At 68.7% G+C, this 56035-nt stretch carries 55 protein-coding genes and 1 pseudogene (2 of these 56 running past the window's edge); 27 read left to right on the top strand and 29 right to left on the bottom strand.

Translation table 11 applies throughout. The features are described from left to right. The 6 genes in view from ABZV58_RS24230 to ABZV58_RS24255 are tightly spaced (at most 13 nt apart) and all read right to left on the bottom strand, a layout consistent with a single transcriptional unit that may run on beyond the window. Positions 1-720, bottom strand: partial view of a peptide synthetase gene (locus ABZV58_RS24230; RefSeq protein WP_355002430.1) — the 5' portion only. Its footprint begins 474 nt before the window's first position; 720 of the gene's 1194 nt are visible here — the first part of the coding sequence; its start codon is at positions 718-720; its stop codon lies beyond the left edge, outside the window. A 13-nt stretch (positions 721-733) separates the two neighbouring features. Beyond that, positions 734-1777 carry an NAD-dependent epimerase/dehydratase family protein gene (locus ABZV58_RS24235; RefSeq protein WP_355002431.1) on the bottom strand — a complete coding sequence of 348 codons (1044 nt, stop codon included), beginning with the start codon at positions 1775-1777 and terminating at the stop codon, positions 734-736. Next, positions 1774-2088 (bottom strand): hypothetical protein, encoded by a 315-nt coding sequence (locus tag ABZV58_RS24240; protein ID WP_355002432.1) that lies wholly within the window; start codon positions 2086-2088, stop codon positions 1774-1776. Before ABZV58_RS24240 ends, ABZV58_RS24235 begins: the two co-directional genes overlap by 4 nt. Beyond that, positions 2085-3764 (bottom strand): fatty acid CoA ligase family protein, encoded by a 1680-nt coding sequence (locus tag ABZV58_RS24245; protein WP_355002433.1) that lies wholly within the window; start codon positions 3762-3764, stop codon positions 2085-2087. The genes ABZV58_RS24240 and ABZV58_RS24245 overlap by 4 nt, the downstream gene beginning before the upstream one ends. Continuing rightward, positions 3761-4675, bottom strand: a complete 915-nt coding sequence (locus ABZV58_RS24250) for a hypothetical protein (protein ID WP_355002434.1) — start codon at positions 4673-4675, stop codon at positions 3761-3763. Before ABZV58_RS24250 ends, ABZV58_RS24245 begins: the two co-directional genes overlap by 4 nt. 9 nt (positions 4676-4684) lie before the next feature. Next, positions 4685-5734: a 3-oxoacyl-[acyl-carrier-protein] synthase III C-terminal domain-containing protein gene (locus ABZV58_RS24255; RefSeq protein ID WP_355002435.1), complete on the bottom strand. Its 1050-nt coding sequence runs from the start codon at positions 5732-5734 to the stop codon at positions 4685-4687. Positions 5735-6232: 498 nt separating this feature from the next. Here ABZV58_RS24255 and ABZV58_RS24260 point away from each other — a divergent pair, with 498 nt between their 5' ends. Continuing rightward, on the top strand, positions 6233-7723 hold the full coding sequence (locus ABZV58_RS24260; protein ID WP_355002436.1) for an NAD(P)/FAD-dependent oxidoreductase: 1491 nt from the start codon (positions 6233-6235) through the stop codon (positions 7721-7723). A gap of 92 nt (positions 7724-7815) precedes the next feature. Here ABZV58_RS24260 and ABZV58_RS24265 read toward each other — a convergent pair whose 3' ends face one another. Continuing rightward, on the bottom strand, positions 7816-8472 hold the full coding sequence (locus ABZV58_RS24265; protein WP_355002437.1) for a TetR/AcrR family transcriptional regulator: 657 nt from the start codon (positions 8470-8472) through the stop codon (positions 7816-7818). Between the two features lie 62 nt (positions 8473-8534). Beyond that, positions 8535-9224 (bottom strand): TetR/AcrR family transcriptional regulator, encoded by a 690-nt coding sequence (locus ABZV58_RS24270; protein ID WP_355002438.1) that lies wholly within the window; start codon positions 9222-9224, stop codon positions 8535-8537. A 149-nt stretch (positions 9225-9373) separates the two neighbouring features. Here ABZV58_RS24270 and ABZV58_RS24275 point away from each other — a divergent pair, with 149 nt between their 5' ends. Continuing rightward, positions 9374-10945 carry a succinic semialdehyde dehydrogenase gene (locus ABZV58_RS24275; protein ID WP_355002439.1) on the top strand — a complete coding sequence of 524 codons (1572 nt, stop codon included), beginning with the start codon at positions 9374-9376 and terminating at the stop codon, positions 10943-10945. Between the two features lie 67 nt (positions 10946-11012). After that, a complete protein-coding gene (locus ABZV58_RS24280) occupies positions 11013-11843 on the top strand; it encodes an SDR family oxidoreductase (RefSeq protein WP_355002440.1) in 831 nt (276 codons plus the stop codon). A 72-nt stretch (positions 11844-11915) separates the two neighbouring features. On the opposite strand, the gene ABZV58_RS24285 is transcribed toward ABZV58_RS24280, so the two are convergent. Further along, a complete protein-coding gene (locus ABZV58_RS24285; protein WP_355002441.1) occupies positions 11916-12716 on the bottom strand; it encodes a putative protein N(5)-glutamine methyltransferase in 801 nt (266 codons plus the stop codon). Between the two features lie 168 nt (positions 12717-12884). Then, a complete protein-coding gene (locus ABZV58_RS24290) occupies positions 12885-13757 on the bottom strand; it encodes a YdcF family protein (RefSeq protein ID WP_355002442.1) in 873 nt (290 codons plus the stop codon). 216 nt (positions 13758-13973) lie between these two features. On the opposite strand from ABZV58_RS24290, the gene ABZV58_RS24295 reads away from it, so the two are divergent. After that, the gene (locus tag ABZV58_RS24295) at positions 13974-14825 is read left to right on the top strand and encodes a bifunctional 5,10-methylenetetrahydrofolate dehydrogenase/5,10-methenyltetrahydrofolate cyclohydrolase (protein ID WP_355002443.1); all 852 of its coding nucleotides are present in this window, start codon (positions 13974-13976) and stop codon (positions 14823-14825) included. An 80-nt stretch (positions 14826-14905) separates the two neighbouring features. On the opposite strand, the gene ABZV58_RS24300 is transcribed toward ABZV58_RS24295, so the two are convergent. The 5 genes and pseudogenes from ABZV58_RS24300 to ABZV58_RS24320 all read right to left on the bottom strand — a co-directional run bounded on the left by ABZV58_RS24300 (position 14906) and on the right by ABZV58_RS24320 (position 18606). After that, on the bottom strand, positions 14906-15682 hold the full coding sequence (locus ABZV58_RS24300) for a hypothetical protein (RefSeq protein ID WP_355002444.1): 777 nt from the start codon (positions 15680-15682) through the stop codon (positions 14906-14908). Positions 15683-15835: 153 nt separating this feature from the next. Next, positions 15836-16588 (bottom strand): L,D-transpeptidase, encoded by a 753-nt coding sequence (locus tag ABZV58_RS24305; RefSeq protein WP_355002445.1) that lies wholly within the window; start codon positions 16586-16588, stop codon positions 15836-15838. A gap of 139 nt (positions 16589-16727) precedes the next feature. Beyond that, a pseudogene (locus tag ABZV58_RS24310) lies at positions 16728-16871 on the bottom strand (pyridoxamine 5'-phosphate oxidase family protein); the annotation flags it as partial. A gap of 23 nt (positions 16872-16894) precedes the next feature. Beyond that, positions 16895-17803, bottom strand: a complete 909-nt coding sequence (locus tag ABZV58_RS24315; RefSeq protein ID WP_355002446.1) for a hypothetical protein — start codon at positions 17801-17803, stop codon at positions 16895-16897. A 143-nt stretch (positions 17804-17946) separates the two neighbouring features. Next, positions 17947-18606, bottom strand: coding sequence for a cyclodeaminase/cyclohydrolase family protein (locus ABZV58_RS24320; RefSeq protein ID WP_355002447.1), 660 nt, complete (start codon positions 18604-18606; stop codon positions 17947-17949). A gap of 132 nt (positions 18607-18738) precedes the next feature. Between ABZV58_RS24320 and ABZV58_RS24325 the strand changes: the two genes are divergently transcribed. Continuing rightward, complete coding sequence (locus ABZV58_RS24325; RefSeq protein ID WP_355002448.1) at positions 18739-19776, top strand: LLM class F420-dependent oxidoreductase; 1038 nt, start codon at positions 18739-18741, stop codon at positions 19774-19776. Between the two features lie 99 nt (positions 19777-19875). Here the strand turns inward: ABZV58_RS24325 and ABZV58_RS24330 are convergent, their stop codons facing one another. Then, positions 19876-20214 carry an STAS domain-containing protein gene (locus ABZV58_RS24330; protein WP_355002662.1) on the bottom strand — a complete coding sequence of 113 codons (339 nt, stop codon included), beginning with the start codon at positions 20212-20214 and terminating at the stop codon, positions 19876-19878. Between the two features lie 172 nt (positions 20215-20386). Then, a complete protein-coding gene (locus ABZV58_RS24335; RefSeq protein WP_355002449.1) occupies positions 20387-21610 on the bottom strand; it encodes a lipase family protein in 1224 nt (407 codons plus the stop codon). 165 nt (positions 21611-21775) lie between these two features. Here ABZV58_RS24335 and ABZV58_RS24340 point away from each other — a divergent pair, with 165 nt between their 5' ends. From ABZV58_RS24340 to pcaC, 7 genes are read left to right on the top strand one after another with little or no spacing between them, the layout of a single operon-like run. Then, entirely contained in the window at positions 21776-22951 is a 1176-nt protein-coding gene (locus tag ABZV58_RS24340; protein WP_355002450.1) for a 4-hydroxybenzoate 3-monooxygenase, read from the top strand. Continuing rightward, a complete protein-coding gene (locus ABZV58_RS24345; RefSeq protein ID WP_355002451.1) occupies positions 22944-23759 on the top strand; it encodes a CoA transferase subunit A in 816 nt (271 codons plus the stop codon). The genes ABZV58_RS24340 and ABZV58_RS24345 overlap by 8 nt, the downstream gene beginning before the upstream one ends. After that, positions 23756-24508 carry a CoA-transferase subunit beta gene (locus ABZV58_RS24350; protein WP_355002452.1) on the top strand — a complete coding sequence of 251 codons (753 nt, stop codon included), beginning with the start codon at positions 23756-23758 and terminating at the stop codon, positions 24506-24508. The genes ABZV58_RS24345 and ABZV58_RS24350 overlap by 4 nt, the downstream gene beginning before the upstream one ends. Next, positions 24508-25236: a protocatechuate 3,4-dioxygenase subunit beta gene (gene pcaH, locus ABZV58_RS24355; RefSeq protein WP_355002453.1), complete on the top strand. Its 729-nt coding sequence runs from the start codon at positions 24508-24510 to the stop codon at positions 25234-25236. Before ABZV58_RS24350 ends, pcaH begins: the two co-directional genes overlap by 1 nt. Continuing rightward, entirely contained in the window at positions 25229-25774 is a 546-nt protein-coding gene (gene pcaG, locus ABZV58_RS24360; RefSeq protein ID WP_355002454.1) for a protocatechuate 3,4-dioxygenase subunit alpha, read from the top strand. Before pcaH ends, pcaG begins: the two co-directional genes overlap by 8 nt. Then, positions 25767-27896, top strand: coding sequence for a 3-oxoadipate enol-lactonase (pcaD, locus tag ABZV58_RS24365; protein ID WP_355002455.1), 2130 nt, complete (start codon positions 25767-25769; stop codon positions 27894-27896). The genes pcaG and pcaD overlap by 8 nt, the downstream gene beginning before the upstream one ends. Before the next feature lie 26 nt (positions 27897-27922). After that, the gene (gene pcaC / locus ABZV58_RS24370; RefSeq protein WP_355002663.1) at positions 27923-28276 is read left to right on the top strand and encodes a 4-carboxymuconolactone decarboxylase; all 354 of its coding nucleotides are present in this window, start codon (positions 27923-27925) and stop codon (positions 28274-28276) included. A gap of 111 nt (positions 28277-28387) precedes the next feature. Here the strand turns inward: pcaC and ABZV58_RS24375 are convergent, their stop codons facing one another. Next, on the bottom strand, positions 28388-29848 hold the full coding sequence (locus ABZV58_RS24375) for an aldehyde dehydrogenase family protein (protein WP_355002456.1): 1461 nt from the start codon (positions 29846-29848) through the stop codon (positions 28388-28390). Here ABZV58_RS24375 and ABZV58_RS24380 point away from each other — a divergent pair. The 3 genes from ABZV58_RS24380 (at position 29841) to ABZV58_RS24390 (ending at position 32903) form a co-directional block, all read left to right on the top strand. Continuing rightward, entirely contained in the window at positions 29841-30434 is a 594-nt protein-coding gene (locus ABZV58_RS24380) for a MarR family transcriptional regulator (RefSeq protein ID WP_355002457.1), read from the top strand. The genes ABZV58_RS24375 and ABZV58_RS24380 overlap by 8 nt on opposite strands. 106 nt (positions 30435-30540) lie before the next feature. Further along, positions 30541-31383, top strand: coding sequence for a p-hydroxycinnamoyl CoA hydratase/lyase (locus ABZV58_RS24385; protein WP_355002458.1), 843 nt, complete (start codon positions 30541-30543; stop codon positions 31381-31383). Positions 31384-31397: 14 nt separating this feature from the next. Further along, positions 31398-32903, top strand: a complete 1506-nt coding sequence (locus tag ABZV58_RS24390) for a long-chain fatty acid--CoA ligase (protein WP_355002459.1) — start codon at positions 31398-31400, stop codon at positions 32901-32903. Positions 32904-33065: 162 nt separating this feature from the next. Here the strand turns inward: ABZV58_RS24390 and ABZV58_RS24395 are convergent, their stop codons facing one another. The 4 genes from ABZV58_RS24395 to ABZV58_RS24410 form a co-directional block, all read right to left on the bottom strand. Beyond that, the gene (locus ABZV58_RS24395) at positions 33066-33725 is read right to left on the bottom strand and encodes an MspA family porin (RefSeq protein ID WP_355002460.1); all 660 of its coding nucleotides are present in this window, start codon (positions 33723-33725) and stop codon (positions 33066-33068) included. A 69-nt stretch (positions 33726-33794) separates the two neighbouring features. Then, positions 33795-34445, bottom strand: coding sequence for an MspA family porin (locus ABZV58_RS24400; protein ID WP_355002664.1), 651 nt, complete (start codon positions 34443-34445; stop codon positions 33795-33797). 95 nt (positions 34446-34540) lie between these two features. Continuing rightward, positions 34541-35884 carry an MFS transporter gene (locus ABZV58_RS24405; protein WP_355002461.1) on the bottom strand — a complete coding sequence of 448 codons (1344 nt, stop codon included), beginning with the start codon at positions 35882-35884 and terminating at the stop codon, positions 34541-34543. 128 nt (positions 35885-36012) lie between these two features. Next, positions 36013-36891 carry an amidohydrolase family protein gene (locus ABZV58_RS24410; RefSeq protein WP_355002462.1) on the bottom strand — a complete coding sequence of 293 codons (879 nt, stop codon included), beginning with the start codon at positions 36889-36891 and terminating at the stop codon, positions 36013-36015. Positions 36892-36974: 83 nt separating this feature from the next. On the opposite strand from ABZV58_RS24410, the gene ABZV58_RS24415 reads away from it, so the two are divergent. Next, the gene (locus tag ABZV58_RS24415) at positions 36975-37745 is read left to right on the top strand and encodes an IclR family transcriptional regulator (RefSeq protein ID WP_355002463.1); all 771 of its coding nucleotides are present in this window, start codon (positions 36975-36977) and stop codon (positions 37743-37745) included. A gap of 220 nt (positions 37746-37965) precedes the next feature. After that, a complete protein-coding gene (locus ABZV58_RS24420; RefSeq protein WP_355002464.1) occupies positions 37966-38616 on the top strand; it encodes a hypothetical protein in 651 nt (216 codons plus the stop codon). 16 nt (positions 38617-38632) lie between these two features. Here ABZV58_RS24420 and ABZV58_RS24425 read toward each other — a convergent pair whose 3' ends face one another. Then, positions 38633-38998 (bottom strand): cupin domain-containing protein, encoded by a 366-nt coding sequence (locus ABZV58_RS24425; protein WP_355002465.1) that lies wholly within the window; start codon positions 38996-38998, stop codon positions 38633-38635. A 343-nt stretch (positions 38999-39341) separates the two neighbouring features. On the opposite strand from ABZV58_RS24425, the gene ABZV58_RS24430 reads away from it, so the two are divergent. After that, on the top strand, positions 39342-39854 hold the full coding sequence (locus ABZV58_RS24430; RefSeq protein ID WP_355002466.1) for a DUF2231 domain-containing protein: 513 nt from the start codon (positions 39342-39344) through the stop codon (positions 39852-39854). Positions 39855-40227: 373 nt separating this feature from the next. After that, on the top strand, positions 40228-40551 hold the full coding sequence (locus tag ABZV58_RS24435; protein WP_355002467.1) for a GYD domain-containing protein: 324 nt from the start codon (positions 40228-40230) through the stop codon (positions 40549-40551). 47 nt (positions 40552-40598) lie between these two features. Here the strand turns inward: ABZV58_RS24435 and ABZV58_RS24440 are convergent, their stop codons facing one another. Next, positions 40599-41267, bottom strand: coding sequence for a hypothetical protein (locus ABZV58_RS24440; protein ID WP_355002468.1), 669 nt, complete (start codon positions 41265-41267; stop codon positions 40599-40601). 212 nt (positions 41268-41479) lie between these two features. Here ABZV58_RS24440 and ABZV58_RS24445 point away from each other — a divergent pair, with 212 nt between their 5' ends. Next, complete coding sequence (locus ABZV58_RS24445; RefSeq protein WP_355002469.1) at positions 41480-41683, top strand: hypothetical protein; 204 nt, start codon at positions 41480-41482, stop codon at positions 41681-41683. On the opposite strand, the gene ABZV58_RS24450 is transcribed toward ABZV58_RS24445, so the two are convergent. Further along, the gene (locus ABZV58_RS24450) at positions 41680-41901 is read right to left on the bottom strand and encodes a hypothetical protein (protein ID WP_355002470.1); all 222 of its coding nucleotides are present in this window, start codon (positions 41899-41901) and stop codon (positions 41680-41682) included. The two genes, ABZV58_RS24445 and ABZV58_RS24450, sit on opposite strands and share 4 nt — an antisense overlap. A gap of 335 nt (positions 41902-42236) precedes the next feature. Here ABZV58_RS24450 and ABZV58_RS24455 point away from each other — a divergent pair, with 335 nt between their 5' ends. The 5 genes from ABZV58_RS24455 to ABZV58_RS24475 all read left to right on the top strand — a co-directional run bounded on the left by ABZV58_RS24455 (position 42237) and on the right by ABZV58_RS24475 (position 49224). Next, positions 42237-45344, top strand: coding sequence for a CHAT domain-containing tetratricopeptide repeat protein (locus ABZV58_RS24455; RefSeq protein WP_355002471.1), 3108 nt, complete (start codon positions 42237-42239; stop codon positions 45342-45344). Continuing rightward, positions 45341-45754 (top strand): hypothetical protein, encoded by a 414-nt coding sequence (locus tag ABZV58_RS24460; RefSeq protein ID WP_355002472.1) that lies wholly within the window; start codon positions 45341-45343, stop codon positions 45752-45754. Before ABZV58_RS24455 ends, ABZV58_RS24460 begins: the two co-directional genes overlap by 4 nt. After that, a complete protein-coding gene (locus ABZV58_RS24465) occupies positions 45751-46662 on the top strand; it encodes a hypothetical protein (protein WP_355002473.1) in 912 nt (303 codons plus the stop codon). The genes ABZV58_RS24460 and ABZV58_RS24465 overlap by 4 nt, the downstream gene beginning before the upstream one ends. A 151-nt stretch (positions 46663-46813) precedes the next feature. Then, positions 46814-48109, top strand: coding sequence for an AarF/UbiB family protein (locus ABZV58_RS24470; protein WP_355002474.1), 1296 nt, complete (start codon positions 46814-46816; stop codon positions 48107-48109). A gap of 608 nt (positions 48110-48717) precedes the next feature. Next, entirely contained in the window at positions 48718-49224 is a 507-nt protein-coding gene (locus ABZV58_RS24475) for a hypothetical protein (protein WP_355002475.1), read from the top strand. Between the two features lie 68 nt (positions 49225-49292). Here ABZV58_RS24475 and ABZV58_RS24480 read toward each other — a convergent pair whose 3' ends face one another. Further along, complete coding sequence (locus tag ABZV58_RS24480) at positions 49293-49817, bottom strand: helix-turn-helix domain-containing protein (RefSeq protein ID WP_355002476.1); 525 nt, start codon at positions 49815-49817, stop codon at positions 49293-49295. Positions 49818-49878: 61 nt separating this feature from the next. Between ABZV58_RS24480 and ABZV58_RS24485 the strand changes: the two genes are divergently transcribed. After that, positions 49879-50523: a dihydrofolate reductase family protein gene (locus tag ABZV58_RS24485; RefSeq protein WP_355002477.1), complete on the top strand. Its 645-nt coding sequence runs from the start codon at positions 49879-49881 to the stop codon at positions 50521-50523. A gap of 266 nt (positions 50524-50789) precedes the next feature. Further along, entirely contained in the window at positions 50790-52985 is a 2196-nt protein-coding gene (helR, locus tag ABZV58_RS24490) for an RNA polymerase recycling motor ATPase HelR (RefSeq protein ID WP_355002478.1), read from the top strand. 24 nt (positions 52986-53009) lie between these two features. Here helR and ABZV58_RS24495 read toward each other — a convergent pair whose 3' ends face one another. From ABZV58_RS24495 to ABZV58_RS24505, 3 genes are all read right to left on the bottom strand, one after another. Further along, positions 53010-54392 (bottom strand): FAD-dependent oxidoreductase, encoded by a 1383-nt coding sequence (locus tag ABZV58_RS24495; protein WP_355002479.1) that lies wholly within the window; start codon positions 54390-54392, stop codon positions 53010-53012. 224 nt (positions 54393-54616) lie between these two features. Next, positions 54617-55618 carry a dipeptidase gene (locus ABZV58_RS24500; RefSeq protein ID WP_355002480.1) on the bottom strand — a complete coding sequence of 334 codons (1002 nt, stop codon included), beginning with the start codon at positions 55616-55618 and terminating at the stop codon, positions 54617-54619. A gap of 25 nt (positions 55619-55643) precedes the next feature. Next, positions 55644-56035, bottom strand: the 3' portion of a protein-coding gene (locus ABZV58_RS24505; RefSeq protein ID WP_355002481.1) for an FAD-dependent oxidoreductase. It continues 838 nt past the right edge of the window; 392 of the gene's 1230 nt are visible here — the last part of the coding sequence; the start codon falls outside the window, past its right edge; it ends in the stop codon at positions 55644-55646.

Genomic DNA, 56035 nt, shown 5'->3' on the forward strand with positions numbered 1-56035 from the left:
CAGCGCGGGGTCGTGCCTGCGCAGGTCGACCGGAATCATGAAGCGAGACTTGGCCTGCGCCGCTTCGGCGAGCACCGCCGCCACACGCGCGACGATGCCCTTGCCGGTCGCGTCGATCGTGCGGTGCCGCAGCAACCAGCGTGACGCGCCCGGGTCCTGCTTGCCGCGCCCGGCCGCCGAGGAGAAGAGCGGCAGCAGCAGCGAAGGCTTGCCGGGAGCGCCGATGCGCGCGACCAGTTCCGCGTCCGCGACCGGGTCGGGCGCGCCGAACGGCTCGACGCCGCGCAGCGCGCGGAACACGTCGTCCACCCACATGCGCATGCCCATGCCGTCCATCACGCCGTGGAAGGCGCGAAAGACGATGGTCACCGGATCCGCGGTGAGCAGCAGGACTTCACAGGTGCGGTCGGGCGTCGGACCGATCGGGCTGTTGAGGACGGGGTCGTTCTCCAGCTCGGGGTAGGTCAGGGTGTGGCCGTGGACGACCCGCACGGTGGGCGCGAGGCCCGAGTCCACCCATTCGACGCCGTCGCGGACGAGCCGGGAGCCGGGGATGGCCGCCGCGACGGTGTCGACCGCACGCTGGAGTTCGGCGGGGTCCAGCGTGCCCTGCCCGTGCACCGCCACCTGCATCAGGAACGGCGGAGCGAGCTCCCGCGCGGCGAAGTACAGGCGCTCGGTCGGGGTGATGGGACGACGAAAGGTGGTGTCGCTGCTCATGTTTGCCTCCGGGTCAGCGCAAATGCCTGGTCAGTTCGCGGACGCCCCCCTGAGTGTCGAGCCAGGCGAGGAAGCTCGCCAGCCCCGTGGCCCGATCCACGATCGGGCGGTAGCCGAAGTCGCGGGTGGCCGCGCCGGTGTCGTAGGTCGCCGAGCGGGTCATCAGCGCGACCGCGTAGCGGGACAGCGGTGGCGACCAGCGAGTGGACACCGCGGGAATCCGCCAGACGGCCTCGATCACGGCCACCACCGCGTCGAGCACCCGGCGGTTCGGCTGCCTGGTCGGCGGCTGGTAGCCGAGTTCGGTGGCGACCTGCCCGAGGAACTGCCACACGTTCGTCTTCTCGGCGTCGGCGATGAAATACGGCTTGCCGCCGACATTCTCGGTGTCCAGCGCCAGCACGACGGCCTCGACGATGTTGTCGACATGGCACAGCGACGCGTACACCTCGCGCCCGAACGACAGATCCGGCAGCTTGCCTTCGGCGGTGCGGCCGAGCAGTCGCACGATCGGGCCCGACCGGTCGCCCGCGCCCCAGATCGCCCTCGGCCGCAGCGCGCAGGTGGTGAAGCCCGGTGCGTTCGCGGCGAGTACGGCGCGTTCGGCCGCGGCCTTGGTCTCGGAGTAGAGATTCAGGTAGCGGCGCGGGTAGGGGAGGGACTCGTCGACGTCGAGCAGGTCGCCGCCGTGGTAGTCCATCATCGCGCTCGGGCTGGAGATGAACACGAACCGCGACGCCCCACCTCGCTTGGCCGCGTCGAGCAGCCGCTGGGTGGCGCGGACGTTCTCCTCCCAGAACTGCTCGCGGGTGCCGCGTTCGTCGACGCGCGCCGCGCTGTGCACGACCGCATCGATGCCGCCGGTCGCCTCCACCAGCGACGGCGCGTCGGTGAGATCGCCGTAGACGATCTCCACCCGCTCTCGCGCGTCGCCGAGATCGTTGAGATTGCTGGTGCGCCGCAACAGGATTCGCACATCGTGCGCTCCGTCGGCCACCAGCCGCCGCACGAGTGCGCCGCCGAGGAAACCCGACGCTCCGGTCACGAGAATCTTCATCGCTCGCCCTCTCGATGATCGCTGGATAATTCGTCGCCCGCCCCGGCGCCCAGGCTCGCGCCGTACCAGGTCAGGCCGAAGATTTGGGTCAGCACCGCGGTCTTCCAAGGGGAATGCCCGGTGCCGCGGGTGGCGCGCAGCGCGACCGGAATCTGCGCCGCGTGCACCACCACGCTGAGAAACGCGTCGATCCACCACGCGGCGCGCAGCCACCGGTTGCCCGGCGCCTGCCCGGTACGCGCCGCGATCAGACCGGCGACCAGGTAGAGCCAGCCGAGGATTGGAATCGCCCGTAGCGCGGTAGTTTTCATCGTCGTGCCTCGGCTTTCAATTGCTTGTCCGCCCACACCGCGAGCTGTTCGCGGCCGATCTTGGCGTTGTGCCGGATGTCCACCGGGAACTTCGGATGCACGAGCACATCGGCGATGGGCTTGGTGAGGTCGAATTCGGTAGCGCGGGTGCGCAATTTCATCTCGACCGCGGTGCGGTCCGCGTTCGGCTTCAGCTCGACGCACAGCACAGGCCGTTGCGCACCTCGCTCACCGACGCCGACCAGCGCCGTGCGGGCCACGCCGGGCACCGTGTTGAAGATCTGCTCGACCTGCACGGTGAACATCGGTCCGTCCGCTGTCACCACCCGCTGACTCTTGCGCCCGCAGAACCAGATTCGGCCCTGTTCGTCGATCCAGGCCAGGTCGCCGGTACGGTGCCAGATCCGCGCGCCGTCGACGATCTTGCCTTGGCGGTTCGCCTCCTCCGGCCAGTAGTACTCGGTGCTCACGTTCGGACCCGAGACGACGAGTTCGCCGACGCCCCTTGTCTTCTCGAGCTCACCCGCCAGTTCCTCGGCGTGCGCCCAGGTGGGGATCGGCGCGTCGGTGATGGCCACCAGGCGCGCCTCGACCCGGTCCGACGGCCGCCCGATGCAGGTGCCATCGCCCTGGTGTGCCCTGGCCACCAAATCACCGAGCAGTTCCCGTGATTCGATGGTGGACATGGGCAGCGCCTCGGTGGAGCCGTAGCCGGCGAAGATGCGCACGTCCTCGGCGAGTACCTCGCGCAGACCGGCGATGCACCAATCCGGTACCGGCGCGCCGCCGGAGTAGATGCTGCCGAGCGTGGGCAGCGCCGTCGGCTGCTGCTCCAGGTGGCGCAGCAGCGGGATCAGCACCGCGGGGGAGGCGAACATGGTCCGCACCCCGAACTTGGCGATGGCGTCGACCACGTGCGCCGGATCAGTCGAACCGACCTTGCTGGGAATGAGCGGCGGCAGCACGCAGCGCGCACCGAGCAGCAGATCGAGCACGCCGACCAGCGGCAGCGTGATCATCGAGGTGTCCGGCGGGACGTGGTCGCGCGCGGTGTCGACCTGCTCCACCATGGCGGCGAGATTGCCGTGGGTGAGCTGAACCGCCTTGGCCGGGCCGGTGCTTCCGGTCGTGAAGGCGATGAGCAGCAGGCTCTCCGGGGAGGCCGGGGTCCGCTGCGGCAGCGGCCGCTGCGGGCGGCGGCCCCAGTCCGCCAACCGCTCGCCGCGCCAGAACCACTGCTTGCCGACCGTGACCGCGACGCGCACGCCGCGGAAGCTGTGGCGGAACAGGACGCGCAGCGCGTGCGCCTGCGGGATGCCGATGAACGCCTCGGCGTCCACCGCGCGCAGGCAGCGCAGCATCTTGCCCACACCCATGCCCGGGTCGATGACCACGGGCACGGCGCCGATCTTCAACAACGCGAACATGATCGCGTAGAGCTCGGGGCTCGGCAGCACCAGCACGATGGTGCGGGTGCCGGTGCCGACACCCGAGGCAGTGAGCCGCTCGGCGATCGCGTCCGACCACTCGTCGAGTTCGCGATAGCTGATGTGCCGATAGGCCGGCAGGCCATCGGGATTCTTCCCCTCGGGGTAGATCACCGCTTGGCGGTCCGGCTCCGTGCGCGCGAACGCACGGAACCGGTCGATGGCCTGCCAGTAGTTCCCTTCGGTCACGCGGGCGCCCCGACGAGGGTCGGTAGCCGGTACAGCACCGCCGCCGCCGACGGACCCGCGCCCGCCGCGACGAACAGCACCCGCGTGTGCGCGCCGAGCGTCTCCTGCGCCACCGCGCGGTCGTAGGCCAGCGTCAGCGCGGCGGTGTGCGGGTCGCCGTAGGACAGGTCCGGCGTGCGCACCGAATCCCGGGCGATGCCGAGCGAATCCGCGAGCCGCAGCGGGAATTCCGCGCTCGGTGTGGAGGCGATGAGCACCGTGCCCGACAGGTCGGCGTCGCCGGCCTCGGCGAGCGCCGCCCGCGCGGTCTCCAGCGCGACCTCGAGCAGACGGTCCTCGAAGCCGGGCTCGCGCTCGACGGTCATCAGGCCGCGGCCGACGGTGCCCATGGTGGCGGTGTCGACGTAGGCCTCGATGGCCGGGGTGCCCTCGGCGGTCGCGGTGTGCACGCGGCCGAAGCCCTCGGGCTCGTCGGTGCGCTCCAGCAACAGAGCGGCACCCGCTGTGGCGTAAGGGAATTCGTCGTCGGCAACCGCGCGGGTCAGCGACGGATGGGTATCGCCGGAGACGATCAGCACGTGCTCGGCGCTGCCGGTCTCCAGGATGGAGGTGGCCACCTGCACCGCGTTGAGCACACCGATCGCGCCGTTCATCAGATCGAAGGAGAACGAGGTCGGATCGTCCTTCTGGTACTCCAGGCCGATGCCCGCCGCCTTCTGGATCAGCGCGGACACCGCCGGTTCCACGATGTTCGAATCGCGGTGCACGCCCGCGTTGATCATCACACCGACCTGCTCGGGCTGGATGCCCGCCCGATCCATCGCGCGCTTCGCGGCGCGACCGCTGTGCGTGATGATGCTGTGGGTGTCGCCCGTCCGGCTGACTCCGGTGGACTTGATACGCACGCCCATGTCGATACCTCAGACCTTCAGGGAGGAGATGGTGGTGGACAGGAAGCCGGTCACGACGCCGGAGGCCGCCGGAATCATCAGCAGTTTCGATCCCGCCGGGATGTTCTGATCGCTGAGCTGATCGTGCAGCACGATGAAATGCGAAGTGGTGGAAGTGTTTCCGTACTTGTGGATGACATTGAGGTCCGGCGGCATCGGCGTGCCGAGCTCGCGCGCGGCGATGGCGTTGGCGTACGGGACCGCCGCGGCGCCGAACTGGTGGTGGATGATGTAGTCGAACTGCTCGTCGGCGAAGGTCGTGCCCTGCTTCTCCAGGTAGCTGCCCTGGGTGTTCGGCCAGAGCATGAACCGGGCCTCGTTGTGCATCTTGCGGTTGTCGGTGTAGAGCGCGACGCCCGGGGTCCGGCCGCTGGGCATGCCGAGGCACAGGTGCGAGTGCTCCGAGGCCGTCATCATCTCGATGTAGTGGATCTTGTCGGCGTCGTCGACCGCCTCGTCCAGCACGAGCGCACATCCCGAGTCGCCGACCGACAGCGAGGCGAACTGAAGATCGTATTTCTCGGAAATCTCGTTCACCGCGGTTTCGGAGATCGGCGTAATTGCCTCACCGCTGACCACCATGCCGTTTCGGACGATGCCCGCGCGGATCATCCGATCCAGGATGTAGGTGCCGGAGAGCATTCCGGCACACGCGTTCGAAATATCGAAAGTGATCGCCTTTCGAGCGCCGACGTGCTTGGCGATCGAGGAGGCGAAAGAGGGCTCCATGTATACCCGGGTACCGTGCTTGCTGCGGGTGATCGAACTGGAGATGATCACGTCGAGATCGGCAGCGGAATACCGTGACCTGGACAGACAGTCCTCGGCGGCCTTGATGGCGAGCGCAAAGGAATCCTCGTAACTTTCCGGACGCGTATCGTGCACCCGGCGTTCCTTGATTCCTGTGATTCGCTCGAGATCGAACAACGGCGGCACTTTCAGCCGCCCGATCAGCTCCTCGGTGGTGACGATTTTCGAGGGCAGATATGCGCCGATGGATTCGAAGCGAGAATGCGACACGTGAGCTCCTGGGAATCGTTGACAGTTACGGTTCCGGATCTTCTCTGATCGTCGGTGCGACGGAACACTACCGGACAGTAACTAGAAATGGGTACGGCCCGAAATCGCGAATCCTTCTGGGACAGTTGAGCGTTCGAACTACCTGTTTCGTGCGGTATCACTAACTGGTCACCGTCCGGCTATGGCGGCTCGCTATGGTGGCCGGTAGGGGGCGCCGCACCGTTCTGACACCCGTTTCCGGGCGTGCCGCGCGACGGGGTCGAGCGGCGGCGCGGCGAAGGGCCGTTGTGACGGCGAACAATTCGCTAACGGAGCTTCGGGGTAGCTGGACGGGTCGGCGCGCGGGCGGTGTGCGGGCCCGTGTGAGTGAGTTCACTCGACGGCGCCCGCGCTTGTGCGCGGGAACCATCGGCCGATGCGCCGGGGAGCGCCGACTACGCTCGACCTATCGCGGATGCGGCGCCGCACCCGTCCGCAGGAGACCGGAGGAGCTGTGTGATGACGACCGAGACCGAGCACGTCGATGTACTCATCGTCGGGGCCGGACTGTCCGGCATCGGTGCGGCGTACCACGTGCGGCAGGCGTTTCCCGGGCGCAGCTTCGCCGTCCTGGAGAGCCGCGCGGCCCTCGGCGGGACCTGGGATCTGTTCCGCTACCCCGGAATTCGCTCCGACTCGGACATGTACACCCTCGGCTACCGCTTCCGTCCCTGGCTGGGGGACAAGGCGATCGCCGACGGCCACACGATCCTGGACTACCTGCGCGACACCGCGCGCGAGAGCGGCATCGACGAACACATCCGCTACCACCACCGTGTCGTGCGCGCCGAGTGGTCCTCGGCCGACAACCGGTGGACCGTGCGCGCCGAACGCGCCGACACGGGCGAGGTGGTCACGCTGACCACCGACTTCCTGTGGTGCTGCTCGGGCTACTACCGCTACGACGAGGGCTACACGCCGGACTTCGCGGGCACCGAGCGCTTCGCCGGTCCGATCGTTCATCCGCAGCACTGGCCGGACGAACTGGACGTGGCCGACAAGCACGTCGTGCTCATCGGCAGCGGCGCCACCGCGGTGACGCTCGGCCCCGCGCTGACCGAGCAGGGCGCGCACGTCACCATGCTGCAGCGCTCGCCCAGCTACATCATCTCCGCGCCGGAACGCGACGACCTGGCCCACCGGGCGCGCAAATGGTTGCCCGCCAAGGCGGCCTACGCGGTGGCGCGCGCGAAGAACGTGGCCATCGCGACCGCGATCTACCAGCTGAGCCAGCGCTACCCGGACCGCATGCGGGCCAGGATCCGCGGCTGGCAGCAGCGCTGGCTGCCGCCGGGCTTCGACATCGACACCCACTTCACGCCGAAGTACAACCCGTGGGATCAGCGCCTGTGCCTGGCGCCGAACGGCGACTTCTTCCGCGCCATCCGCAAGGGGCGACTCGACATCGTCACCGATCGCGTCGAGACCTTCACCGAGCGCGGGCTCGCGCTGGCTTCCGGAAACCACCTCGACGCCGACATCGTCATCACCGCAACGGGTTTGAACCTGCTCGCCTTCGGCGGCATGGAGCTCGTGGTGGACGGGACGCCGGTCGACATGGCCGATCACCTCGCCTACAAGGCGATGATGCTGTCGGGGGTGCCGAACTTCGCCTTCGTGATCGGCTACACCAACGCGTCGTGGACGCTCAAGGCGGACTTGGTCAGCGAGTACGTGGTGCGGCTGCTGCGGCACATGGACGCGCACGGCTACGACCGCTGCATGCCGGTGCGCGATCCCTCGGTCGGCAAGGCGCCGCTGTTCACCAATTTCATGCCCGGCTACGTGCTGCGCGCCGCGACCATGTTCCCGATGCAGGGCGATCGCGCGCCGTGGACACTGCGCATGAACTACGTGCGCGATCTGGTCACGTTGCGCCACGGCGCGATCACCGACGGAGCCATGCGATTCGAGCGCGCCGCGCTCCGCGACCGGGTGGCCGCCGAGTAAGGGTGCTGCTGGACGGAGTCCGTCCACGGACCACGCACGGCCGCAGTTCGGAGACCGCCGACCGACCCCGCCGCCGGACTTCGAGACAGGGACTAAGCGTCGGAAGACCTGATCGGCGCGATGGCGGTGAGCAGGCGGGCGGCGTGCTCGTCGAACCGCTCGCGCGGGACGTCGATCGTGCCGTCCAGCCACGGCCGGTACAGGTAGGCCAGCGCACCGAAGATCGCGTTCGCGTTGAGCACGCTGTCGAGGTGGTCCGGTCCGGGTTCGCGGTAGTCGCCCGCGCCGATGGTCATGGCGATGGGCGCGGTGAACAGTTCGATGAGTTCGTCGCCGCGCTGCGCGAGCACGGGGGTGGACTGCGACTCCACGAACATGATCCGGCCGCGCCGCCGATCCTCGGTCAGATAGTCGGTGAAGGCCGCGACGACGTGGCGGAACATCGCCTCGCGTTCGATCGGCGCCTCGGTCAGCGCGTCGAGCAGGTGGTCCCGCGCGCCGACGACCACCGTCTCCAGCACGGTGGTGAGCAGCGCGTCCAGATTCGGGAAGCTCTCGTAGAAGTAGCGCTCGGTCAGTCCGGCCTGCCTGCACACCCCGCGCATGGAGATCTCGGACGCGCCGACGGTCGCCATCAATTCGGCGGCGGCTTCGACGAGTTGTGTTCTGCGCGTGGCGATTCGCTCGGCGGGGGCCAGCCCGCGCCAGTTGCGCATACGGGCGAAGGATTCGTCGGAATCGGCGACCATCCCTCGATCCTCTCATGCCCGAACAGGCCCCGGCGGGGGTCGACTTCCGGCCTCGGGCCGTATCAGGGAGGCGTCGGCGCTTCGGGGAAGAGATTCGGGATGTCGAGGGCGTATTCGATGTCGGCGCGGGTGCCGAGCGTGGTCAGCAGGACGCGGATCATGGTGAGCCGCGCGGCGTCGACGGTCTCGGCGTCGGGTTCGGCGCCGGGCGCGGTGCCCGCGGAGATGCGGTAGACGACGTATTCGCAGACGTGCAGCGCGGCGTCCAGATCGAGCGGCGAGGGCACCGGCCTGCCCAGCTCGGTGAACGTCTCGCGGACGGTCGCGCGGATGTCGTCGAGCGCGCGCTCGCGATAGGCGGAGACCGGCGAGGCCGGATCGTGCAGTTCGGCGAACAGCGGGCGCAGCATGGGGCCGTGGCCGCGGGCCCAGTCCAGGTAGGCGTCGATGAGCCGGATGCCGAGCTCGACGGGTTCGTCGGTGCCGGTGAGCGCGGCGCGGATCCCGCCGACCAAGCCCTCGTTGGACGCGGCCAGCAACACGTGCAGCGGTTCGGCGGCGTTGCCGAAGTACCGGTAGAACGTCGGCCGCGCCAATCCGGCCTGCTCGATGATCTGCGCGACGCTCAGGCCGCGAGAACCGTTGCGGGTGAACACTTCCGCGGTCGCGAGCACGATCCTGGCTTTGACCTCCTCGGCCTGCTCCTTGGTCTGCGGCGGGCGGCCGCGGCGGGTCGGCGCGTCAGCGGGCATGGTGAGGCCTCACAGCTGGATGGCGGGCATGTCTGTGCTGCACAACGGAGAGCTTGACACGGGACGCGTCACGAGGATTAATCTAACACCACTGTTCAGTAAATGCTCTGGACGCGAGCATCCGAATCCGTCCCACGAGAGGGCCGACAATGACGACCGCCCCGAAGCTGGCCGAACCGGCCGCACTGCCCGCCGACCTGGTGCGGCCGCTGCTCGAGCACGCCGTCGCGGGCGGCGCCCCAGCGGTCGAGGTCTTCGCGCCCGCGACCGGGCGGTTCGTCACCGAGCTGCCGCAGTCCGGCACCGACGACATCGAGCGCGCCTTCGCCACGGCGCGGGCCGCGCAGCGCGAATGGGCCCAGCGTCCGGTGCGCGAGCGCGCCGCCGTGCTGCGCCGCTTCCACGACATCGTGCTCGCCGAGCAGGACGCCATCCTCGACATCGTGCAGACCGAGACCGGCAAGTCCCGCGCGCACGCCTTCGACGAGGTCGGCGATGTCGCGGTGAATGCCAGGTACTACGCCTCGGTCGCCGAGAAGCTGCTGGCGACCCGCAAGCCGCGCGGCGTGCTGCCGGTCCTCACCCAGGTCGATGTCCGGAACCGGCCCAAGGGCGTCGTCGCGGTGATCTCGCCGTGGAACTACCCGCTCGCCTTGGCCGCCTCCGACGCGCTGCCCGCCCTCGTCGCGGGCAACGCCGTGGTCGCACGGCCGGACAACCAGACCGCGCTGACCGCACTGTGGGCCATCGACGCCGCCGTGCGCGCCGGACTGCCGCGCGGCTTGTGGCAGGCGGTGCTGGGACGCGGTTCGGTGATCGGCGGCGAGGTCATCGCGCGCGCCGACTACGTCGACTACACCGGCTCCAGCGCCACCGGCCGCACCATCGCCCAGCAGGCGGGCGAGCGGTTGATCGGCTACTCGCTGGAACTGGGCGGCAAGAACCCGCTGCTGGTGCTGGCCGACGCCGACGTGTCCCGGGCCGCCAAAGTCGCCGTCCGCGCCTGCTTCTCCTCGGCGGGACAGCTGTGCGAATCCATGGAGCGCGTCTACGTGCACGAGGCGGTCTACGACCGGTTCGTCACCGAATTCGTCGCGAATGTGCGCTCGATCGAGCTGGGCGCGCAGCTGAACTACGCCAGCGACATGGGCTCGCTGACCTTCCAGCGTCAGCTGGACACCGTGCGCGCGCACGTCGACGACGCGGTGGCCAAGGGTGCGCGGGTGCTCGCGGGCGGCCGTGCGCGCCCCGACCTCGGTCCCTTCTTCTACGAGCCGACCGTGCTCGCCGACGTGCGCCCCGGCATGACCGTCTACCGCGAGGAGACCTTCGGCCCGGTGGTCTCGGTCTACCGCGTCGGCAGCGACGAGGAGGCCATCGAGGCGGCCAACGACACCGCCTACGGCCTCAACGCCAGCGTGTGGACCAAGGACGCGGCGCGCGGCCGGGCGGTGGCCGCCCGCATCAACGCCGGATCGGTGAACGTCAACGAGGGCTTCATCGCCGCGTGGGGCAGCGCCGACGCGCCGTCCGGCGGGCTCGGTATCTCCGGCACCGGACGGCGGCACGGCCCCGAGGGCCTGCTCAAGTACATCGACACCCAGACCATCGCGGTGCAGCGCGTGCTGCCGATCGCGCCGCTGCCCGGGATGTCGGAGGAGCTGTGGGCCAAGACCATGACGCTCTACTTCAACGTCATGAAGGCGCTGCGACAGAAGTAGGCGGCGCCGAGAAACCGCCGACGTCACGAGCGACGTCACCGGAAACGAACGCAGGGATAGGGAACGGATGAAGCTGGACACGGTCGCGGGCAAGAAGGTTCTGGTCACGGGCGCCGCCATGGGGCTGGGCAAGTTGTTCGCCGAGCGCGCGGTGCGCGAGGGCGCCGCCGCAGTGGTGCTGTGGGACATCAACGAGGTCGCGCTGAAGGGCACCGCCGCGGAACTCGCGGGCCGCGGCTCGGAGATCCACCACTACGTGGTCGACGTGTCGGATCGGGACGCCATCGCCGAGACCGCGACCGCGGTCCGTGAGACGGTCGGCGACATCGACATCCTGGTGAACAACGCGGGCATCGTGCGCGGCAACACCTACTTCTGGGAGACCGAGAACCGCGCCGACATCGACAAGACGATGGCGATCAACTCGCTCGCGCCGATGTACATCACCCTCGAATTCCTGCCCGCCATGGTGCGCGGAACCGGCCAGGCGCGGGTGCTGAACATCGCCTCGTCCGCGGGCCTGGTGGCCAACCCGCGCATGTCCGTCTACGCCGCGTCCAAGTGGGCGGCCCTCGGCTGGTCCGACTCGGTGCGCCTGGAACTCGAGCAGGCGGGCCACGACCACGTCAAGGTCACCACCGTGTGCCCGACCTACATCAACACCGGAATGTTCGACGGCGCCAAGGGTTTCTGGCTCACCCCGATCCTCGAGCAGGACGCGGTCGTCGACACCTCGTGGAACGAGATGAAGCAGGGCAACGCGCTGGTCGTGCTGCCGTGGACCTCCCGCCTCAACCGGGCGCTGTCCGGCATCCTGCCGCTCAAGCTGCGCGATCTGTTCCTCGACACGGTGGGCGTCTACCACTCGATGGACGAATTCACCGGACGTAAGAAGTAGGCCCGGACGACGAACGACCGCGCGTTCCAGGGGGACGCGCGGCCGTCCGCGGCTTGTGCCCACGGGTGACACTCAGGGACGCGTGCCGATGACGACGGTCGCGTAGTGCTCCTCGGACTCCGCGACGCGGGCGAGGAGGCCGCGCTCGGTCAGGATCTCGGTGGCGACGATCGCCTGCTCCGGGCTCGATTCGACGAGCAGGTGTCCGCCGGGAGCGAGCCAATCGGGCGCGTCGGCGACGACGCGACGGAAGATGTCCAGACCGTCGGCCCCGCCATCTAAGGCGGTGCGCGGCTCGTGGTCGCGGGCCTCGGGCGGCATGTCCGCGATGTGGTCCGAGGGCACGTACGGGGTGTTGGCGAGCAAGAGGTCGACGCGACCGCGCAGGGCGGCGGGCAGCGGCGCGAACAGGTCGCCCTCGTACACGGCCGCGCCGAGCGGAGCGAGATTGCGGCGGGCGCACTCGACGGCGGCGGGTTCGATATCGGCGGCCGACAGTTCGACCGTCTGCCCCTGGGCGATCAGCGCGGTGGCCAGCGCCATACCCAAGGCGCCGGAGCCGCAGCACAGGTCGACCACCACGGGCGTCGGCTCGATCGCGTTCGCGAGTGCGAGCGCCTCCTCGACCAGGAAAGCCGTGCGCTGCCTCGGCACGAACACACCCTGCCCGACCGCCACCCGCAACCCGCGGAATTCCGCCCAGCCCAGCAGGTGCTCGAGTGGCATCCCGGAAACCCGTTCCGCCACAAGGCCATCGATATCGCGTCCGGTCTCTTCCGCGGCATCGATCAACAGCCGCGCCTCCTGCTCGGCGAACACACACCCCGCCACCCGCAGCTGCGCCGCCACCTCGGCGACCTCCACACCAGACACCCGGCCATCCTGCCCCAGGCCCTGGCTCGAAGTCCCCTCCGGCGCCTCCGCGGCCCGGATCGCCGCCTGACCGCGTTGTCGTCGTCACCGATACAACCCCGGGTATCGGGACGAGACGTTCCGCGGCCCGACCGAGAACGTCTCGATCGGGCCGCGGGCCGCGCGTGTCTAGCGGGAGGTGGCCAGTTGGAAGGTGCGGGTGGCGTCGAGGTAGATGCCGCGCTGGGCGTGGCGGGCGGGTGGAGGGAGCTGGGAGACCAGCTGCTCGAGCGATGTCATGGCGCCGACGACGTGGGTGCCCGCGACGATGAAGTCCGCGACCGCGCGGCGAATGTGGTTGGGCGAGGTCACCACGACCGCGCTGGTGGCGCCGACGTCGCGGAGCAGCTTGCTGCTGTACAGCGCGTTCTGCACCGTCGAACCCGCGCGGTTCTCGACGTGCACGCGCGAGGCCGGGATGCCGCGCTCGACCAGCCAGTTGCGCATGGCCTCGGCCTCGGTGATCCCGTTCTGCGGGTTGCCGCCGGTCACCACGATCGGCGAGAACGGCGACGCGACGGCCTGGATCCACGCCGCGGTCAACCGGTTCACCAGCTCGGGGCGCAGCGCGCCGTCGGGCAGCAGACCGTAACCCAGCACGACGATCCCGGTCTGCGGGCCGACCAGCGCGGGCAGCGGATTGGGCAGTGTGCCGACCGCGGCGCTGATCGCGTGCAGCACGTGGCCGGTGCCCGCGGCCAGCTCGGGATCGGCGATCTGCAACCGCCCCATGGCGTCGGCGAGACCGAGCAGATCGTTGGCGTAATGCGACCAGATCGCCTGTAGCGAGAGCGCTTCGGTGTCATGGGGATCGGCGCCGATCAGCGCCCGCAGATCGGCGAGGCCCGCGCCGTCGTTGCCGTCGACGAAGTGGCGCTGGGCGGAGTTGTAGAGGGCGTCGGTTTCGGGGGACGCCTGGGCGGGCGCGCCCGCCAGGCCGGTGAGGGTGAACGTCGCGAACGCTGTCGCGACCAGGATTCTCCAATGCCTCGAGATATTCACTACAGTCGACACCTTTCCACGCGTGAAACGGGGTTTTCGGTACGTCAGCTGGCAGTTGGCCGGGCAAAGCTCTCCACACGATACGACCGGACCCCGCCGCAGCCCGGTAATTGCGTGGCCGAATCGCCCGGTCGATTCACGCGGCCGTCCGAGCTCGACCCGGCCAGCGGGTTGCTGACGGAATGCGTGCGGCCGCGCCCATTAAGCTGTCACCCCGTGGACACCCTTTCGCTGACCGGCAAGGAACTCGCCGCCGCCATCAACGCCGACACCAAGGAGCGCACCGCCGCGCTCGCCGCGGGCATACACGCCCCGCGGCTGGCCCTGGTCGTGGCCAACGACGATCCGGCCAGCGCCTGGTATGTCAACTCGCTGCGCAAGGCCGCCGAGCGGCTCGGAATCGCCTGCGAGCGTATCGATCTGGGCGCCGACGCCACCGCGGAGCAGATTCGGGAGGAACTCACCGCGCGCAGCGCCGACACCTCCTACGACGCGATCATGCTGCAGACCCCGTTGCCCGCCGGTGTCTCGCTGGACGACGTGAGCTCGGCGATCGCCGCGGACAAGGACGTCGACGGGGTCAGCCCGCTCTCGCTCGGCCTGCTCGCCGCGGGTCTGGACGGTTTCGTGCCCGCCACCTCCGAGGCCGTGGTGGAACTGCTGAAGCACCACGAGATCCCGCTGCGCGGCAAGCTGGTCGCGGTGGTCGGCCGCTCGAACATCGTCGGCAAGCCGCTCGCGCAACTGCTGCTCGCCGAGGACGCCACCGTCATCGTGTGCCATTCGCGCACGGCCGACCTCGCGGCCGTGACCGCGACCGCCGACGTGGTGGTCGCCGCCGCGGGCCGGGCCGGGCTGGTCACCGGCAAGCACGTGCGCGAGGGCGCGGTCGTCATCGACGTCGGCACCAACGAGGCGCCCGACGGCGGCATCGTCGGCGACGTGGACGCCGACTCGGTGCGCGGCAAGGCCGCCGGACTCAGCCCCGTCCCCGGCGGCGTCGGCCCGGTGACCACCGCGCTGCTCATGCGGCACGTGGTCGCGGCCGCCGAGAAACTGCGCGGCTGAGAGATGTAGGAAGCGCTGCCGTCGAACAGGGCCGCGGCACCAGTTGCCACGGCCCGCCGCGAGCGCTGTCGTACTTCGGCTCAGCCCGCCGCGGCGATACTCGTGATCAGGGTGCGGTCACCCGTCCGCGCCACGCTGACCAGCTGGGCGTTGTAGGTCATCGGGTCGCGGCCCGGCCGGTTCTCGGTGATCACCACGCGGTACTGGCCCGCGAAGGCGCCCGGCGTGATCGCGACGCAGTGCGTGGTGCCCGCGGGAATGCTGTCGATGCCGTGCTGGATAGCCGCCACCGTCGGCACCGAGGCGTTCGGCGCGACCACGGCGCGCGCCTGTTCGGCGGAGCGCGTCACGTAATACGCGTACTGGAAGGCGAAGATCGCGCCCGGCCCGGAATCGGTGCCGCCGTCGCCGTTTCCCTGGATCTTGTTGCCCACGCGCTCCGCGGGGCATCGGGTGGCGGGAGCCACCGGCTCGGCTGTCGGGACCGGGCTGTTGGCGGCGGTGGGCTGCGGTGCGGGATCGCCGCGGAAGTACAGGAACGCCGCGGCGGTCATCGCCAGCGCGGCGACGGAAGCGACGAGCGCGGGAGCCCAGCGCTTGATGGGCGGGCGCTTGGGGGAGCGGTCGATCATCCGCGCGAAGACGTCTTCCTCGGGGAAATGCGCTGGCTCCGGAACGAATTCGGCCTCGGGTTCCCATTCGGGCTCGGCCGCCGAGTCGTACGGTCGCCGCGGCACCCAGTCCGCCCACTCGCCGCGATAGTCGGTTTCGCCGTGATAGTTCTGTTCGCCGGGCCACGGCGGCGTCCCGGGCGCGGCGGGGCGCGGCATCATGCCCCGTCCGGGTCGTGTCGTCATGTCCGGTCGTTCCATCTCCCCGCCTTCATCAGGTCACGCCGTCGGGTGCATCCCACATCGAAACCAGCTCCCCGGCACGATACTGCCAGGGAACTGGCTTCCGCGAAACGTCCGGGGCGCGTCGCGAGGAGAGGAGAACCTCCGAACGCGGCCTCACCAGTGCACGTTCACCGGGTCGCCGATGCCGACCGTCTCGTAATACCAAGCGGCGTCGTCGGGCCCGAGATTGATGCAGCCGTGGCTGACGTTGGCATAACCCTGGGAGTCCACCGACCACGGCGCCGAATGCACGAAAACACCGCCCCACGTCAGACGTTCGGCGTATTCGCCGTTGATCAGGTATCCCTCCGGCGAACTCAGCGGGATGCCGATGGTGCGGGAGTCGAAGACCACCGAGCGGAACTTCTCCAGCACCGGGTAAGTGCCCGTTGGTGTTTCGAATCCGGGCTTGCCCATGGACGCGGGCATGCTCCGCACGACTTGGCCGCCGATGCTCACGGTGAACGTGTGCGCGGACATGTCGGCCTCGGCGTAAACGCCTTCGTTGGTGCGGAATTCGGTGCGGGAGTTCCCGAATCGCACGGTGATGTCGGAGCGTGCGGGCAGGAAGTCCGTCGGCGTCCAGGTGAGCTCGCGGTCGTTCGCCCACGCGAACGTGCCGTCGAGCGGGCCTGCCGAGCCGATGCTCACGAGGCGCTCGGCGCGAGCGCGGTCAGTGACCGGTGCGGCGAACTGGATGGTGACCGGGTGCGCGACGCCGACTTCCTGCCCGGCAGTCGGCGTGATCGCCGTGATCCTGTCGGCGAATGCCGGGCCGATCAGCGTCGCCGCCGCCGCGCCCGAGCCGAAGACGGCCACAGCGACGACAACGGTCGCGAGGAACAGGTTGCGAAGAACGCTCCGCATGGCTCCACCCCTTTCGAGATGGTGTGGTACGCGGAAAACTATCCTACGCCTTCATGATCAACCCGGCTTGCCGAACATGTGAGGCATGATTCCGGGGAGGTAATCATGAAACCGGTCGGTTTTTCGGCAACACCTGCTCGCCCGCGCCGCAGATCCACAGCCCGGGATTCTCGACCTCGATCGCGACCGGCACCACGTCGGGTTGCCCGTCCGGATCCACCGTCGCCAGCCTGGCCAGCGGCTGGGCGCGCAGGTAGGTGATCTCTTCCTCGGTGAACGCCACCGCGGCCTCCTCCTCGTCGTTCGCTATGCCTGCGGCGCGCCGCCGAGCGGACGGATCGGCCGGGATTCCGGCTTGGGTGTGGCCGGAGGGCGGGACATGCGCCCGCCCAGCCGTTCCTGCACCGTGAAACCGTGCGCGCGGCACCAGCGGGCCAGGGCGGCGACCGTCGCCTCGTCGTCGCGGAAGGTGGGCAGCAGTTGACCGGCGATGTGCAGGTGGTGCGCGTCGGCCGTGCGGCACAAGTGCACCAGGCCCGCAGTGCCGAGGCCCATGCCGCGCAGCGCGGGCGTGACCGTGATGCCGTCGAGTTCGATTGTGCTGGTGTGGATCTCGAATTCGATCTCGATCGGTCCCGGCCCGCTCCTGCGCAACCGCATGACATCGGAAGGAATCGGGCGCAGTTCGCCGGGCAGGTGATCGACGAGCCGCTGCCGCGCCGCCTCGGACGGCGCGAGTCGCACGGCCTCCGCCAGTCGATAGGTGAGTTCGTCGACGGACGTGCGGTCGCCCTCGGCGGCCTGCTCGCGCACGTAGGGGCAGTCACGGGCGAGGGCGCGCAGCTGCCGCGCCCACTGCGGCGCGATCATCGCGAAACGCGGCGCGACGGCGGCGATCGTCGCCTCGATCCCGACCACGCCGCTCAGCGTGGTGGTCTCCCCGCCCGAGAGCACGCCCCACGAGCGCTCGTCGGCGCCGACGCCGTGCCTGCCGAGTTCGCGACGGAGCCGGTCGAGCCGCCGTTCCGCGCGCTCGTACGGCCCGCCCGGCAGCCGGCCGAGCCACTCGGGCCTGCCGCGCAGATTGGTGCGGATGCGCAGGTCCGCCAGCGCGATGCGCGCGGCACGGTAGTTGCTCCAGGCGTGCGCGCGTCGCTCGCGCACCTGCAGCGCCGGGTCGCCGGGCGTCTCGGAGGACGGGGGAGCGTCACTCATGACCATCAACCGTAGATCCGGCCATGGTGACCCGGGAGACCCTTCGGTACGAAGGTTCGCGCATCCGCCGACACGCCGCTGGTCAGGGCCGCCACACCGGAATGTTGTCGGCGTGTCTCCTATCGGCGTGTCGCCGACGGGATTCAGCTGCGGACGACGTGCACGACCTCGGCGTGCAGGGCGTCGGCGCGCGCGGTGATCTCCTCGATGCGCAGCAACGCGGGCGCGAACTTGTCGCCCAGCGCGGCGGGCAGCGAGGCCACGTTGATCTCGATGTTGAGCTGCGAGCTGGACGCGGCGGCGCGGGCGGCGTCGGCCGCGGCGCCGATATCGGTCACGACGTTCGGGTTGCCGATCGGCAGCAGCTCCGCGGCCAGGGACAGCACCTCGTCGGCCTCGTCCACCACCGCGGCGGGGACCCGCGCGGCCTCCACCAGGGCGGCGTTGATGGCCTCGGTGCGTGCCGCGGTCTCCTCGTCGGTGTCCTTCGGCAGCTTGTACGCGGCGCCGACGGCGGTGAACGCGGCCGCGTCGGCGTCGGCGAGGGCCAGCGCGCGGTCACGGGCGGCATCGGCGGCCTCGATGATCCGGTCCACGATCGGCCGGTGCTCGGCGTCCTTCGCGCGGGTCGTGTACCGGGCGACCATGGCGATCAGCGCGGCGCCCTGCGCGGCGTGCAGCGCGGCCACCGCGCCGCCACCCGGCGCGGGGATCTTGGCGGCCAGATCGGTCAGGTACCGCGCGAGGGTGACCTCACCGAAGGAAGACGCGGTTTCCTGGGACGACGTGCTCGGCTGCGACACGGGTGGCCTTTCGTTCTTCGGCGGCGTGAACTGATGATCACGCTACCGCTTGCCGCCGCGCGCACCCTGGCCGGACCGCCGCGTCGGACAGCCGGTGCGCGGCCGGTGCAAACCTGCGGTTATGTTGAGCACATGCGGATCGGATTGGGCATCAACTACTCGGGCGGCTTCAAGGAAGCGGCGGCGGAAGTGGCCGACCTGGAACGGGCCGGACTCGACACGGTCTTCGTGCCCGAGGCGTACTCCTTCGACGCGGTCAGCGCGCTGGGGTACCTGGCCGCGAAGACCGAGCGGCTGCAGTTGGCCTCCGGCATCTTGCAGATCTACACCCGCACCCCGAGCCTCACGGCGATGACCGCCGCGGGCCTCGACTTCGTCTCCGAGGGCCGGTTCCTGCTCGGCCTCGGCGCGTCGGGTCCGCAGGTGATCGAGGGCTTCCACGGCGTGCCCTACGACGCGCCGATCGGGCGCACCAGGGAGCTGGTGGAGATCTGCCGCAAGGTGTGGCGCCGGGAACGGCTCGAGTACCAGGGCAAGCACTACCGGATCCCGCTCCCCGAAGGCGAGGGCACCGGTCTCGGCAAGCCGCTCAAGCTGATCAATCACCCGGTGCGCGAACGCATTCCGGTGTTGCTCGCGGCGCTCGGCCCGAAGAACGTCGAGCTGGCCGCCGAGATCGCCGAAGGCTGGCAACCGATCTTCTTCCTGCCGGAGCGGGCCAAGGACGTCTGGGGCGCGTCGCTGGACGCGGGTCTGGCCAAGCGCGATCCGGCCCTCGGCGAGCTGGAGGTGTTCGCCGGTCCGGCGCTGGCCATCGGTGAGAACGTGACGCCACTGCTGGAGTTCGTCAAGCCGCACCTGGCCCTGTACATCGGCGGCATGGGCGCCAAGGGCAAGAACTTCTACCACACCCTCGCCACCAAGTACGGCTACGGCGCCGAGGCGGACCGCATCCAGGAGCTGTACCTGGCGGGCCAGAAGGAAGAGGCCGCCAAGGTCGTGCCGGACGAGCTGGTCCGCGACATCTCGCTGGTCGGTCCGGCCGGTTTCGTCAAGGAACGCGTCGCGGCCTTCCGCGAGGCGGGCGTCACCGCGCTGAACGTGGTGCCGATGGCCGCCACGCCCGCCGAGCGGGTCAAGCTGATCGAGCAGCTGCGCGAGCTGGTCTGACGAAAACGACGGCGTCCCGGCCTGCGTGCCGGGACGCCGTCGCGTTCGGGTCTGGTGGTGTCGCAGCTCGGTCGAGTCGCGGCTGGGTCGCCTCGCGGCTCAGTTGGATCGCAGCGAGGACAATGCCGCCTCGAGCGTCGAGTGCAGCGCGAAGACCTGATCCAGGCTGGTCATCTTGAGCTGACGGCTGGTCGCCGGTCCGTCGGCGACCACCGCGATGGTCGTAGCCTCCCCGGCCCGCTGATGCGCCGCGACCAGCGCCGCCATCCCCGCCGAGGCGAGGAAGCTGACCGCGGTCAGGTCGATGATCAATGCCGTCGGCTTGCTCGCCAGGATGCCCTCGATCGCGGTTTCCAGTGCGGGCGCGGTCGCAAGATCGACCTCGCCGGCCACCGTGAGCACGGTCGCACCGTCACGCACTGCGACGGAGGTGGTCATCGTGTCCGCCATGGGATACGCGTCTCCGGAAGTGTTGGTCACACAAAACAATCTGCCATGAACCGCCCGATCCTGCCGCATCGTCCCGCAGATTCCGACGGTTCGCGCCGCTCGGTGGGGGCACCGAGGGCGCTTTCGTACGGGTCGACCCTACAGCAACCGCGCTATACGGTCAGGCGGGACAGTTGCTCGGCGCCTGCTCGCCCGCGAAGCGGTCGGCCGCCCACGCCGGGAAGAGTTCGGCGCCGCGAGCGACGACGCTCTCGTGGTCGAGGCCGGGGTATTCGTTGTACTCGACCGCCGAACCGGCCTTGCACAGCGCGGTGCGCTCACGGGCGGTGAGTTCGGCGGGGGTGGTGATGTCCTCGGCGCCCTGGTAGATCGTGAACGGCATGGCGCCCGCGGGACGGAAGTCGTCGGCCGCGGCCATCGCGTTCGACCAGGGAGCGCCCGGCGCCATCGCCTCGGGCTTGTAGTAGTCGCGCAGCGGCTGGGCGGCGGTCCACATGTCGAAGCAGCCGTCGGCGAGTACCGGCAGCATCTCCATCGCGTTCGGGTTCAGGAAGTCGGCGTAGCGCAGGTCCGGGTTGGCGGCCTTGATGCCGGGCAGGGTCGCGATGACATAGCCCGCGTTCTCGGGACCCTTCATCGAGTTCAGGGTCAGGTCGCGGATTCGGACCGCCGGGGCGATGAGCCCGGCGCCCATTCCTTCGAGTTCCGGCGCGTAGCCGCGGGCGATCGACTCGACGTGCATGGTGGTACCGCCGCCCTGCGACCAGCCGTACTCGACGTATCGATTCGAGGTGTTCAGTTCGGGCAGCGTGCGGACCGCACGCAGCATGTCCAGGGACGCACGGGCGTTCACGTCGCCGACCATGTAGTACGCGGGCCCGGGCAGGCCTTGGCCCGGGTAGTCGCTCATCGCGACCACATTGCCCTGGGCGAGCAGCGCTTCGATGCCGGGCACCCTGGACTCCTCGCCCGCGCCGAGGCTGCGTCGCGACGGGGCGCAGTTGTCGGCCAGTCCGGTGGTCTCGTGGTTCCACAGGATCAGGTCGCGCGGGCTGTCGGAGCGGCCGACCGGCGCGTAGATCTCGCCGGAGACGTAAGCCTTGACGCCGGGGCGGATCTCGGAGACGTAGACGACGTTCCAGCCCTGGGCGCCTGCCGGTGCGTCTGATCGTGGTTGGGCCCAGTAGATCTCGCCCGGCTCGGCATCGGCGGGCGGCTGGTCGGTGATGTCCCAGAACGTGGTGCCGGCCGGGCCTGCCTTCGCCGTCAGCTGGACCGGGGTCGCGTCGTCGTTCGAGCTGCCGCATGCGGTCAGGGAGAGGGCGGCGGCGAGGGCGAGCGCGGTGCTCACCATGCGAAACGCGCCGCGTCGGTGGCCGGTCATCTGATGCTCCTACTGGTCCGGGAATGGTGCGGGTCACAGCACATCATCGATGGGCGATGCCGCCGCGCCCGGTTTCCATTGAATGGAAGGCGGCATGGTGTCGCGGCTGGTAGCGGGGACATTCTAGGCCTCACCTACCAGCCCAGATGAGGAGTTCGAACCATCATGCGAACCCGAGTCGCGATCATCGGATCCGGTCCGGCCGGGCTGCTGCTTGCGCAGTTGCTCGACCTGGCGGGCATCGATTCGGTGATCGTGGAACGACAGACCGCCGACCATGTGAGTTCCCGCATCCGCGCGGGGATCCTCGAGTCGGGCACCGTCGACGTGCTCAGGAAAGCGGGTGTGGGCGAACGGCTCTCGGCCGAGGCCATCGAGCACCGCGGAATCTATCTGCAGTGGCCGGGGGAGCGCAGGCATCTGGACTTCGTCGAGTCGGCCAATCGCGCGGTCTACGTCTACGGGCAGACCGAGGTGACCAAGGATCTGCTCGCCGCGCGCGAAAAGGCAGGTCAGCAGGCGTTCTATCAAGCCGGTGACGTCGCGCTGCACGATCTGACGACCGACCGGCCCTACGTCACCTTTCGTGACGCCGACGGTGTCGCGCGGCGGATCGACGCGGACGTGGTCGTCGGCTGCGACGGCTACCACGGGCCGAGCAAGCAGGCCATGCCGCAGCGCCGCAGCTGGGAGCGTGCCTACCCGTTCGCGTGGCTCGGCGTGCTCGCCGAGGTCGCGCCCTCGACCGACGAGCTGATCTACGCCTGGCACGAGAACGGTTTCGCGCTGCACAGCATGCGTTCCGACACCGTCAGCCGGTTCTACCTGCAGGTCGACCCAGCCGAGCGGATCGAGGAGTGGTCCGACGACCGGATCTGGGAGCAGCTGGCGACCCGGCTGCACCTCGACGGCTGGGACCTGAAAACCGGTCCGGTGCTGGAGAAGAGCGTGTTGCCGATGCGCAGTTTCGTCACCACCCCGATGCGACACGGCAGGCTGTTCCTGGCCGGCGACGCGGCCCACATCGTGCCGCCGACCGGGGCCAAGGGACTCAATCTCGCGGTCGCCGACGTGGCCTTGCTGGCCGAGGCGCTGGTCGCGCTGCTCGCCGACGGTTCGGCGGAACTCGCGAATGCCTACTCCGACACCGCATTACGCAGGGTCTGGCGCTGCACGCACTTCTCCTGGTGGATGACAAGCATGCTGCACCGCCACGGCGACGACTTCGACGCCCAACTACAGCTCGCACAGCTGCGCCGGGTCGCGGACTCCCCCGCGGCGGCCAGGGAACTGGCCGAGAACTACGCGGGCCTGCCGATCGGAGGAGGCAGCCATGGCTGAGATCATGTCGCTGGCCGATGCCGTGCGCGCGCTGGTGCACGACGGCGACACCGTCGCGCTGGAAGGTTTCACCCATCTCATTCCGATGGCGGCGGGTCAGGAGATCATCCGGCAGGGCCGTCGCGATCTGACGCTGGTGCGGATGACCCCGGATCTGGTGTACGACCAGCTGATCGGGGCCGGCTGCGCGCGCAAGCTCGTCTTCTCGTGGGGCGGGAATCCGGGTGTCGGCTCGCTGCACCGGTTCCGCGAAGCGGTGCAGCGGCAGTGGCCGCGCGCGCTCGAGATCGAGGAGCACAGCCACGCGGGCATGGCCAACCGCTATGTCGCGGGCGCGTCCGGGCTGCCGTTCGCGGTGCTGCGCGGTTACGCGGGCACCGATCTCGCGCGGGTCACCTCGACCGTCGCGTTCATCGACTGCCCGTTCACCGGGGAGCGGCTTGCCGCGGTGCCCGCGCTGAACCCCGACGTCACGATCATCCACGCGCAACGCGCCGATCGGCACGGCAACGTGCAGCTGTGGGGGTTGCTGGGCGTGCAGAAGGAAGCGGTGCTCGCCGCGCGGACTGCCCTGGTGACCGTCGAGGAACTGGTCGACGAGCTGACCCCGATGCCCGGTGCGATCGTGTTGCCGCACTGGGTCATCGGTGCGGTGGCCGTCGTCCCCGGCGGCGCGTGGCCTTCGTACGCGCAGGGCTACTACGAACGCGACAACGACGCGTATGCCGAGTGGGATCCCATCGGACGCGACCGAGAAGCGTTCCAGCGGTGGCTGAAAGAACTGACCGATGGGGAGGCGACGGCATGACAACGCTCGAATACGCCGCGGACGAGATGATGTCGATCGCCGCGGCCCGTGCGCTCGGTGGTGGTCAGCGAGTCTTCGTCGGCATCGGATTGCCCTCTACCGCAGCCAATCTGGCGCGGCGCTTGCACGCACCCGATCTCGTCCTGATCTACGAATCCGGCGCGATCGGCGCGAAGCCGGACCGATTGCCCGCCTCCATCGGTGACGGGATTCTCGCCGACACCGCCGATGCCGTGGTCGGCGTGCCGGAGATGTTCAACTACTGGCTCCAGGCCGGGCGCATCGACGTCGGCTTTCTCGGTGCGGCGCAACTGGATCGGTACGGCAATATCAACACCACGGTGATCGGGGACTACGCCGACCCGGCCGTCCGCCTGCCCGGCGCCGGTGGCGCACCCGAGATCGCGGCCTCGTGCGGCGAGGTGTTCGTGGTGACTCGCCAGAGCAAGCGCAGTTTCGTCGACCGGGTCGACTTCATCACCTCGGTCGGACATGGTCGCGGACTCGGCGACCGCGCGAAACTCGGCCTGCCCGGCGCCGGCCCGACCACCGTGATCACCGATCTCGGTGTCCTGCGGCCTGATCCGGAGACCGCTGAGCTCGTCCTCACCGCGTTGCACCCCGGCGTGACCGTGGATCGGGTGGCCGCCGCCACCGGATGGGAACTCCGCGTGGCACCCGAGCTGTCGGTCACCGCACCACCTACCGCGGCCGAGCTCTCGGCCCTGCGGGCGCTGCAGGAGGCGTGATGAACCGAACGGATTCGCCGAACACCCTCGCCTACCGTCCCGATCCGCCGGGTACGCACCCGGCGTTGGACGAGCTGGCCTACCGCTCCACCGCGCTGCGGCATCCCACCCGGCCGCTGGTCGTGCTGCCGCACCTGCTCACCGAGGTGAGCGCCCCCGCGCTCGGTGCGGACCGCCTCGGCCCGAACGACGCCGATCTCACCAGGCAGCACGCGGGTGAGGCGCTGGGTCAGCGCATCATCGTCTCGGGCAGGCTGCTCGACGGCGACGGCACACCGATCCCGCACTCGCTGATCGAGATCTGGCAGGCCAACGCCGCTGGCCGCTACCGGCACACCGGTGATCGCTGGCCAGCTCCGCTCGATCCGAACTTCAGCGGCGCGGGGCGGACCCTCACCGACGGCGAGGGCCGCTATTCGTTCACCACGATCAAGCCGGGCGCCTACCCGTGGCGCAATCACGACAACGCCTGGCGGCCCGCGCACATCCACTTCTCGGTGTTCGGCCGCGCGTTCACCCAGCGGCTGGTGACCCAGATGTACTTCCCCGACGACCCGCTGTTCGCCCAGGACCCCATCTTCAACGCGGTGCCGGAAGCGGCGCGGCCCCGCCTGATCTCCCGGTTCAGTCTCGAAGGGACACAGCCGGAATGGGCGATGAACTTCGAGTTCGACATCGTCCTGCGCGGGCGCGACGCCACCCCGTTCGAGGAGCCGCACGATGACTGAACACCTGCTCTCGACGCCATCCCAAACGGTCGGGCCCTATCTGCACATCGGATTGACCTGGCCCGACGGCCCGATCGCCGCGCCGGTGGGCACCGCGGGCGCGGTGTGGATCCGCGGACAGGTCTTCGACGGCGCGGGCGAGCCGATCACGGACGCGCTGGTGGAGACCTGGCAGGTCGACCCCACCGCGTTCGCCGAGCCCGATCGATCCCGTTCGGCGCGTACCGGTTTCGGCCGTAGTGACACGCGCGACGGCGGGTACGCCATTCATACGGTTGTCCCGCCGGAACTTCCGGCTCGGGGCACGGCGGTGCAAGCGCCGCATCTGGACGTGTCGGTCTTCGCCCGTGGACTCCTGCACCGCGTCGTCACCCGGATCTACTTTCCGGAGTTCGACTCCGCCAATGCCGCCGACCCGGTGCTGAATTCGATCGAACCGGCGCGCCGGGAGCGGCTGCTCGCGCGGCGGACCGGCGACGGTTATGTCTTCGACATTCACCTCCAAGGTGAGCTCGAGACGGTGTTCTTCGATGTCTGAGCTGTTCGGGCCGCTGCGTGCCGCCGGACCGGTGGCCGCCGAGACCGGCGATGCCGCCTGGCTGACCGCCCTGCTCGACGTCGAGGCGGCCCTGGCGGGAGCGCTCGCCGACGCGGGGGTGATCGCCCCGGAGCACGCCGAGGCGATCGCCGCCGCCTGTAGGCCGGAGCTCTACGACGCCGCCGAGATCGGCGCGGCGGCAACCGGCGTCGGCAACCCCGCGGCGCCGGTGGTGCGAGCATTGACCGCGCGGGTCGCGGATCCGGCCGCGGCAGGCGTGGTCCATCTGGGCGCGACCAGCCAGGACATTATGGACACCGCGGCGATGCTGATCGCCGCGCGCTCCATCGACGCCCTGCTCGTGGATCTCGCCGCCTGTACCGAGCTGCTGGCGCGGCTGACCGAACAGCACGCCGCGACCCCCGCTGTCGGCCGGAGTCTGCTGCAGCAAGCCCTGCCGATCACCTTCGGCCTCACCACCGCGGGTTGGCTGTCGGCACTCGGGGCCGCGGCCGACCGGATGGCCCAGGTGCGGGTCGAACAGCTGGCCGTCCAATTGGGCGGTGCGGTAGGCACTCTGGCGTCCCTCGGCGCGCACGGTCCGGCGACGTCGGCCGCCTTCGCGCGGCGCCTGAACCTCGCCGAACCCGAACTGCCGTGGCACACCGACCGCACCCGGATCACCGAGATCGCCGGTGCGCTGGGCACTCTCGCCGCCGCCGTGGCCAAGATCGGCCGCGACCTCACACTGCTGTCGCAAACCGAGATCGGCGAGGTGTCCGAACACGCGCCGGGCCACGGTGGTTCGTCGACCATGCCGCACAAACGGAACCCGATCGCCGCGGTCTGCGCCGTCGCCGCGGCCGCGCAAGCCCCCGGCCTGGTCGCCACCCTGTTGGCCGCCGCTCCCGACCTGCAACGGGGGGCAGGGTCGTGGCATGCCGAATGGCAGCCCTTCACCGAACTGCTCCGCAGCACCGGATCGGCGGTGTCATGGCTGCGGACCAGCCTGTCTCGCTTGCGGATACACCCGGTGCGGATGCGCCGCAATCTGGTTGCCACCGGTGGTGCGTTGCTGGCCGAACGGGTGAGTACCGCGCTGATACCCGAGCTGGGCAGGCTGACAGCACACGAGGTGGTGGAGGAATGCGTGGCTCGAGCCGACGACCGGCTCACCTTCGCCGACGCGTTGCGGGCGCACCCGAGACTGGCCGGGCTGCTCGATCGCGCCGAGATCGAGGCACTCGTAGAACCGTCCACCTACCTCGGCAGCACGCGGTTCTTCCTCGGGCGAGCTCTGGCCGAGCATGCGGGCCGACAGCGCGATGGCGGCGGGCCGCGCACAACCGGGCCGGTCGACCTGCGGAGCGAGAGTTACGGCGACGGCTCGGGCGAGGCGGTGTTGCTCCTCAACGCCCTCGGTAGCGACCTGTCGATCTGGGACGACTACGTGCGGCCATTGGCCGACAACGGGTTTCGGGTCATCCGGTGTGACACCAGGGGCCACGGCGATTCGCCGGTCCCGGTCGGGCCGTACTCGCTAGCCGATCTCGGCGGCGACCTCGAAGCGGTTCTCGATCGGCACGGGGTGGAGTCGGCGCACGTCGTCGGGGTCTCGCTCGGTGCGATGACCGGCTTGTGGCTGGCGCGGCACCGGCCCCAGCGGGTGCGGCGGCTGGTGGTCTGCTGCACGTCGGCTCGGCCGGGGAATCCGCCGCAATGGCGCACTCGGGCCGCGCAGGCGCGGGCCGAAGGGATGGCCGCTATCGCCACCGCCAGTGTGCGGCGGTGGTTCACGCCGGAGTTCGCCGCAGCGCACCCGAGGGTCGTCGCCGAAAAACGGCTGCTCACCGCGGACACGCCCGCCGAAGGCTATGCCGCCTGCTGCGAGGCGCTCGCCGAGATCGACCTGTTCGACGACCTGCCCGCGATCACGGCGCCGACCCTCGTGTTGTCGACGGCGCAGGACCCGGCGTTCCCGCCGGACGACGGCAAGGCGATCGCCGATCGAATCCCCGCCGCCCGGTTCCGGATCATCGGCGATGCCGCGCACCTGGGCACTGTCGAACAGCCCGGCTCGTTCCTGACCGCCATCACCGACCATCTCCAGGAGTGCTCGTGACCAGTGACCCGAACAACGACGCCGCCATGGCCGTGCGGCGGGCCGTCCTCGGGGACGCGCACGTCGACCGGGCGCAGGCGAGAACCACCGAATTCACCCGGCCGTTCCAGGAATACCTGACCGCGGCCGCGTGGGGTGGTGTGTGGACCCGCGACGGCCTCGACCGCCGCACCCGCAGCGCGATAACGCTGTCGGTGCTCACCGCGCTCGGCTGTCATGACGAGCTCGCCATGCATGTGCGGGCCGCGTTGCGCAACGGCCTCACCGAAGCCGAGATCGCCGAGGTGCTCCTGCACACCGCCCCCTACTCGGGAATTCCCAAGGCCAACAGCGCTTTCGCCATCGCCGACCGGGTGTTGCGCGAATCCGCCGCCGAATAGGGCAGGCGCACAGACGAAAGCCCGGCTCCCACGAGGAGCCGGGCTTTCGCACACCACCGACCGGTCGACGACAAGGCCGGACCACCCGGGGGTGATCCGGCCGGACCGAATTCAGCCGGGGAACGGCAGCTGCTCGGTGGCCACGGTGACCCAGCGGGTGTTGGAGAACGCGTCGATGCCCCAGCGGCCGCCGAAGCGGCCGTAGCCGGAGTCGCGGACGCCACCGAACGGCGCCTGCGGCTCGTCGCCGACGGACTGGTCGTTGATGTGCACGATGCCGGTGCGCAGGCCGGCCGCGACACGCAGGCCGTGGGTGGCGTTCTCGGTGATGATGCCCGCCGACAGGCCGTGCTCGGTGTCGTTGGCCATGGCGATCGCCTCGGCGTCGGTGGCGAAGGTGTCCACGACGCACAGCGGCCCGAAGGCCTCGTCGTGGTGCAGGTTCGCCGCGGGGGTGACACCGGTCAGCACGGTCGCGCGGTGCAGCGCCCCCTCCGGCTCGCCGCCGCCGGCCACGACCGTCGCCCCCTTGGCGACCGCGTCGGCCACCAGGCCCGCGATGCGCTGGGCGGCAGCGGGATTCACCATCGGACCGATGACGGTCTGCGGATCCGACGGATCACCGGTCGGAAGTCCGGCCACCGCGGCGGCGAACTTCGCGGTGAACTCCGCGGCCAGCGACTCGTGTACCAGCACCCGGTCGGCCGACATGCAGATCTGGCCCGAGTTGGCGAACGCGCCGAACACCGCGGCGCCGACCGCGTAGTCCACGTCGGCGTCGTCCAGCACGATGATCGAGTTCTTGCCGCCCAGTTCCAGCACGGCGGGCTTGAGGTGCTCGGCGGCGAGGGTGCCGATGATCCGGCCGACCCCGGTCGACCCGGTGAAGTTCACCGCGCGCACCCGCTCGTCGCTGATCAGCGTGCGCGCGATCTCGGGCGCGTCCGCGGGATCGTTGGTGATCACATCGAGGACACCGGCGGGCAGCCCCGCCTCGTGCAGCACGTCGGCGACGAGCAACCCGCTCGAGATCGGTGCGGCCTCGCTGGGCCGCAGCACCACGGTGTTGCCCGCGGCCAGCGGTGCGGCGACGGCACGCGCCGACAGGATGATCGGCGCGTTCCACGGCGCGAACGCCGCGACGACGCCCAGCGGTTCGCGCACGGCCATGCTCAGCACACCGGGTGCGCCCGAGGCCAGTACGTCACCTCGGGACGCGGTGATCGCCGCGGCGGCCTCGCGAAAGACGTTCGCGGCGAGCGCGACGTTGAAGCCTGCCCACGGCGCCGCGCCGCCGACCTCGCCCGCCATATGTCCGATGGCCTGCTCGGCGCGCGCGTCCAGCAGATCGGCGGCGCGCAGGAAGATCGCGCGACGCTCGAACGGGGGCATGGCGGCCCAGTCGGCGAACGCCGAGTCGGCGGCGTCGACGGCGGCGGTGACGTCGGCGGGCGCGGCGGCCGCGACCGTGGCGTAGACGGTGGCCGACCAGGGATCGATCACGGTCGTGGTCCGCGCCGACGTGGCCGGAACCTCCTTGCCGCCGATCAGAAGAGCACGAGAAATGGGCATGGTGCCACGATGGGCTTTCTGTGGCCGGGGCCACTACGGCACTTTCATTGAATGGAAACCCAAGGCGCGGAAAGGCTGCCGGACGGTCGCGCGGTGTAAAGATGGCCCGGTGACCGAGCGGCCGGAACCCGAAGCACCATCGACGCTGTACCTGATCAAGCAACTGGAACTGGCGGTGCGCGCGCTGATGGACGACGCGCTGCGCCCGCTGGGCCTGACCACCTTGCAATACACGGCGCTGACCGTGCTGGAACGCCGCAGCGGCCTGTCCTCGGCGCAGCTGGCGCGCCGGTCGTTCCTGCGTCCGCAGACCATGAACGTCATGGTGCAGACGATGGAGGAACGCGGCCTGATTCGCCGCGACCGCGACCCGGCCAACCGACGGGTCCTGGTGGCTGCCCTGACCGACCACGGGCGCGAGGTCCTGCGCGAAGCCGAGCCGCTGGTCGCCGCGATCGAAGGCAAGCTTCTGAACGGTCTGAGCCCGCGCCGTCGCGCGGAATTCCGCGCCGTGCTCGCGCACGGCACCGCGACACTCGCCGCCGAGGCAGGCGCTCGCGATTTGGGCGAAATGCCCATCGGCTGAACGGTTTCGGCGTCCATACCGGGAGTGGAAACAGGTATTGACGGACCGGATCGGGTGGGGTAGACCTGTCCCCGAAATCATCAGCAATACTGATAAAGGAAGTGTGATGGACAGCAGCGCCGAACCTTGGGGAAACACCGTCGACGTGCAGTTCGACGACGGCATCGCGTGGGTGACGCTCAACCGGCCGGAGAAGCGCAACGCGATGAACCCGACCCTCAACGACGAGATGTGCGCGACCCTCGACGTGCTCGAGTACGACGACCGGTGCCGCGTGCTCGTACTCACCGGTGCGGGTGAATCCTTCTCCGCCGGAATGGATTTGAAGGAGTACTTCCGCCAGATCGAGGCCGCGGGCACGGTCGCGGCACAGAATCGCGCGCGCCGGGCCAGCACCGAATGGCAGTGGCGGCGGCTGTCCTACTTCGCCAAGCCCACCATCGCGATGGTCAACGGCTGGTGCTTCGGCGGCGCCTTCAGCCCGCTGGTCGCCTGCGACCTCGCCATCGCCGACGAGAAGGCGCAGTTCGGCCTGTCCGAGGTGAACTGGGGCATCCCGCCGGGGTCGGTGGTCACCAAGGCCATGGCCGCCACCGTGAACCAGCGCGACTCGCTGTACTACATCATGACCGGCGAGCCCTTCGACGGCACTCGCGCCGCCGAGATGCGGCTGGTCAACGAGGCCGTGCCCGCCGATCGGCTGCGCGGCCGGACCCGCGAGCTGGCGCTGAAGCTGGCCGGTCTCAATCAGGTGGTGCTGCACACCGCCAAGGTCGGCTACAAGTTCGCCGCCGAGATGACCTGGGCGCAGTCCGAGGACTACTTGTACGCCAAGCTGGACCAGTCGCGGACGCTCGATGTCGAAGGCGGCCGGGAGAAGGGCCTGAGTCAGTTCCTCGACGACAAGACCTACCGGCCCGGTCTCGGCGCCTTCGACCCTGCCAAATAACCGCGAGGAGAGGGATGAACGTGCGGAATCGGGGGCTCGGCTCGTGGCCTGCGCGCCGCGCCCGGATGACACCGACGGCCGTCGCCGTCACCGCGGATGATCGGGAGATCACCTACGCGCAGCTGAGCGAGCGGGTCGACCGCGCCGCGCAGGCCCTGCGCGCCCTCGGCGTCGGCGCGGGGGACCGGGTCGCGTACCTCGGCCCGAATCATCCCGCCTACCTGGAGATACTCTTCGCCGCCGGTCGGCTCGGCGCGGTCTTCGTGCCGCTGAACAACCGGTCGGCCGTGGCGGAGATCGAGTACGCACTCACCGATTCCGGTGCGCGCGTGCTCGTGCACCACGGCGAGCACGATGCCGCGGTCGCGGCCCTGCCCGGCATCGCGGGCCTCGGCATCGTGCGCGTCGGCGGTGTCGGCGGCTACGACGACCTGCTCGCCGCCGCGTCGGCCGAACCGATCGATGTCGAGGTCGGTCTGGACGACGACTGCCTGATCATGTACACCTCCGGCAGCACCGGGCGGCCCAAGGGCGCCGTGCTCACCCACGGCAACCTCACCTGGAATTCGGTCAATGTGCTCGTCGAGAGCGATGTCGCCGGTGACGAGGTGTCGCTGGTGGCCGCGCCGCTGTTCCACGCGGCCGCGCTCGGCATGATCTGCCTGCCGACTCTGCTCAAGGGCGGGCGGGTGGTGCTGCTGGCCAAGTTCGATCCGGCCAGGGTGCTCGCGCTGATCGAGCAGGAGCGCGTCACCTGGATGTTCGGCGTGCCGACGATGTACGACGCGCTCGCCGCGCAGCCGGGCTGGGCCGACGCCGATCTGTCCAGCCTGCGGATTCTGTTGTGCGGCGGCGCGCCGGTGCCGCACGCCACCATCGGCCGCTACGTCGAACGCGGCCTTGGCTTCGTCCAGGGCTACGGGATGACCGAGGCCGCGCCGGGCGTGCTCGTCCTGGATCGGGCGCACGCCGAAGCCAAGCTCGGCTCGGCCGGCGTGCCGTCGTTCTTCACCGACGTGCGCGTGGTCGACGCCGACGGCGCGCAGGTGGCGCCGGGGCAGCGCGGCGAGGTCCTCGTCAGCGGGCCCAATGTGATGCGCGGTTACTGGAACCGGCCGGAAGCCACCGCGGACGCGTTGCGCGACGGCTGGTTCCACTCGGGCGATGTGGCCACCGTCGATGCCGACGGCTACGCCTACATCGTGGACCGGGTCAAGGACGTGATCATCTCCGGCGGGGAGAACATCTATCCGGCCGAAGTGGAGAACGAGATCGCCCATCACCCGCAGGTCGCGGCCTGCGCGGTGATCGGGGTCCCGGACGAGAAGTGGGGCGAGGTGGGCCGAGCGGTCGTCGTCGCGCGGGAGGGGACACAGCCCGACGCCGAGGAACTGCTGGCCTTTTTGCGGGAACGCTTGGCCAGGTTCAAGATTCCCCGCTCCGTCGTCTTCGTGGACGACTTGCCGACCACCGGCTCGGGCAAGATCCGCAAGACGGAGGTCAGGAAGCAGTACGGCTGAGCCACCGCTCGATGTCGCACACCACGGCCCCTCGATCCGCACAACGGCTCGAGGGGCTTTGTGCTGTGTCCGGTAGCGGCAGCAGTACCTGTTGTGCCTTCGGACACGACGAAACCGCCCCGGCTGCAAGGACATCCGGGGCGGTCTGGGGAGGTATCGAACTCAGCCGAGGCTGAAGGGCTGCCCCCACAGGGTCACCCAGCTGGTGACGCTCTCGGTGACGACCTCGACACTCACGAAAGCCCGTGCTTGCGCGTACCCGCCACAGCCGGACAGCCCGATGGTCTGGTCCGCCCAGGTGACCGACCCGCTCGTGCCGCCGAAGACGTTGTACGGCTTGTGCGACTCGGCGCCGAAATCGTCGGCCTTCTCCCGATCGAGAATGTGGAACGAGGTGGCCCGGCCCGGGCCCAGCGACAGTTCGCCGCCGGTGTTCGCGCCCACAGACCCTTGGCCTTCACCGCTCACCGAACCGTCGACGCCACCCGATACGCCACCGCCGGCGATGTCGACCTGGCACCCGACCACATACCCGGGCAGGATGAGCCCACCGTCGGCGCCCGCACCCGCCACCTCGACCTGTGCGCTGCCGGACACCCAGGCATTGCGGTGCAGCGGCGTGGAACCGAGCGAGGGACTGATGGTGGCCGACTCGCCGACCAAACGCACGGTGACGACGGTGCCGTCGGAGAGGGTCTTCACCAGTTCCCCGCCGGGGAGCGCAACGAACGTGTCGGCCTCGGCCGAGCCGGTCGCGAGCAGACCGAGCGTGACCGCCGTCGCCGCACTGCTCAGGCGAAACAGATTCTTACGGTTGAACATCACAATTACCTTCGATTGATGTCGAATTCGCTGATGCGAGAGATGAATTCAGGACGGTGCTTCGACATCTCAGCCGATGCTGAACGGCGCGCCGTACAGCGTTGTCTTGGAGTAGTGGTCGCCGATGATCTCGACGACGGTGTAGGCGCGCGCCTGGGCGTAACCCGCGCAGCCCTGGATCTCGATCTCGGCGTCCTGGTATTCGACCGAGTACACACCCGGCTTCGGAATGTCCTTGTAGTCGATCTGGACGAACTTCACCTCACCCGGACCGACGTCGACCCCGATGGACCCACCGGCACTGACTCCGCCGGTGCTGATCCCACCCGACACGCCCGCGCCGATCGCGTCCTCGGCGATACTCACCTGGCAACCGACGAGGTACCCGGTGTTCAGCTGCGACGCGCCGTGGGTGGACGAATTGTTCGACCCCGGGATGTCGGCCGGACCGTTGTTCGGGCCGACTTCGCCCTCGGGCGTGACCGAGACATCCGCGGTGGCATTGCCCGATACCCAGACCACCCGGCCCGCGCCGTTGGCGGCCAGCGACGGTGAGATCACCGCGTGCTCTCCGGTGCGCGTCACCGTGACGCCCGGACCCTGCTTCGAACCATCCGGCAACGGCACGAAGGTATCGGCGACGGCCGGGCCGGTGGCGAGCAGCCCGGCGGCGACGGCGGCGGCGACACTGCCGCCGGTCAGCACAGCTTTACTACGAATCACGACAGTTCTCGAACTTCCTGTTCCGATGGGAAATCGAGGCGCTGGGGATGTCTCCGGCAGCGCCTGCTTCGGCCGCTTCGCGCGGCGCGATCTCACGAGTTGACCGGTACCGAACCGACTGCGGTCTCGGCTTCGGGCTCGCGCGCCTGCAACGCGGGCAGGTGCGCGATCGCGATCGCGATGCCCGACACCACGGTCAGGACCGCCAGATACACACCGATCAGCAACGAACTGCCGGTACCGGTGAAGATGGCGGTGGCGATGATCGGCGAGAGCGAGCCGCCGAGGATGGCGCCGAACTGGTAGCCGATCGAGGATCCGCTGTAGCGCACTCTGGTCGGGAACAGGTCGGCGATCAGCGCGGGCAACGGCGCGTACTGCGTCGTCTGGGCGATCAACGCGATCGAACAGGCCAGAATCGCGAGCGCGACGACGCCGGAATCGAAGATCGGGAAGAAGATCAGCGCGGCGATGGCCTGGAAGACCGAACCGACGACCATCAGCTTGTTCCGGCCCCAGCGATCGGCCATGGCCGACAGCACCAGCATCGCGACGAACTGCACGGCGCTCACCACGATCACCACGACCAGCAGCGAATTACGTGTGTAGCCGACCTCTTTCGTGCCGTAGGACAGGATGAACGTCAGCACGATGTAGCCGACGGCGGGGCTGGCGGCGGAGGCGAAGAGCGCGACGAGCACACCGAGCGGATAGCGGCGCAGCACCTCCACGATCGGTGCGCGCGCGGTCTTGCCGTGCGCGGATTCCTTGGCGAACAGCGGGCTTTCGGCCAGTTGGCGGCGCAGCCGCAAACCGTAGAGGACGAGGGCGATACTGGCCACGAAGGCGATCCGCCAGCCCCAGTCGTTGAACGCGTCGCCGGTGACCGCCGAGAGCAGCAGCATCGTCGAGTAGGCGATGATCGCGCCTGCGGGCACACCGAGCTGGGTGGCCGCGCCGTAGAACGTCTTGCGTCCGGGGGGCGCGTTCTCGACCGACATCAGCGCGGCCCCACCCCATTCCGCACCCACGGCCAGACCCTGCAGCAGGCGGAGGATGAACAGCAGGATCGGTGCGGCCACGCCGATCTGGGCGTAGTTGGGCAGCAGGCCGACCAGCACCGTCGAGCCGCCCATCAGCAGCAGCGACATCAACAGCACGCGCTTGCGGCCGATCCGGTCACCGAAATGCCCCGCGATGACACCGCCGAGCGGGCGCGTCAGGAAGCCGACCGCGAAACTGGCGAACGCGCCCAGCTGGCTGATCGCCGGATTGCTCGACGGGAAGAACTGCGGCCCGAAAATCAGCGCCGCCGCGGCTCCGTAGAGAAAGAAGTCGTACCACTCGATCGCGGTGCCGATGAAACTCGCGGTCGCGGCCTGTTTGGCCGCGGCCGGAGTGATCGGTTTGCTGATTTCTGTGGGCTGGTTGTGCATCAACCCGCTCCTGTTCGAAAAGGTGACTGAATGCCGATCAGGAAAGGCGACAGCGGGAGCACGCTCAACGGATCTTTTCATTCAATGAGAACTGGGTCACAGTGCGCTGTGCTGCTGTGAACCCGCGGTCAACGCAGGCGAAGCGCTCGGATCGCATTGCCTTTCATGATGTCCGGCAGTAGAGCCGAATCGATCTCGAGCTGGGCGAAGTCGCGGATCCAGCGCTCGGGGGTGATCATCGGGAAGTCGGAACCGAACAGCACCTTGCGTGCGAGCTGGCCGCGGATCGCGCGCACCAGCTGCGCCGGGAAGTACTTCGGCGACCAGCCGGACAGGTCGATGTAGACATTGGCCTTGTGGGTCGCGACCGAGATGGCGGCGTCCTGCCACGGCACCGACGGGTGGGCCATGATGACGGTCAGGTCCGGGAAATCGGCGGCGACGTCGTCGAGCAGCATCGGGTCGGAATAGCCCAGTTTGATCCCGCGCCCACCCGGTAATCCCGCGCCGATACCGGTCTGGCCGGTATGGAAAAGGGCGGGGACGCCGAGGCTTTCGATTTCGGCGAACAGCGGATAGGCGTTGCGGTCGTTGGGTGCGAAGCCCTGCAGACTCGGATGGAATTTGAATCCGCGCACCCCGAATTCGGTGACCAGCCGGCGGGCCGCGCGTACCCCGGCGAGCCCGCGCGCGGGGTCGATCGAGGCGAACGGGATCAGCACGTCGCGGTGGGCCGCGGCGGCCGCGGCGAGTTCCTCGTTCGGCAGAGCCGGATGCCCGGTCGCGGCCTCGGCGTCGACGGTGAAGACGACGGCGGCCATGCGCGCGGCGCGGTAGCGGGCGGCGAGCTCGTCGACCGTCGGCCGCGGCGGGGTATCGGTCTTGAAGTACGCCTCGGCCGCGGTCATCAACTCGGTGTCGAGGGCGAGGTTGCCGCAGTCGTCGGCGTGGATGTGCGTGTGGACATCGATGGCGGTGATCGCGTCGAGGTCGATGGCGGTTGTCACGGCATTGACCTCGGTGGTCTCGGAGTGGTACACATCTCATCTATATCAGTAAAGCTGATGATTGAGCGAACGGAGGCGGCAGCATGGCCCGATCCTCGAGCGGTGAATCCTTGCTGTCGCGTGTGGTGCGTATCTACGAGGCGTTCGGCCCCGATCATCGGGCCGTGACCCTCTCCGAACTGGCCCAACGCAGCGATCTGCCGCTGGCGACCGCCTCGCGCCTCGTCAACGAGCTGATCGACTACGGCTGGCTGCGACGGGACGCGCAGCGCCGGGTGTGCGTCGGCGTCCGGATGTGGGAACTCGCCTCCCGCGCCGCGCCGACTCTCGGCCTGCACGACGCGGCCTATCCGGTCATGGCCGATCTGCATGCTGTCGTCGGGCACAACGTGCAACTGGGCGTGCTACAGGACCGTGAGGTGCTCTACATCGAACGGCTCGCCGCGCCGCAAGCCGTCCGCAACCGGGTCCGCGTCGCCGGGCGGCTCCCGCTCCACGCGACCTCGAGCGGGTTGGTTCTACTCGCGCATGGACCTCGTGAGTTGCAGGAATCGGTGCTGTCGGGTCCGCTGCGTGCGCTGACGCCATACACCATCACCAGTCCCGATCTGCTGCGCGCGACGCTGGGCGAGATCCGGCGCACCGGCTTGGCCTACTGCCCCGGGTTCGTCGACGAGTGCGCCACCGGCATCGCGGTACCGGTCCGCGCGGCGGGCGGGCGGATCGTGGCGGCGCTGTCGGTCGTCGTTCCCAACGACGCGTCGGCCCGGACGGCGGTTCCGGCTCTGCATGCGGCAGGTCGGGGGATCTCCCGGATGCTCGGTGCCACGGCTCAGGCGCGAGTAATGGTTTGAGCGGGATGCGGATGGCGGGCGTGTCCGTTAGGCGCCGCACTCTCACAACTGCCGACTGTGGTCGCGCTACGACTATGCGGAAAGGCCTCGGGGCCAGTGTGATTCGCTCCGCGTGATCCGGCGGCGACACGCCCGGGCGGTCCGTCCGCCTCCGTACGACGTGACTTTTCCGCGACCGTTTCGTAATCTATTGGTGATCTTGTCCCCGACACGCTAGCCGGTGATCGACATCATGCCTGGTCAACATCGAAAACGGACCGCAGCTTCGAAGCTCATCCCTTCGGCTGTGTGTGGCAGCGTGGCGACCGCCGCCGTTGTGCTGGGGGTGACGGTCCGGCTGAGCCCGGTCGCTCAGCCGGTCGCCGCGGTCGATTCGCCGTCGGCCGCCGCTGCCGAATCCGGCGCGGCCTCGACCACCGGGCCGTCGGCAGCTCCGCTGGCGGGGGCGGCGATCGCGGCCGAGCTGCCACCCCTGACGGAAAAGATGGCCGTACAGCACCCGCCTCCGTTCGTCCCATGCTCGACGGAACTCGTCGGCACGCGGCCGCATGTGGCGCAGGTGGGCAACATGCTCAAGAAGACGTTCGGCGTCAGCGAGGTCGGCGGCGCCGTCGGCCGTTGGGACGGCGACCACGGCGCCGGCCTGGCGCTGGATTTGATGACCTCCGATTTCGCACACGGCGACGCGATCGCCGAATTCGTGCTGGCCAATCGGCAGCGTTTAGGCGTGACCTATGTGATCTGGCGGCAGCGATACAACGACGGCAACGGTTGGTCGTACATGGAGAACCGCGGGAGCCCGACCGCCAATCACTACGACCACGTGCATGTCTCGTTCGCCAGCGCCACCCACGTGGACGTGAGCTGCTGAAGCTTTCAGCTCGTCGTTATGGCCGCTTCGCGTAGTCGGCGAAGCCCTGCCAGTCGAGCATGACGCAGGGTTCGTCGCCCACGGTCCACGCGTCGTGGCCGGGCGGGACGATCATGAAGTCGCCGGGGCCGTATTCCTCTTGCTCGCCGTTGTCCATGGCCACCACCATGCGACCAGAGACGCAGTAGCCGATGTGGGCCGACTGGCAGCTGTCGGTCTGGGCAATCGGCTTGACGTGCTCCGACCACCGCCAACCCGGTTCGAACACCGCCCTGCCCACCGGCCCTTGTTCCATGTTGACGAGATCGACTCTGCCTTTGTCCTGTTCGAAAGGACGAGTTTCCTCCGGGGATTCGAAACTCCGGCGCACTAGACCAGCCATGGTTCTCTCCTTCGACGGCCCCGACGATGCGTGGTTGTGGCTTTCGACAGCAAATCGCAGTTACCGGATAGCACTCGTGATCGACGGCAAACGTCACACGATTGGCCTCCGATGCGATTTCTCCCGAGAGTGGGTAAGCGGGTAACGGGTGCGCTGTCGGGCTGGACTTCGGCCGATGTTCTCGATCCTGATGGAGGGCCGAACCGGTGACGCATCCGCCCAGTGCTGCACACCGGCGAAATACCCGGTGTGCAGCCGGGCGGTGCCATCGGGTGGTTCCAGGCATCGGGGGCGAGGCGATCGGTGCTGTCGTGCGGGTGGTCGATCTACAACGGAGGTTGTCGTGCACAGTGATTCGCAGCAGGCCAAACGACCCGTCAGCGCGGTCCTCGCGGGGCCGTACGGGCATCCGTTCCATCCCATTCTCGTCACGGTTCCCATCGGGGCGTGGGTGGCGAGCCTGATCTTCGACATCGGCTCCCACGTCGTCGACGACCCCGAGTTCCTGGCCGAGGGAGCGCGCTGGCTGATCGCCATCGGTGTGCTCGGCGCCTTGGCCGCCGCCACGATCGGCTTGCTGGATCTGCTGGCGATTCCCACCGGCACCGCCGCGTTCCGCACGGGCTTGCTGCACATGGGCCTGAACCTCGCCGTGACGGTCGCTTTCGCAATCGGTTTCCTGTGGCGCGGATCCGATCCGACGGGAGCGGTGAAAGCCGGCCCGCTGGTGCTGTCGGTGGTGAGCCTGGCCGCCCTGGGCGTCTCCGGCTGGCTCGGCGGCAAACTCGCTTACCACTATGGCGTCCGGGTGGCCGACGAAGCCACGCAAGCCGCCGGATTCGAACACCGGCCATGAGCGCCTGACCCGGCCCTGCGCCCATTCGGTGTCGCAGGTCGCTGCGCCGCGCTGTCACAGAGTTTGCCACGCAAGGACGCGGTCACTCAGTTGACCCGTGCCGACGACACCGTTCGTGACGTGTCCTTCGGCGGACGCGTCGCGGTCGTGCTGAAGGAAATGGCGACCAGAAGCTCGTTTGCCAGCGCGCGGGCGGGCCGCTCCGCTCTGTGAGGTAGCCAGCGCGCCATAGGAACGGCAACACGCAATATCGCCACTGTCACGGTGCCGCATCATTGCCGCGACGTCGTTCGCGGAGTGCCCGCCTGGCGCTGGGGGAGACCGTAGGGTCGGGTCTGCCCGAGATCGTTCCGCGAGAAGGAGGCGACACGAAATGCCGAAGTACCTGTGGCGGGTCAGCTACTCCGAGGATGGGGCACGCGGCCTGCTCGCGCAGGGCGGCACCGCCCGCCGAGCGGCCATCACGGAAATGGTCGAGAGCGTGGGCGGCCATGTGGAGGTCTGCTATTTCGCTTTCGGCGAGGACGATCTGTTCGTGATCGGTGACGCTCCGGACGAGGTTTCGGCCGCGGCGCTCGCCATTCGCACCGCGGCCTCCGGTGCGGCGATCTCGCACACCGTGACGCTGCTGACCCCGGAACAGGTCGACCAAGCGGTCGCGCGAGAGGTCACTTACCAGCCGCCCGAAGCGTCCTAGGGTTCCGGTCCGCCGCATCCCGTGGTGCGGCGGACCGCCCGCGTCCGTTACGCGACCGGCCGCCGGTCGAGGCGGGTTCGCGCGTAGGCGAAGACGTCCGCCGCGTAGTCGGCCCGGTCCGAGACGCACTCGCGGAGTTGATGTATGGCGTCATCGAGTCGCGGCCCCGGTCCGTGGTCGGCGAGCAGGACGACTATCGCCGCCAAGGTCGGCGCCTGCCGATCGGGTCGGGCCAGGAGTTCGTCGAGGTAGCTGTCCGGTTCCAGTAGCCGTAATGCTCTGCGCGCGTAGGCGTGAACGCGGCGCGGAAGTTCGGCGCGGATGGTGTCGATGTCGGATTGCAGCGCTTGGCGGCCTGCCTGTGCCGGGTCGAGCCGCAGGGTCCACGGCTCGGTCAGTCCGTCGGGTAGGGAGTCGGTGCCGACCAGGTCGGGACCGGTGGCCGCATCCAGGGGAACGGGCGGTAGGCCCAGTCGGGCGTTGCGCCAGTTGCAGTACTCCCACCAGGCGGTGGGCGTGGCGTTCATGGTCAAGCCGAATCCGAGAACCTGCTGTCCGTCGGTCCATGTGCGGGAGACGCGGGTGCGACCGACGGAAGCGACTCCGCCCGGCGCGACGCGGGTCCACGTGGGCTCGCTGCCGTGAAACCCGTACGGCTGTAGCAATTTTCCTGTCTCTTGCAGCAGACGACGCACTGCCGTATCGGGGCTGACCATGCCAGGCAGATTAGCGACGAGCCCCGACACGGCAGCACGCCCGCACCTGTGCCGCCGTTTGGCGCGGTCCATCGGGTGCGGGGCGAGTGAAGCAGTGATTGTCGCTTTCGGTGGTATGTAGTTGTAGCCCAGTAACTTCGGGCTGGTCGCCGGTTCGGGGACGCGGTACTGTGCGCGGCGATGACGACCCGGTGGGGACAGGAGGATCGGTGATGATCGGCACGGTACGGATCGCGCTCGTGGTGGCGGGGGTTGCGCTGGCGACCGGTTTGGGGATCGGTGGCTCGGCGGCCGAGGGGGACGAATGGGAGGGTGACCACACCGCGATCGACGCTCGGGTGTGCGTCGATGGCGGTGGAGTGGTGGTCGGGCGAATCTGCGAAGGTGGCGTCTACACCGGCTACATCGTCGGCTAGCTCGCCGCACCGCCTCCCCCCCAGCTGGGATGCCGCGCGGTCTGCCCCGGATCGGAAATCCGTTGCGCGGCAGTGCCATCGGCGTTCGTCACCCAGATCTCGGCTCCGGTTTCGGGTGCGGGATTGCGGGTGTAGAGAATCTTCGTGCCGTCGGGGGAGAACGTGGGACCGTTCCCACCGGTGGCGAGCTCGACGACATTGCCGCCGTCGGGATCCATCGTCGCAATGGCCCGCCCGCCGACGACGATCCCACGCAGGCTGGGGCTGCTGGGTGTCGAGACCGGAACCGCCTGCGGCGTGGCCGAGTCCTCGAGTGGGCGTAGCGTGTCGCCGATGAGCCGGTCGATCTCCTCGGCGGCCGCACCCTTACCTCGCCGCCGCTGCGCGTGAGTACCCCCAGCGTCGGTGATCCGGTCTCCGCCGATCCGAGCATGTATCCCGCAGGGTGTCTGGCGACAGACAGGGCAAGCCCGAAGACGCAGACGGTATTCCTGAGATAGTGTCGCCCCGTTACTAGCCGCGACTCCCGCCAGGGGACGAGGAGATTGGCAGGTTGGACGAGATCCGTACGGCAGCGTTGCTGGAAGCGGGGAACCTTCGAGCGCAAGGTGCCTACAGGGCGGCCGCCGAGGTTCTGCGGAAAGCGTGCGTCGAAGCACTGCACGTCGATCTGCTACGCGCAAATGACGAGCTGTTGGGCGAATGCATTGGTAGGGAGGAGTTCGCCGCCGCGCTGGTTCTCGCCACGACTGGGTGGGAGAACATCAGAGCAATCCGAGGCGATGATGAGGTCGTGCTCGAACGCGCGACCACCGTGCTGATTGTCGCCCAGAAACTGGGCGACAACAAGCGGGCCGCGGCGTTCGCGGACTATATCGTGCGAGGCTGGCGCGAGTTGGTGCCGCCCCGTCATCCGGAGTTATTGCGGGCGTTGTTCGATGCGGCGGACGTGGCGATGGATGCCCGCGAGTTCGAGCGGGCTCTCGAGCTGTACACCGAGCTGGCCACAAGCGTGGGACCGGGCCAACCAGATCCGACGGCGGACGCGTCTCTACGCGCCCAAAGTCACTTTCTGGCAGGAATGCTGGCCGCCCGTCTCCAGTCTGGCGACAAGGCCGAAGAACACTGGCAGCGGACTATGCACTACGCATCACAGCTCTCGCCGGAAGTAAGGCGCCCGCTGGAGATCGGGGCGCTGCTGCAAATCGGCAACCTGATGCAGCGTTTCGGAGATCTCGCAGGTGCGACAGAGCAGCTGATACGGGCACACGGCTTGGTGCGCGAGCACATGGAGGCGTCCAGCGAACCCGTCTGGCTGAGTGAGGAAGCGAGTGGAACGGCCGCGGCCAATGAGCTGTTGAATCTAGGTATTCGGCTGATCCGCGCTCAGGACCTGCCTGAAGCCGAGTACGTGCTGCAGTCCGCGATGGACTTGTTCAACCGCACCGGCGACCGCTATGGCGTTGCCCGTGCTGTGCACATGATCGGGCAGGTCTACCACTCGATGGGGCACTTCGACCATGCGGAACGCAACTATCAGCACGCGTTGAAGGTGCTGCGCAGTTCGGCGGCGTCTTCGGAGCAGTGCGCACCGGTGTTGATCTCGTTGGGTGCGCTCTATGAAATGGGCGGCCGGTACGAGGAAGCGACAGCTGCTCTCCGTGAGGTCGTTGCGGCGCAGCCCACCGACGCAGGTCCGTCCGAACGCGTCGCTGTCCTGAACGGCCTTGCCCGGCTGGACTATCGTCTGCGACGGGACCAAGACTGCGAACAACGGCTAGTAGAGGCCATCGCCCTGCTGCGTACCTTGCCCGACAACAAGGACGGGCTGAGCAAGTTGCTCGCCAATCTTGCTGAGCTGTATGCCTCGACCGGTCGTGCCGTCGAGGCACTCACGACCTTCGACGAGGCTCTGGCCCTGGACGACCGCTGGCTGATCGAAGTGTTCAGCCGTGGGTCGCAGCGCCAGTGGCTCGCGGCGGCGAGCGCGTCACGGTTCCGAGTGGACCAGATGCTGTCCCTGGTGTTCGCCGAGCTGTCTGGCGATCCGACGGCAGCTGCCATCGTCGCCAGCGCAGCACTGCGACGCAAAGGCCTCACCACTCGCGCGGCAAGATCGTTGATCGATCGTGCCGCACGCAAGTCCGACGCCGATCCATTGGTAGCCGCACTTGCCCAGGAAGCAGCTGAATTGCGCGCGACGATTGGAGCGTGGCAGCTGGCAGGGCCTGCACTCGGACATGAGAAGGAGCATGAGGATCGGCTGTTCGCCGGTCGCCGACAGCTGGAGGCTATAGAGGCGGAGATCGCCACTCGGGCACCCCATGTGAGCGAGTCGGACCTGTTCGGTGTGCCGCTCAGCGAGCTCATCTCTGCAATCCCGTCACAGGCCGCGCTCGTAGAGTTTCGCCGTTTCACGGTATACGACTTCCACTCCGAGGACCGCAGCGAGGCAGGCATGCGGCGCGGAACGCGCTACGCGGCGATCATCTTGCGCGATCGAACCAGTACCGTGGTTGTCGATCTGTCCGACGGTGATGTGATCGACCGGCTCGTCGACGGCTCCGTCCGGGAACTCAGTGGCCAGCAGGCAGAGACGGACGATCCTGCCGAATTACGCCGCGCACTCATCGAACCACTGGCGCCTCATCTGGACGGTGTAGAGCATCTGATGCTTTCCCCGGACGGCGAACTGACCCGACTGCCGTTCGAGGCACTGCCGTTGGGCGAGGGCGGGCATGTGATGGATCGCTGGTTGGTGTCCTATGTATCCGCGAGTCAGGACTTGATGCGTGGCACAGCTTCGTCATCGCACACCGAGCCGATGGTCATAGCCGCCCCTGATTTCGATCTGCTGGCGTCATCCGACACGACTGGGCCATTCGCCCCGCTTCCCGGGGCGTATACCGAGGGCGAGAAGGTCGGTGCGCTACTCGAGGTCACGCCGGTGACAGGGGCAGACGCGGTCAAAGCAGGGGTACTCAGCGCCCGTAGTCCGTTGGTGCTTCACCTGGCCACGCACGGCTTTTTCTCGAGCGCCGTCCCGCCACCGGTGCTGCGCCCCGAACAGTTCGCCAAGGGTATGACGATCACCGCGGCGGATGTACAACGTCAGCTCGTCGCGCTCGACGGCATCTTGTCCACCCCCATCGAGTTCGTCGAGGTCGGCCCGAAGGACGAGTTCAAGCGGTTGTCCGGCGAGGGCGTGAACGATCCGATGCTGCGGTCAGGTCTGGCCTTGGCGGGAGCCAACTCTTGGCTGGCGGGCCAGGACCTTCCGCCGACCGCCGGCAACGGTGTCCTCACCGCAGCGGACTTGGCGGATATGGACCTCACCGGGACCAAGCTGGTTGTGTTGTCCGCCTGCGATACAGCCCATGGCGATTCACACGTTGGGGAAGGGGTGTTCGGACTGCGCAGGGCTGTCACGCTCGCCGGTGCCAGGTGCCTGGTGATGACACTATGGAAGGTCCCGGACCGGCAGTCCACCGAGCTGATGACCGATTTCTACACCCGGTTGAGGACAGGCGAACCACCACCGATCGCGCTCGACACCGCACGTAAGACGTTGCGCCGACGCTACCCGCACCCGGCGTATTGGGCTGCGTATATCTGTCAGGGCAGCGTGGGATCTGTATTCCTTCCGGAGGACCCTCGATGATCACGCTGGCAGCGCTGATGGCGCAACTCGACCGTACGGCCGAACCCGGCGAACAGGTGCCGACCATCATCGTCGACGCCGACGCCGACGCTGACCCAGCGGTCGCCTCTGCATTGACGTACTTCGACGACGACGACGAACGTACGTCGGTTCTGGTTCATCACAGTGGCGCGGTTCTCGGTGTCCTGTCCCGCGAAGCGGCGTATACATTGCCGCCGCCACCGCAGTATCTGCGGCGCGATGCCGATTTGGCGGGACGTGCGGTGCTGCCGGGCCAGCCTCGCTGGGAAGTTGTCGCCCTGCACTGTCCGCAGCCCGGCTGTACCCGGCGACTCGGCCTCGTCTTGTACGCGCCAGAGCTACCCCGCTGCCCGGTTCACTCGGATCCCATGGTGGCCGAAGCCCGATGACAGCCGCGAGTTTGCCTGGCCTCGGCCAGAATCTGGGTCGTCGACTCACTGTTGTCGGAGCACTCCCGGCACTTGTCGTTGTGCTGGGCGTCGCCGTGCAACTTGCCGCCGGCGCGCCGAATCATCCGCCGAGCCGTCAGCACTTGGTCAAGACCTTCGAGGGGCTCAGCGCCACCGAGTGGACGCTGGTCGCGGTGGGCGTCTTGGTCGCTGTGCTGGTGCTTCAGCCGTTTCAGGTCGCCCTGGTCCGCGCGCTCGAAGGGCATCCGCTGCTCCGAGGCCCGCTGAAAATCATCGGTCTGCCAATGCGAGCCGTCTGGACATTCCGCTGGAACCACCTGAACGCACGTCAGCAAACCCACGATCCGGACGGCGCCGACAACGGCAAGCTACTCGCCGCGGCTGCCGCGATGAGCCGGCTGCCGAGCAGAGAACGTCTCTTGCCCACCCGGCTCGGCAATACGCTCCGAGCCGCCGAAGACCGTCCGGCAGATCGTTACGGCCTCGATATCGTGGTCGCCTGGCCACATCTGCACAGCCTGCTGCCCGAACGCGCAGCCGCAACCACAGACGACGCCCGCGATCAACTGGACGCTGCTAGCCGTTTCACTGTCGCGTTCGCTTCGCTCGGCGTGGTATCCGCTTTCCTGCTTTCCGGCTGGTGGCTGGTCACCGTCGCGCTCGCAACCGCCATTCTCACCGTGCTGGCCTATAGAGCGACCATCGCCGCCGCCGGCACATACGGCGAACTGGTGAACGCTGTTGTGGCACTGCACCGCTTCGATCTCTTGAAAGCGCTCCACCTGCAACTGCCCGACAACACCGAATCGGAACACAAGCTGTTTAAAGCTCTATCGCTCCACCTACGCCAGGGGTGGCCACTGGACGTCGGCTACCACCACGACTGACTCACGTTTCGATGTCCCGATGCCGCATCGACGGGTTGCGGTGAGTGTGAACCGGCAGCGTCGCTGGGTCTCTGGCGGTGCTCGAACGGCGCCGGGCGATCGACGGTCGCGGAAGCATTGGCACAGCGATAGTTTCGGAAAGGGGCCCGTGGTGTTCACTCGGATAACGGCGGTCGCGCGCGGCGCCGCCCGCGTTCTGGTCATCGTCCGGGTGCTCGCGCCCGTGCTGGCACGCGATCTGGTGCGGCGGCGCACCGGCCGCCGGTCGGCGCTGGTCGCCGAGCTGCCCGGCGCGTTCGTCGCGCTCGGGCCGATCTTCGTGAAGTTCGGACAGTTCGTCGCGTCCTCGCCGAGCGTCTTCGGGACGGCGGCCGCGCGGGACTTCGCTCCGCTGCTCGAACAGGTCGCGCCGGTGGACGTGGCGCTGATCCGGCGGCGCATCGAGGCGAGCCTGGGCGTCGAGGTGGGCCGGTTGTTCGCCGAGTTCGACGACGAGCCGCTGGCGTCCGGGTCCATCGCGCAGGTGCACCGCGCGGTGACGAGCTCCGGTCATTCCGTAGCGGTGAAGGTCGTCCGGCCTGGCATCGAGCACACCGTCGCCGCCGACGTGACGCTGCTGCGCTGCGCGGCGGTCGTACTCGGCTGGACCGCCGAGGGACGCCGGTGGAACATCTCCGGCGTCATCGAGGAGTTCACCACGCTTCTGCCGCGGGAATTGGATCTCGCGGCGGAAGCGGACGCGATGCGGCGGTGGGCCGCGGAACTGGCTGCCGCCGGTTTCACCGGGCAGGTTCGGGTGCCCGAGGTGTACACGGAGTGGTCGTCGCGCTCGGTGCTCACCATGGAATTGATCGAGGGGACGACGATCATCGAGCCCGCGCCGGGCGAATCTGAGGCGTTCGACGGCGAGTCGATCATGAGCAGGCTGACCCTCTCGCTGTTCCACACCGCGCTCAAAGGCGGGTTCTTCCACGGGGATCTGCACGCGGGCAACATTCTGATCGACCGGGACGGCGGGGTCGTGCTGATCGATTTCGGGATCGTCGGCGAGCTCGACGAGCCGACGCGTCTACAGATCAAACACTGCATCGCCGCGCTTCTGCTCTTGGGCGATTTCACCGCGGCGACCCGCGCGCTGGTGCGCCTCGGTGTGCTCAGCGCCTCGGCACCCGTCGAGCAGTTGGCCGACCGGATCCGCGCGGTCGCCATGCACGCCGACGCGCCGGTCGGCATGCTACGGCTCGGCGACGTCGGCACCGAACTGCGCGCGCTCGCCGACGAACACGGCATGACCATCCCGCGCAACCTGGTCCTGGCCGGTAAGCAGGTCGTCTACCTGGAGCGCTACATGAAGCAGGTCGCGCCGGGCTGGAATCCGGTGTCCGACAAGGCATTGAGCCGCTTCTTCGCGGGCGTGCTCGCGGAATCCCTGCGCGCGACCTCCTGAGTCGCGCGGTCGCGGGCAAGAGTTCGCGGTTGGAGTGAGGACATGATGTGGAACAGTGACGACATCGTCGTCGATCCCGAAAAGGTACGCGCGCACGCCAGCGCGGTCGAATCGACGCTCGGCAACGTCAGCCAAGCCAAGCAGGCCGCCGACTACGTGGCCGAAACTCATTCAGATCGTGCAGGGGGCGACCGAGGCTTCCCTCAGATCGGCGACCGCGTAGGCCGGGCGAGATCGCAAGAGGAGACGTGGTGGGGAGATACCGTAGTACGTCCGCCTTGCCGCTACCAGCGGATTGGGAGCGAAAAGCGTTCGGCGCGTATCGCTATGCGGTGCTGCCGTTCGCGTGTGCGCTGGTCTTGTGGCCGATCGTTGCGGGCGTGATCTGGGCAGTCGTGACAGGTGCGGGATCGGATCGATGGGCCGGACTCCTCGGGGTCGCGCTACTGGGTCCCCTGGCCGCCTCTTTCACGATGTGGGGATGGTCGGAACTCCCTCGAACCGCTCCGGTGGCTGCTGACATCGGTGTCACCGATGCCGGGCCCGCACTTGTGCTGCCGGTACCGCGTCCTTCCTCGACCGGAAGCTTGCTAGCCGTAGCGGTCGGAGTGGCTCTGCTCGGGGCCGGACTGTGGCAGTTCATCGCCTCGTTGAACGACGACTGGTCGACCGGAGCCGCGTTGTTCTTCCTCATTGCCCTGCCCGCCTTGTTCGCCATCCTCCTCGGCCTCGGTACCTACAAACCTCGCAAAGTCCTCGGCAACGTCGGTATCGTGCTCACGGCACAGCACGTCGCGATCGATTACGGCAATGGCCCGACCAATGTTGCCTGGCAGGACATCTCGGCGGTCGGCGCCCGAAACCGCCGAGAAGGGTTCAGATTCGGTAGCGGCACCAACGTGACCACGCTTGTCACCGGCGATGCCGACACCGGCTACGGAACCATCGACATGGGCCACAAGGACCTCGAGACCGACCCGACCCGGGTTTACCACCTGTTCGTGTTCTACGTGCGCAATCCGGGGCTGCGCTCCGAACTCGGGACCGAATACGGGTTGGACCGCTTCCGGCGCGGCGGGTACGCGCCGGAGCAGCCCCCGGCCTTCGTCGATTGAGATCCATGCCCTCGACAGCGGTCCTGCCGACTACCAGGGACGCTTGACCCGCCCGGTCGCGGCTGCGGTCAGCCCGCCTTCGCGGCCGATTCGTGATAGGCGGCGGTCAGCTCCGCGAGCACCCCGTCGGCGGGCGGCGGCGCGCCGTGGAGGTGGGTGGCGCGTAGTTCGGTCATGAATCGTTCCCAGAGTGGCGGGCCACCCGCGGCCAGCAGCTCGGCTCGCACGGTCAGTTCCGGCGTCGTGTCCAGCCAACGTGCGCCCCACGCGCCCAGCTGCGCCATGACGGGGACGAGTTGGATCGCCGCCTCGGTGAGGCGATATTCGACCTTCTGGCGATGGCTCGGGTCGTCGTGGCGGGTGAGCAGTCCCGCGGCGACGAGTTTGGCGAGGCGGTTGGCGAGGATGTTCGACGCGATGCCTTCGATGGACGCGGTGAGCAGCTCGCGGAAGTGTGTGTTGCCGCCGAACACGATGTCGCGCAGGACGATCAAGCTCCAGCGGTCGCCGAGAAGCTCGACCGTCATGTTGATCGGGCAGCCCGATTTGCCCGGGGACACCGGCAGCTTGTCATGGGCAACTGGTTGCGACACGGGATCAGTCTAGGTTAGGTTCCTAACCGATTGCATATTGCAACCAGAAAGGGGAGTTTCCATGACACAGATGGTCCGCGTGCAGAACTTCATGGTGTCCGCCGACGGATACGGTTCGGGCGAGGGGCAGAGCTTCGAGCGTCCGTTCGGTCACGCCGATCCGAGTGCGTTCTTCTCCTGGGCGGGCGCCACAGCGCACTGGCCCACCCGGACCGAGCCGGGGGGAACCTACGGCCTCGACGACTACATCACTCGCGACTACCGCAACAACATCGGCGCGGAGATCATGGGGCGGGGCAAGTTCGGTCCGCAGCGGGGACCGTGGGAGAACTACGACTGGCAGGGCTGGTGGGGCGACGAGCCTCCGTTCCGCACACCGGTGTTCGTCCTCACCCACTACGAGCGACCCTCGATCACGCTGGGGGACACCACATTCCATTTCCTGGATGCGACTCCCAAGGACGCGCTCGCGCGGGCGTTCGAGGCCGCCGAGGGCAAGGACGTGCGGATCGGCGGCGGGGTCGCCACGATCCGGGAGTTCCTCGAAGCCGACCTGATCGACCGGATGCACTTCGCCGTCGCGCCGGTCGAGCTCGGTCGCGGCGAACGACTGTGGACGAGTCCCGACGAACTCGCCGACCGTTTCCATCTGGAGCGGGTTCCGCGCCCGAGCGGGATCGTGCACCACTTCTTCTGGCGGAAATGACCTGGTCGAGGGCTTCGTGAGGAGGTTGCCCGACCGCGTCGGACGATGAATGGAAAGCAGTCCCCACCCCTTTCCACTTTCAACATATAGCGCACAGGGGGGCTTGCGGCAAGGCCCCGGTCGTCACGCACAATGGCCCGCCGAAGCCAGAACCTGCGGAAATGGGGTGTCGCGAAGTGCGCGGTGTGTTGTCGACGTCCGGGTCGCAGAAGACCGGCGTCCACGGGAACCCGAGGAATCGTCGAGCCAGCGAAAGTGAGGGGCAAGTGTCGACCCGGCGGTACGAAGACGAAATGCGGTCCGAGCGGAGCTACGTGGACGGGCTCTACGCGCGGCTCGACGCCGAGCGCGCGCGAGTGAAGGGCCGCTACAGCGCGGCGTTGCGGGGAAACGGCGTGTCACCGATGGAACGGGATTTCGAGGTGCGCGCGCTGGGCAAAGAGGTGCGGCGGCTGGACGTGGCCGACAACGGGCTGTGCTTCGGCCGGTTGGACTCCCTCTCGGGCGAACGTCTCTACATCGGCCGGATCGGCCTGTTCGACGAGGCCAACGAGTTCGAACCGCTGTTGCTCGATTGGCGAGCGCCCGCGTCGAGCGCGTTCTACACCGCCACCGCCGCGCATCCGGAGAACATGCGCCGTCGCCGCCAATTCCACACGCGCGGAAGGCGATTGGTCGATTTCACGGACGAGGTCCTTGGTCGCCCCTGCGGTGGCGAGCGCGGCGACGCGGCCTTGCTCGCGGCGGTGAACGCGCCGCGCGGTGCCGGGATGCGCGACATCGTGGCGACGATCCAGGCCGAACAGGACCGGATCATCCGGCTAGATCACCCTGGTGTGTTGGTGATCGAAGGCGGCCCGGGCACCGGGAAGACCGTGGTGGCGCTGCACCGCGTCGCGTATCTGCTCTACACCCAGCGCGAGCGGATGGAACGGCACGGTGTGCTCGTGGTCGGGCCCAATCCGGCGTTCTTGACCCACATCGGCCGCGTCCTGCCCTCGCTCGGCGAATCCAATGTGGTGTTCACGACCACCGGCGATCTCGTGCCCGGTCTGCACGTCACCGCCGAGGACGCCCCGGAAGTCGCGCGGCTGAAGGGCTCGCGGAAGATCCTGGACGTCCTCGCTGCGGCGGTCGCCGATCGCCAGCGGCTGCCGGAGCATCCGTTGCCGATCGCATTGCAGGACGTCACGGTGCGGATCGACGCGCCGACCGCGGAGTGGGCCAGGGAGGAGGCGCGCGCGAGCGGATTGCCGCACAACCAGGCTCGTGCGGTGTTCAGCGAGATCGTCACGTACGTTCTCACCGAGCGGGCGATCGCCCGGATCGGCCGGGGCTGGTTGACCCGTGACGACCGCGAGGCGTGGGAGCAGCTGCGGGCCGACCTTCTGGCGGAACTCGCGGACGACGAGAGGTTCACCGCGGCGCTCGACGCACTCTGGCCGATACTGACGCCGGAAAAGCTACTCGCAGAGCTCTATTCGTCCCCCGAACGGTTGCGCGCGGCGGGCGCGGACCAAGCACTGTGGCGCGCCGACGGCGACGCCTGGACGGTATCGGACGTGCCGCTGCTCGACGAACTCGTCGACCTGCTCGGTCGCGACAAGTCGGCCGACGGGGACGCCGAGCGGGAACGCAAGGACGAGGCGGCGTACGCCGCGGGCGTGCTGGACCTGATGATCAGCCGCGAAGACCTGATGGACGACGAGGACCATCTGCTCGCCCAGGACATGCTCTACGCCGAGGATCTCGCGGATCGGTTTCTCGAACGCGACACCCGCGAGTTCGCCGAACGCGCTGCGGCGGACCGGGATTGGACTTACCGGCACGTCGTGGTGGACGAGGCCCAGGAGCTGTCCGAGATGGACTGGCGGGTGTTGATTCGGCGCTGTCCCGGCCGATCGTTCACGGTGGTCGGCGATCTCGCCCAACGCCGGTCGGCCGCCGGAGCGACCTCGTGGGACGCGATGCTGGAGCCGTACGTGCCCGGCCGGTGGGTCTACCGGTCGCTGTCGGTGAACTACCGCACCCCGGCGGAGATCATGGCCGTCGCCGCCGCGGTGCTCGCCGAATTCGCACCCGGGGTCGAGCCCCCGGAATCGGTGCGCGCCTGCGGCGTCCAGCCCTGGTCGAGGCAGGTCGCCGCGGACGAACTGCCCACCGCCATCGAGGAATTCGTCCGTGACGAAGCCGGTCGCGAAGGCACCAGCATCGTGATCGGGCCGCCCGGCGTGCCGGGTACGGTGCCCGCGTCGGAGACGAAAGGCCTGGAATTCGACGCTGTCCTCGTCGTGGAACCGGAACGAATCCTCGCCGAGGGCCCCCGCGGCGCGGCCGAACTCTACGTCGCCCTCACCCGCGCCACCCAACGGCTCGGCGTCCTCCACCTAGGTCCGCTACCGCGGTCTCTGACCGGGCTCACCGAGACCGAACCACCCGCCCACGCGGGAATTCCGCAGTAGGCGTAGCGATTTCGCCGTCGGGCATCAGCGAGGCAATGGGCTGCCCGCGGCGGTCGCGGTGTCGTGTTCCATGACTTCGGTGGCGGCGCGCTCGCCCGAGCGGACGGCGCCGTCGACCCATCCGCACATGACGGCGGAGCTCTCGGTTCCGGCCCAGTGGATGCGGCCGCACGGTGCGCGCAGGGCGTGGCCGAACTGGGTCAGCACACCGGTCGGTGCGTGGCTGAGCATGCCGCCGCCGGAGTAGCGTTCGACGCTCCAGTTCTGCTCGAGGTAGTCGACGGGCGGGCGGGCCTTCGCGCCGAACCGCTCGACGAGTGCGTCCAGAATGGCTTCCCTCCGCTCGGTTTCGTCGAGTCGGCCGATCCGCCGCGCGATAGGCCCCTCGGCGATGACGCACAGGATCCCGGGTCGGCCCGTGTCCGTGCAGGCATCGATGGTGATGGTCGCGGGCGATCCTGGTGCGACCGACTGGCCCGACAATCCGTCGCTACGCCAGAACGGTTGGTCGTAGACGACGGAGGTCTTGATGATGGAGCCGCTCGGCATCCGCTGGTGCAGGAACGATCGATCGACCGGAAGCATTGGCTCGTAAAGGATTTGGCTCGCGATGGCCAAGGGGACGGCGACGATCGCCCGGTGTGCCCGCACGGTCGAGTCGTCGGAACGCACCGTCACTCCGTCGGCGTCCTGCTGGATGCGCCGCACCGGCTGCGACAGGTGGATCGAATCGCCGATCGCGGCCGCCATCGGACCGTAGACGGCGCCCATACCGCCGACCGGCCGCTCATCCTGGGCGCCGTCCTCGACGCCGAGGACGAAGCCGGGCCCACCGCCGGACGCCATCTGGTACAGCACGAAAAGCAGCGACACTTCGGCGGCGGCGGAGGTGTAGCAACCGGCGATCGCGGTCTCGAGGAGTTCGTGCGCCGGTTTGGACGCCACAGTGCTGTCCAGCCACTGCGCCAAGCTGATTCGATCCCATTTGCCCGCGTTCTTCGCCGCCCACGGACTCTCGAGGGGAACCGATCCGCACATATGACCCAGCTCGAGCAACACCGCGCCCAGGTTCATCGCCGCCCACGGACTCATCGTCCACGGGATGGTGCCCGTGTAGCGGTGTTGTTTGCCGCCGACCACCATCATGGCCTCGCCGTCGGTGTACTGCTTGTAGCTCGGGACACCGAACTCGTGCATCAGCGCGTGGATCCGGTCCTGACCCGGCCCGATCCAGGCGCCGCCGCGATCGATCCAGGACCCGTCCGCGCGCGCTTCGGTGAACGTGCGCCCGCCCAGCCGGTCGCGTGCCTCCAGCACCACCACCGACCGACCCGCTTGGCTGAGCCGCAGCGCGGCTGTCAGTCCGGCGAAACCCCCGCCAATCACGCAATAGTCGACGTCTGTCATGGAGCGCCGCCCTCGTATCGGATTTCCGCGAGCGGCCGATTTCCGCGTGCCGCCACCGTGCGGCCGTGCGCATCACCGGCCGCGGCCTCGACGCACCCTCTGCGTTCGGGCTCGCGTCGAATTTTCCAGCAATTCTATAGCAATTCGCACGCCGAGTCTGCCCGCACGGCATCGCCGTTCGTGCTCATGGCAGAGATTCGGTCGTGCGCTGGGATCGGCTTCGTTCAGTGGCTGGGGGAGATGACGTCGAGCACGCGGAGCACGTTGCCACCGAGGAGCAGGTGGATCGTCTCGGCGGCGAGGCCGCGGCGCAGCAGCGCGTCGGTGAGCCGCGGCAGCTGGGCGGGGCTTTCCAGTCCGCGCGCGGGTCTGATGAAGCCATCCCAGTCCGAGCCGAGCGCGACGGTCTCGCGGCCGCCGACATCGATGATGTGCAGCAGGTGATCGACGACCGCGTCGAGTTCGCCGCCGAGGTAGGCGGGGGAGAAGATGACACCGACGACGCCGCCGGTATCGGCGATGGCGCGGATTTGTTCGTCGTCGATGTTGCGCCACATGGGCCGGACTCCGGCCACGCCGGTGTGCGAGACGATGACCGGTCCGTGGGCGCGGGCGATGGCGTCGAAGAAGCCGGGGCGGTTGATGTGGGCGAGGTCGACCAGCACGCCGAGTTCGGCGCACGCGTCGACGACCTCGCACCCGAAGCCGGTCAACCCTTCCTCCCGGCTACGGCCGATACCCATTGCGGGACAACCGATCTCGCTTCGACTGAAGTGCAGCAACCCCAGGTAGCGCACGCCGCGCCGCGCGAAGGCGACGAGGTTGTCGAGGTCGCCCTCGAGCGCTTGGCCGCCCTCGATACCGCGCAGCCCGACGCTGATTCCCTCGGCGCGCGCCCGGCGGATGTCGTCGCCGGTGGTCGCCAGCCGGAAGCTGTCGGGATGGGCGCGGGCGGTTTCGTCGAGCGCGTCGAGCTGGCGGTGGATGTCGGCGGCGGTGCCGCGGCGCGGGTAGGGGGCCGTCCACATGCCGAACCATTGCGCGGCGAGACCGCCGTCGCGCATGCGGGGCAGATCGACATGTCCGACGTACCGGCTGATCGGCCAGCGCGGGCGATGGCGGACGGTGAAGTCGTAGCCGCGGGATATCAGCTTCGGAGTGTCGGCGTGCAGGTCGATGACGGTGGCGCTGTCGTGCACTTGCTGGGCTTCGACGGAGACGAGCATGCGTACCTCCAGACGAGAAGGACGGTCAGCGCCGCCGGAATCGGTCGGCGCGAAACGGTGTCAGTACCGGCGGGCGAACGCCGTCGATCACGTAGCGCGTGAGGGCTTCGGCGGCGGGCGCGGCCAGTGTCATGCCGAGCATGGAAAACCCTGTGACGAGGTAGGTTTCGGCGTGGCCGGGCAGCAGGTCGATGATCGGCAGTCCGTCCGGTGTCAGTGGTCGTTGCCCGCTCCACTCGCGTTGCCGGTCGGTCCAATCGATGCCGTCGAGCATGACCGACGCGCAGCGGGCGATGGGGTCGAGTCGCTGAGCGCTCAACCGCGCCGAGGGCCCGAAGTCCATGCCCGAGGCGATGCGCAGCCGGTCGCCGAGCGGTGCGCAGGCGATGTGGTCGTCGAGCAACAGCACCGATCGGC

The organism is Nocardia sp. NPDC004654 (assembly GCF_040609595.1).
GTDB lineage: Bacteria > Actinomycetota > Actinomycetes > Mycobacteriales > Mycobacteriaceae > Nocardia.

Excerpts from the sequence above, each read along its gene's own strand:
- pcaC (WP_355002663.1), top strand. The coding sequence starts at position 27,923 with ATGGCCGTGCGGCGGGCCGTCCTCGGGGACGCGCACGTCGACCGGGCG.
- pcaD (WP_355002455.1), top strand. The coding sequence starts at position 25,767 with ATGTCTGAGCTGTTCGGGCCGCTGCGTGCCGCCGGACCGGTGGCCGCC.
- ABZV58_RS24350 (WP_355002452.1), top strand. The coding sequence starts at position 23,756 with ATGACAACGCTCGAATACGCCGCGGACGAGATGATGTCGATCGCCGCG.
- ABZV58_RS24275 (WP_355002439.1), top strand. The coding sequence starts at position 9,374 with ATGACGACCGCCCCGAAGCTGGCCGAACCGGCCGCACTGCCCGCCGAC.
- ABZV58_RS24415 (WP_355002463.1), top strand. The coding sequence starts at position 36,975 with ATGGCCCGATCCTCGAGCGGTGAATCCTTGCTGTCGCGTGTGGTGCGT.
- ABZV58_RS24250 (WP_355002434.1), bottom strand. The coding sequence starts at position 4,675 with ATGGGCGTGCGTATCAAGTCCACCGGAGTCAGCCGGACGGGCGACACC.
- ABZV58_RS24460 (WP_355002472.1), top strand. The coding sequence starts at position 45,341 with ATGATCACGCTGGCAGCGCTGATGGCGCAACTCGACCGTACGGCCGAA.
- ABZV58_RS24495 (WP_355002479.1), bottom strand. The coding sequence starts at position 54,392 with ATGACAGACGTCGACTATTGCGTGATTGGCGGGGGTTTCGCCGGACTG.
- ABZV58_RS24340 (WP_355002450.1), top strand. The coding sequence starts at position 21,776 with ATGCGAACCCGAGTCGCGATCATCGGATCCGGTCCGGCCGGGCTGCTG.
- ABZV58_RS24270 (WP_355002438.1), bottom strand. The coding sequence starts at position 9,224 with ATGCCCGCTGACGCGCCGACCCGCCGCGGCCGCCCGCCGCAGACCAAG.
- ABZV58_RS24265 (WP_355002437.1), bottom strand. The coding sequence starts at position 8,472 with ATGGTCGCCGATTCCGACGAATCCTTCGCCCGTATGCGCAACTGGCGC.
- ABZV58_RS24390 (WP_355002459.1), top strand. The coding sequence starts at position 31,398 with ATGAACGTGCGGAATCGGGGGCTCGGCTCGTGGCCTGCGCGCCGCGCC.
- ABZV58_RS24325 (WP_355002448.1), top strand. The coding sequence starts at position 18,739 with ATGCGGATCGGATTGGGCATCAACTACTCGGGCGGCTTCAAGGAAGCG.
- ABZV58_RS24395 (WP_355002460.1), bottom strand. The coding sequence starts at position 33,725 with ATGTTCAACCGTAAGAATCTGTTTCGCCTGAGCAGTGCGGCGACGGCG.
- ABZV58_RS24375 (WP_355002456.1), bottom strand. The coding sequence starts at position 29,848 with ATGCCCATTTCTCGTGCTCTTCTGATCGGCGGCAAGGAGGTTCCGGCC.
- ABZV58_RS24385 (WP_355002458.1), top strand. The coding sequence starts at position 30,541 with ATGGACAGCAGCGCCGAACCTTGGGGAAACACCGTCGACGTGCAGTTC.
- ABZV58_RS24405 (WP_355002461.1), bottom strand. The coding sequence starts at position 35,884 with ATGCACAACCAGCCCACAGAAATCAGCAAACCGATCACTCCGGCCGCG.
- ABZV58_RS24315 (WP_355002446.1), bottom strand. The coding sequence starts at position 17,803 with ATGAGTGACGCTCCCCCGTCCTCCGAGACGCCCGGCGACCCGGCGCTG.
- pcaG (WP_355002454.1), top strand. The coding sequence starts at position 25,229 with ATGACTGAACACCTGCTCTCGACGCCATCCCAAACGGTCGGGCCCTAT.
- ABZV58_RS24335 (WP_355002449.1), bottom strand. The coding sequence starts at position 21,610 with ATGACCGGCCACCGACGCGGCGCGTTTCGCATGGTGAGCACCGCGCTC.
- ABZV58_RS24240 (WP_355002432.1), bottom strand. The coding sequence starts at position 2,088 with ATGAAAACTACCGCGCTACGGGCGATTCCAATCCTCGGCTGGCTCTAC.
- ABZV58_RS24235 (WP_355002431.1), bottom strand. The coding sequence starts at position 1,777 with ATGAAGATTCTCGTGACCGGAGCGTCGGGTTTCCTCGGCGGCGCACTC.
- ABZV58_RS24330 (WP_355002662.1), bottom strand. The coding sequence starts at position 20,214 with ATGACCACCTCCGTCGCAGTGCGTGACGGTGCGACCGTGCTCACGGTG.
- ABZV58_RS24500 (WP_355002480.1), bottom strand. The coding sequence starts at position 55,618 with ATGCTCGTCTCCGTCGAAGCCCAGCAAGTGCACGACAGCGCCACCGTC.
- ABZV58_RS24305 (WP_355002445.1), bottom strand. The coding sequence starts at position 16,588 with ATGCGGAGCGTTCTTCGCAACCTGTTCCTCGCGACCGTTGTCGTCGCT.
- ABZV58_RS24445 (WP_355002469.1), top strand. The coding sequence starts at position 41,480 with ATGATCGGCACGGTACGGATCGCGCTCGTGGTGGCGGGGGTTGCGCTG.
- ABZV58_RS24450 (WP_355002470.1), bottom strand. The coding sequence starts at position 41,901 with ATGGATCCCGACGGCGGCAATGTCGTCGAGCTCGCCACCGGTGGGAAC.
- ABZV58_RS24260 (WP_355002436.1), top strand. The coding sequence starts at position 6,233 with ATGACGACCGAGACCGAGCACGTCGATGTACTCATCGTCGGGGCCGGA.
- ABZV58_RS24485 (WP_355002477.1), top strand. The coding sequence starts at position 49,879 with ATGACACAGATGGTCCGCGTGCAGAACTTCATGGTGTCCGCCGACGGA.
- ABZV58_RS24465 (WP_355002473.1), top strand. The coding sequence starts at position 45,751 with ATGACAGCCGCGAGTTTGCCTGGCCTCGGCCAGAATCTGGGTCGTCGA.
- ABZV58_RS24380 (WP_355002457.1), top strand. The coding sequence starts at position 29,841 with ATGGGCATGGTGCCACGATGGGCTTTCTGTGGCCGGGGCCACTACGGC.
- ABZV58_RS24300 (WP_355002444.1), bottom strand. The coding sequence starts at position 15,682 with ATGACGACACGACCCGGACGGGGCATGATGCCGCGCCCCGCCGCGCCC.
- ABZV58_RS24345 (WP_355002451.1), top strand. The coding sequence starts at position 22,944 with ATGGCTGAGATCATGTCGCTGGCCGATGCCGTGCGCGCGCTGGTGCAC.
- ABZV58_RS24425 (WP_355002465.1), bottom strand. The coding sequence starts at position 38,998 with ATGGCTGGTCTAGTGCGCCGGAGTTTCGAATCCCCGGAGGAAACTCGT.
- ABZV58_RS24280 (WP_355002440.1), top strand. The coding sequence starts at position 11,013 with ATGAAGCTGGACACGGTCGCGGGCAAGAAGGTTCTGGTCACGGGCGCC.
- ABZV58_RS24435 (WP_355002467.1), top strand. The coding sequence starts at position 40,228 with ATGCCGAAGTACCTGTGGCGGGTCAGCTACTCCGAGGATGGGGCACGC.
- ABZV58_RS24440 (WP_355002468.1), bottom strand. The coding sequence starts at position 41,267 with ATGGTCAGCCCCGATACGGCAGTGCGTCGTCTGCTGCAAGAGACAGGA.
- pcaH (WP_355002453.1), top strand. The coding sequence starts at position 24,508 with ATGAACCGAACGGATTCGCCGAACACCCTCGCCTACCGTCCCGATCCG.